The sequence below is a fragment of the Paenibacillus sp. D9 genome (assembly GCF_001188365.1).
Lineage (GTDB): Bacteria > Bacillota > Bacilli > Paenibacillales > Paenibacillaceae > Paenibacillus_O > Paenibacillus_O humicus.
Genome location: NZ_JZEJ01000001.1, coordinates 3,197,904 through 3,255,574, shown reverse-complemented (window position 1 = coordinate 3,255,574; position 57,671 = coordinate 3,197,904). Strand labels below are relative to the sequence as shown.

The 57,671-nt window shown below is 58.2% G+C and carries 42 protein-coding genes (1 of these 42 only partly in view); 39 read left to right on the top strand and 3 right to left on the bottom strand.

Going from position 1 to position 57,671, the window contains the following annotated elements; translation table 11 throughout:
• The 4 genes from atpD to VE23_RS14695 form a co-directional block, all read left to right on the top strand.
• On the top strand, positions 1 to 1,085 hold the 3' portion of the coding sequence (gene atpD, locus VE23_RS14710) for a F0F1 ATP synthase subunit beta (protein WP_048745692.1). Its footprint begins 334 nt before the window's first position; only the last 1,085 of its 1,419 coding nucleotides appear in the window; its start codon lies beyond the left edge, outside the window; it ends in the stop codon at positions 1,083 to 1,085.
• Between the two features lie 24 nt (positions 1,086 to 1,109).
• A complete protein-coding gene (locus VE23_RS14705; protein ID WP_021880559.1) occupies positions 1,110 to 1,508 on the top strand; it encodes a F0F1 ATP synthase subunit epsilon in 399 nt (132 codons plus the stop codon).
• 136 nt (positions 1,509 to 1,644) lie between these two features.
• Positions 1,645 to 1,911, top strand: a complete 267-nt coding sequence (locus VE23_RS14700; RefSeq protein ID WP_049868379.1) for a hypothetical protein — start codon at positions 1,645 to 1,647, stop codon at positions 1,909 to 1,911.
• A gap of 412 nt (positions 1,912 to 2,323) precedes the next feature.
• Positions 2,324 to 3,124 carry a tyrosine-protein phosphatase gene (locus VE23_RS14695; protein ID WP_048745688.1) on the top strand — a complete coding sequence of 267 codons (801 nt, stop codon included), beginning with the start codon at positions 2,324 to 2,326 and terminating at the stop codon, positions 3,122 to 3,124.
• 246 nt (positions 3,125 to 3,370) lie between these two features.
• Here VE23_RS14695 and VE23_RS14690 read toward each other — a convergent pair whose 3' ends face one another.
• Complete coding sequence (locus VE23_RS14690; protein WP_021880562.1) at positions 3,371 to 3,721, bottom strand: hypothetical protein; 351 nt, start codon at positions 3,719 to 3,721, stop codon at positions 3,371 to 3,373.
• 220 nt (positions 3,722 to 3,941) lie between these two features.
• Positions 3,942 to 4,739: a YheC/YheD family protein gene (locus VE23_RS14685; RefSeq protein WP_049868378.1), complete on the bottom strand. Its 798-nt coding sequence runs from the start codon at positions 4,737 to 4,739 to the stop codon at positions 3,942 to 3,944.
• A 220-nt stretch (positions 4,740 to 4,959) separates the two neighbouring features.
• Between VE23_RS14685 and VE23_RS14680 the strand changes: the two genes are divergently transcribed.
• From VE23_RS14680 to VE23_RS14605, 16 genes are all read left to right on the top strand, one after another.
• Entirely contained in the window at positions 4,960 to 5,433 is a 474-nt protein-coding gene (locus VE23_RS14680) for a Dps family protein (RefSeq protein ID WP_021880564.1), read from the top strand.
• A gap of 253 nt (positions 5,434 to 5,686) precedes the next feature.
• A complete protein-coding gene (locus tag VE23_RS14675) occupies positions 5,687 to 7,459 on the top strand; it encodes a S8 family serine peptidase (RefSeq protein ID WP_049868377.1) in 1,773 nt (590 codons plus the stop codon).
• 248 nt (positions 7,460 to 7,707) lie between these two features.
• Positions 7,708 to 7,953 carry a DUF1146 family protein gene (locus tag VE23_RS14670; protein ID WP_048745683.1) on the top strand — a complete coding sequence of 82 codons (246 nt, stop codon included), beginning with the start codon at positions 7,708 to 7,710 and terminating at the stop codon, positions 7,951 to 7,953.
• A 355-nt stretch (positions 7,954 to 8,308) separates the two neighbouring features.
• Complete coding sequence (gene murA, locus VE23_RS14665) at positions 8,309 to 9,739, top strand: UDP-N-acetylglucosamine 1-carboxyvinyltransferase (RefSeq protein ID WP_048745681.1); 1,431 nt, start codon at positions 8,309 to 8,311, stop codon at positions 9,737 to 9,739.
• Between the two features lie 212 nt (positions 9,740 to 9,951).
• The gene (locus VE23_RS14660) at positions 9,952 to 11,424 is read left to right on the top strand and encodes an efflux RND transporter periplasmic adaptor subunit (RefSeq protein WP_049868376.1); all 1,473 of its coding nucleotides are present in this window, start codon (positions 9,952 to 9,954) and stop codon (positions 11,422 to 11,424) included.
• 134 nt (positions 11,425 to 11,558) lie between these two features.
• Complete coding sequence (locus VE23_RS14655) at positions 11,559 to 12,248, top strand: ABC transporter ATP-binding protein (RefSeq protein ID WP_069202601.1); 690 nt, start codon at positions 11,559 to 11,561, stop codon at positions 12,246 to 12,248.
• Positions 12,199 to 13,383, top strand: coding sequence for an ABC transporter permease (locus VE23_RS14650; RefSeq protein WP_021880888.1), 1,185 nt, complete (start codon positions 12,199 to 12,201; stop codon positions 13,381 to 13,383). Before VE23_RS14655 ends, VE23_RS14650 begins: the two co-directional genes overlap by 50 nt.
• Before the next feature lie 50 nt (positions 13,384 to 13,433).
• On the top strand, positions 13,434 to 14,114 hold the full coding sequence (locus VE23_RS14645; RefSeq protein ID WP_048745676.1) for a response regulator transcription factor: 681 nt from the start codon (positions 13,434 to 13,436) through the stop codon (positions 14,112 to 14,114).
• Positions 14,111 to 15,697, top strand: a complete 1,587-nt coding sequence (locus tag VE23_RS14640) for a HAMP domain-containing sensor histidine kinase (RefSeq protein WP_049868375.1) — start codon at positions 14,111 to 14,113, stop codon at positions 15,695 to 15,697. The genes VE23_RS14645 and VE23_RS14640 overlap by 4 nt, the downstream gene beginning before the upstream one ends.
• A gap of 279 nt (positions 15,698 to 15,976) precedes the next feature.
• Positions 15,977 to 17,317, top strand: a complete 1,341-nt coding sequence (spoIID, locus tag VE23_RS14635; RefSeq protein ID WP_049868374.1) for a stage II sporulation protein D — start codon at positions 15,977 to 15,979, stop codon at positions 17,315 to 17,317.
• A 92-nt stretch (positions 17,318 to 17,409) separates the two neighbouring features.
• Positions 17,410 to 18,183 carry a M23 family metallopeptidase gene (locus VE23_RS14630; RefSeq protein ID WP_021880271.1) on the top strand — a complete coding sequence of 258 codons (774 nt, stop codon included), beginning with the start codon at positions 17,410 to 17,412 and terminating at the stop codon, positions 18,181 to 18,183.
• Between the two features lie 328 nt (positions 18,184 to 18,511).
• Positions 18,512 to 18,796, top strand: a complete 285-nt coding sequence (spoIIID, locus tag VE23_RS14625; protein ID WP_021880270.1) for a sporulation transcriptional regulator SpoIIID — start codon at positions 18,512 to 18,514, stop codon at positions 18,794 to 18,796.
• 138 nt (positions 18,797 to 18,934) lie between these two features.
• Positions 18,935 to 19,939 (top strand): rod shape-determining protein MreB, encoded by a 1,005-nt coding sequence (gene mreB, locus VE23_RS14620; RefSeq protein WP_049868373.1) that lies wholly within the window; start codon positions 18,935 to 18,937, stop codon positions 19,937 to 19,939.
• Between the two features lie 157 nt (positions 19,940 to 20,096).
• Positions 20,097 to 20,957, top strand: coding sequence for a flagellar hook-basal body protein (locus VE23_RS14615; protein WP_048746089.1), 861 nt, complete (start codon positions 20,097 to 20,099; stop codon positions 20,955 to 20,957).
• A 13-nt stretch (positions 20,958 to 20,970) separates the two neighbouring features.
• Positions 20,971 to 21,798, top strand: coding sequence for a flagellar hook-basal body protein (locus VE23_RS14610; protein ID WP_048746091.1), 828 nt, complete (start codon positions 20,971 to 20,973; stop codon positions 21,796 to 21,798).
• A gap of 81 nt (positions 21,799 to 21,879) precedes the next feature.
• Positions 21,880 to 22,239 carry a DNA-directed RNA polymerase subunit beta gene (locus tag VE23_RS14605; RefSeq protein ID WP_049868372.1) on the top strand — a complete coding sequence of 120 codons (360 nt, stop codon included), beginning with the start codon at positions 21,880 to 21,882 and terminating at the stop codon, positions 22,237 to 22,239.
• Positions 22,240 to 22,357: 118 nt separating this feature from the next.
• On the opposite strand, the gene VE23_RS14600 is transcribed toward VE23_RS14605, so the two are convergent.
• A complete protein-coding gene (locus tag VE23_RS14600; RefSeq protein ID WP_048746093.1) occupies positions 22,358 to 24,517 on the bottom strand; it encodes an Ig-like domain-containing protein in 2,160 nt (719 codons plus the stop codon).
• A 357-nt stretch (positions 24,518 to 24,874) separates the two neighbouring features.
• Here VE23_RS14600 and fabZ point away from each other — a divergent pair, with 357 nt between their 5' ends.
• The 19 genes from fabZ to VE23_RS27055 all read left to right on the top strand — a co-directional run.
• Positions 24,875 to 25,306, top strand: coding sequence for a 3-hydroxyacyl-ACP dehydratase FabZ (gene fabZ, locus VE23_RS14595; protein WP_048746095.1), 432 nt, complete (start codon positions 24,875 to 24,877; stop codon positions 25,304 to 25,306).
• Positions 25,307 to 25,434: 128 nt separating this feature from the next.
• Entirely contained in the window at positions 25,435 to 27,144 is a 1,710-nt protein-coding gene (locus tag VE23_RS14590) for a phospho-sugar mutase (RefSeq protein ID WP_049868371.1), read from the top strand.
• 200 nt (positions 27,145 to 27,344) lie between these two features.
• A complete protein-coding gene (locus tag VE23_RS14585; RefSeq protein ID WP_157053963.1) occupies positions 27,345 to 29,492 on the top strand; it encodes a DUF5693 family protein in 2,148 nt (715 codons plus the stop codon).
• Complete coding sequence (csaB, locus tag VE23_RS14580; protein WP_232316952.1) at positions 29,485 to 30,645, top strand: polysaccharide pyruvyl transferase CsaB; 1,161 nt, start codon at positions 29,485 to 29,487, stop codon at positions 30,643 to 30,645. Before VE23_RS14585 ends, csaB begins: the two co-directional genes overlap by 8 nt.
• Before the next feature lie 185 nt (positions 30,646 to 30,830).
• The gene (locus VE23_RS14575) at positions 30,831 to 31,532 is read left to right on the top strand and encodes a WecB/TagA/CpsF family glycosyltransferase (protein ID WP_232312884.1); all 702 of its coding nucleotides are present in this window, start codon (positions 30,831 to 30,833) and stop codon (positions 31,530 to 31,532) included.
• A gap of 123 nt (positions 31,533 to 31,655) precedes the next feature.
• Positions 31,656 to 32,777, top strand: a complete 1,122-nt coding sequence (locus VE23_RS14570; RefSeq protein WP_048745211.1) for a glycosyltransferase family 4 protein — start codon at positions 31,656 to 31,658, stop codon at positions 32,775 to 32,777.
• A 183-nt stretch (positions 32,778 to 32,960) separates the two neighbouring features.
• A complete protein-coding gene (locus VE23_RS14565) occupies positions 32,961 to 37,013 on the top strand; it encodes an S-layer homology domain-containing protein (protein WP_127510143.1) in 4,053 nt (1,350 codons plus the stop codon).
• 619 nt (positions 37,014 to 37,632) lie between these two features.
• Complete coding sequence (locus tag VE23_RS14560) at positions 37,633 to 40,422, top strand: S-layer homology domain-containing protein (protein WP_049868369.1); 2,790 nt, start codon at positions 37,633 to 37,635, stop codon at positions 40,420 to 40,422.
• A 138-nt stretch (positions 40,423 to 40,560) separates the two neighbouring features.
• A complete protein-coding gene (locus VE23_RS14555; RefSeq protein WP_049868368.1) occupies positions 40,561 to 43,134 on the top strand; it encodes a hypothetical protein in 2,574 nt (857 codons plus the stop codon).
• Between the two features lie 201 nt (positions 43,135 to 43,335).
• Positions 43,336 to 43,983, top strand: coding sequence for a hypothetical protein (locus VE23_RS27060; protein WP_049868367.1), 648 nt, complete (start codon positions 43,336 to 43,338; stop codon positions 43,981 to 43,983).
• A gap of 314 nt (positions 43,984 to 44,297) precedes the next feature.
• The gene (locus VE23_RS14545) at positions 44,298 to 44,567 is read left to right on the top strand and encodes an alpha/beta-type small acid-soluble spore protein (protein ID WP_021879731.1); all 270 of its coding nucleotides are present in this window, start codon (positions 44,298 to 44,300) and stop codon (positions 44,565 to 44,567) included.
• A 190-nt stretch (positions 44,568 to 44,757) separates the two neighbouring features.
• On the top strand, positions 44,758 to 45,963 hold the full coding sequence (gene metK / locus VE23_RS14540; RefSeq protein ID WP_048746372.1) for a methionine adenosyltransferase: 1,206 nt from the start codon (positions 44,758 to 44,760) through the stop codon (positions 45,961 to 45,963).
• Between the two features lie 223 nt (positions 45,964 to 46,186).
• Complete coding sequence (locus VE23_RS14535) at positions 46,187 to 50,548, top strand: Ig-like domain-containing protein (RefSeq protein WP_049868366.1); 4,362 nt, start codon at positions 46,187 to 46,189, stop codon at positions 50,546 to 50,548.
• A gap of 339 nt (positions 50,549 to 50,887) precedes the next feature.
• The gene (locus tag VE23_RS14530) at positions 50,888 to 53,650 is read left to right on the top strand and encodes a stalk domain-containing protein (protein WP_084781498.1); all 2,763 of its coding nucleotides are present in this window, start codon (positions 50,888 to 50,890) and stop codon (positions 53,648 to 53,650) included.
• A gap of 195 nt (positions 53,651 to 53,845) precedes the next feature.
• Positions 53,846 to 55,012: a sensor histidine kinase gene (locus tag VE23_RS14525; RefSeq protein ID WP_127510149.1), complete on the top strand. Its 1,167-nt coding sequence runs from the start codon at positions 53,846 to 53,848 to the stop codon at positions 55,010 to 55,012.
• An 8-nt stretch (positions 55,013 to 55,020) separates the two neighbouring features.
• The gene (locus VE23_RS14520; protein ID WP_021880897.1) at positions 55,021 to 55,749 is read left to right on the top strand and encodes a response regulator; all 729 of its coding nucleotides are present in this window, start codon (positions 55,021 to 55,023) and stop codon (positions 55,747 to 55,749) included.
• A 68-nt stretch (positions 55,750 to 55,817) separates the two neighbouring features.
• A complete protein-coding gene (locus VE23_RS25895) occupies positions 55,818 to 56,051 on the top strand; it encodes a hypothetical protein (protein ID WP_157053962.1) in 234 nt (77 codons plus the stop codon).
• Positions 56,052 to 56,315: 264 nt separating this feature from the next.
• Entirely contained in the window at positions 56,316 to 57,032 is a 717-nt protein-coding gene (locus tag VE23_RS14510; protein ID WP_049868365.1) for a hypothetical protein, read from the top strand.
• Positions 57,033 to 57,224: 192 nt separating this feature from the next.
• A partial coding sequence (locus tag VE23_RS27055) for a hypothetical protein (protein ID WP_198156174.1) occupies positions 57,225 to 57,671 on the top strand: 447 nt, incomplete at its 3' end.

Below are 57,671 nucleotides of genomic sequence, written 5' to 3'. Positions count from 1 at the left end.
GCATCACGCTGCCGATTCACCGTCAAGCTCCGGTATTCGAGGATCTGTCCACGCAGCAGGAAATTCTGGAAACCGGCATCAAGGTCATCGACCTGATGGCTCCGTACGCCAAGGGCGGCAAAGTCGGCTTGTTCGGCGGCGCCGGCGTAGGCAAAACGGTAACGATGCAGGAGCTTATCCACAACATCGCTTCCGAGCACGGCGGTATTTCCGTATTTGCCGGCGTAGGCGAGCGTACTCGTGAAGGCAACGACCTTTATCACGAGATGAGCGAATCCGGCGTTATCGAGAAAACGGCCATGGTATTCGGCCAGATGAACGAGCCTCCAGGCGCGCGTCTTCGCGTAGCCCTGACCGGTCTGACGATGGCGGAATACTTCCGCGATCAAGAAAACCGCGACGTGCTCCTGTTCGTCGACAACATCTTCCGCTTCACCCAAGCGGGCTCCGAAGTATCCGCGCTGCTCGGCCGCATGCCGTCCGCGGTAGGTTACCAGCCGACGCTGGCAACCGAGATGGGCCAGCTCCAGGAGCGCATCACTTCCACCAAGAACGGCTCGGTTACGTCGATCCAGGCGATCTACGTTCCAGCCGATGACTACACCGACCCGGCCCCTGCCACGGCGTTTGCCCACTTGGATTCCACGACCAACCTGGAGCGTAACATCGCCGCTATGGGTATCTTCCCGGCTGTCGACCCGCTGGCTTCGTCCTCGCGCGTCCTGACTCCGGAAATCGTCGGCGAAGAGCACTATCAAGTGGCTCAAAGCGTGAAGAAGCTTCTTCAGCGCTACAAAGAGCTGCTCGATATCATCGCGATTCTCGGCATGGACGAACTGTCCGAGGAAGACAAGCTTGTCGTGCTTCGCGCACGCCGCGTCCAGCTGTTCCTGTCGCAGCCTCTTCACGTTGCAGCAGCGTTCAACGGCATGCCTGGCCTGTCCGTACGAATCAAGGATACGGTCCGGGGCTTCAAGGAAATTCTTGAAGGCAAGCATGATGATCTTCCGGAACCAGCGTTCCATAACGTCGGAACGATTGAAGACGCCGTTGCCAAAGCGAAGAAGCTCGCTCAAGAGGTTTAATCCTCGGCGGATGGAGGTTATCGTATGAGCACCTTACTGCTTGAAATCGTTACGCCGGAGCGTACCGTATATTCCAAGGATGTGAACATGGTCATCATCCGCGGAGTAGAGGGCGAGATGGGCATTCTGCCTAATCACGTTCCTACGGTTACGCCTCTGAAGATATCCGCCGTTACGGCGAAAATCGGCAGCAATTATGAAAACATCGCGGTGAGCGGAGGCTTTGCCGAGGTTCGTCACGAGAAAGTCGTCATTCTGGCCGAAAGCGCCGAGCTTCCGGGCGAAATCGATGTGGACCGCGCAGAGCTGGCCAAGAAGCGCGCTGAAGAGCGCATTCGCAACCGCAACAAGGAAACCGTCGATTATCATCGTGCGGAGCTTGCGCTTCAACGTGCGCTCAACCGTCTGAACACCAGAGGTTGATTCCGTCATCAAAGCCCCTCCCCTGTTATCTGGCGATAACGGAGGAGGGGCTTTTTTATTCTCTTATAATGGAATCTACTGGGATCTGAATCGATTCCGGCTATACCGGCGAAATCGCCTGGGGAGGACAGGGGAAATGAGGGTAGGGACACTTTTTATTATGAGCATGTTGGCGGCAGCTTTATTGACGGCACGGATTCACGGCCTCGATTCAAAGAGGTCCATAAGGGACAATCTGCTCTTTTGCTTCCTGCTTGTCGCGGGCGGCGGGGTTCTAATGGGGACGGGCTTTTCGGAATCCGAATCCACTTCTTTCTTGGGCAGATTGTTCATCCTGACCGGCATGTGGACCGGGATATTCAGCTTTCTTAAGCATGATGCCAATGGAGATAAAGAGAGTTAAGGACTGCGGCAGGGGATGTTTGACCGAAAGTCCGATGACAATGAAGCCAAGGGTGGATGACGATCGTCTCTGTAATCAAGTATGATAATGTCATGAGGAGCAGCTTCATCTCATGCAATGACGGAGTTCACCAATAGCCTTTGAGCCCTAGAATCAACGGCAATTCTCGAAAATGAAGAGACCTATACGGTTACAGCGATCCCTAGGCTCGTATGGCTAGAACGTTAAATTCGCCGCTATCGGACTGCCATTGCAGATATTGAATGCTGGCAATAAGTCGTTGCAGACTATAAAGCCATCGCAGTCAATAAGTCGTTGCCGTCTATAAAGCCATCGCAGTCAATACATCCTAGCAAGTCAATACGAATCCCTACATCCTTACATCCATGACAACGGGGAGAGTGCTCAAGGAATGATTGATATCCATACCCACATCCTTCCCGGCATCGACGACGGAGCCAGGAACGAGGAGCAAATGCTCGCCTTGGCGAGAGCTGCGCAGCTTGAAGGCATCACCGATATCGTCGCTACCCCTCATCACGCCAACGGAGCTTACTGGAATGCGGCAGCCGACGTGCGGGAGCTGACGCGGCGGACCGGAGAGTTGCTGCAGCAGCATGGCATTCCGATTGCTTTGCATCCGGGCCAAGAAATCCGGGTCCATGCGGAGCTGCTCGACAATTGGGAGAAGAGGGAGCTGCTGACGCTTGCGGATACCCCTTATATGCTGCTTGAAATGCCGACCGCGGAGATACCTTCCGGAATGGCCGAGCTGGTCTATGAGCTGACGCTTCAAGGGGTGCGGCCTGTCATAGCCCATCCTGAACGCAACGAGCAGGCCATGCGCGAGCCCGCTCTTCTGGAAGAGCTCATCTCGCTCGGGGCTTGGGGACAAGTGACGACGCATTCGCTGCTGGGTCTGTACGGAAGATCGATCGAGAAAGCTTCCTGGTCGATGATGCGTTCCGGTCTCGTCCATCTTGTCTCCTCCGATGCGCATCATGCGGAGCGCCGCGGATTCCGCTTGGCGGCCGCCTATGCCGCCATCGCCGAACGGCTCGGGGAAGACTACAAAGCTTATTTCATGCAAAATGCGGTCAGCCTCCTCGCGGGAGACGACCTGCTTGGGGCGGAGCAGCGGCCGGCGGCAGCGGCTTCGGGAGGAAGGCCGCAAGGCTTGCTGAGAAGCTTGTTCGGCCGGCGGGGCCGCTAAATGGACCGTCACCTTTTGCATGTAACGAACCTTTGGTTGTAACAGCAGACTGGTTTGGCCCAAGCGGGTCGATTTGGACGGAGGTGCTTCTACCGCGGCCGTACTTGCCGTTACTGCCGCTCTCCTGAGCATGCCGCGCTTGCGAGACCCGCTGGGGCGGGCAGCGGGATTGGAAGGCACAGCGGGCGAAGCCAATTTGAACCAAAAAAAGCTTTGGGCCTGCTCGCGGCCCAAAGCTTTTTTGGTTCAGCCGGCTGAAACGGACGGCTGGATGGAATAGGTCGCCCGCTTCGTCTGCACCCGGATCTCTCCGTCCTGTTCGATGAGGGAGTCATCCGCTTGGAGCGGAATTTCATAGGAGTCGCCAGGCACGGGCTCACGGCCCTTGTCGGTGACGATGCTGGCCGAACCGTGTAGCAGCAGGATCGTTCCCGACACATAATCATCCGGAGAAGGATTATGCAGCAGCTCCGCTCCGCTGAACGTCATGCGGACCTTATCCCAATCTCCGTCTTCCTGCTTGACGATATCGACATCCTCGCCCTTGCGGGCTTCCAGCAGCTCCAGCAGCCGGCTGACATTCATGGCATCCGACATGGACCATCTCCACCTTTCCTGGTACGAATTGAAATGTACGGCCGGGGGACATCTGCGACCGGCTGCAGGACGCGCCGCAGATCGCCGAGTCTGACAACAGCCGCCTGATTGCAGTTGATTCCTGGAGGCTCTTCTGATCTTTATTTACAGCAAACGCCGTAAAATGAAGCATGCGGAACGACCCTCGGGAAGGCGCCGACCGAGACGGCCAGCGGTGGATTCAGTCGTCCTTGCGTCCATAGCTGCGGGCAAAGCTTTTGACCCGGTTGTAGGCGGCCCGGTCGATTTTTTTGAACGCCCCGTACTGGGGATGGTTCGTATTGACCTCCAGCACCCACAGCCTTTTGCTCCGGTCGATCGCGAAGTCGATTCCCATCTCGCGCATGCCGCCGTAACGGCGGGACAGCGACTTGGATATCTTCAGCGCCGACTCTTCGATGAACTCATTGTTGGCGAGGGCAGGGGCGGCTCGCATTCCTTGCATTTTCCACAGCCTGGACAGCTGGTAAAGCTTGGCGCCCTGATGGGCGTTTGTCACGATGCGATTGGGCAGCGCCACTTTAGCTATCAAAGCCGTGCAGGTCCAGGGTCCATTGGGCTTGCGCTGCACCATGGCGCGGATATCGTATGGCTTCCCTTCGATTCGGTCGAGCGGAATGCCGCGCTGGATAATCAGCTTTCCGAATTTCCGGGTTTTCCGGATATGTTCGTACACCTGATCGAGATTTCCGAACGCGCGGGAAATCTGTTTGCGGGAAATCACGGAGGTGAGCTGATATCCGCCCCCATTGCGGCGGCGAAGCTTATGGATTCCGATGCCGAGAGAGCCGATATTCGGCTTGATATACAGAATTTCAAAGCGCGAAGCCATTTTCTTCAGCTGCTTGCGGGAAAAATCGGCCGTCCGTGGAACAAAGTGCGCCGTAGCCGGATCCCTGCGCAGCATCCGGCTCACTCGAAGTTTTCCCCAAAGGGTGCGGGAATTATAGGTTTTGATGTATTTTTTTATTGTTGGCATCCTGCTTGATCACCTCTCCCCCTACCTTATGCCTCCAGGCTTGGACGGACGTGTGCGGATGACATGCCCCTGGCTCAAAAAAGCGTCCGGCCGGATAAGGAACAGAAATGCTGCGCAAGCTGATTTCAGGCGTGCCTGTTTGTCCCGGCCCGGATGGGGTAATGAGAAGACATGAAGCCTGATTGCAGGGAAATGAATATTCGGAAGGGGAATGTAAAAAATGGCAACTCAAACCGCCAGCCGCGGCAAAGCGGCAAAGAATACGAAGACGCAGGATGCGCTGAACCGTCAAGTAGCTTCGATGGGCGTGCTGTACATGAAGCTCCATTCCTTCCACTGGAATGTGACCGGTCCTAATTTCTATACTCTCCACGTCAAGTTCGAGGAGTTCTATAATGCCGTTACCCTTATGTTCGACGAAGCGGCGGAGCGCCTGATCGGAATCGGCGGCAAGCCGGTATCCACCATGAAGGGCATGCTGGATCTGTCTTCCATCAAGGAGGCGACGGAAAAAGAAGATGCCGAAACGATGGTGCGGAATCTGATCGACGACTTCAATACCCTTGCCGAGGACATGAAGGTAGCTGCCGAGACGGCCGAAGAAGAAGACGATGCGGCGACGAGCGATATTCTGACCGGCATGGTGGAGCAGCTGGACCAGCACCGCTGGATGCTGGAGAAGTTTTTGGCGTAGCCGCAAGCGCCTTCCGGGATAATAGCAAGTGCAAATAGGCCCTTCGGATTTCCGGAGGGCCTGTTGTTGTATCCATTTTGTGAACGCTACAGGAATAGCGCCTTGCGGCCCGAATTATTGATAGAATGGTTAAGCGAGTGAATTCCTTCATCACATCATGCGCTTCGCGATGCTTCCTCGATCAACGGCGGAAAAGCAGGGATAGATGCGCGCGGGCGTCATAGGATAGATACGAGCAAAGGATTTGAGGCTTATGAAAGCAAGGATTCAAGCTCACGCCGCCCATAGCCGCGCGCTTAGATGCGGCCATGCCGCGGCTCTTCTTGCGGCCGTCACCCTGGCGGCAGCCCCGTCCATGCCGCCCGGCAGCGCAAGCGGCATGGCGGCGAAGCCGGACGACGAGGCCCGGATCCAGCAAGAAGGTCCGGCTGCCCCCAAGGCGAACGATCCCGGCCTGGCGAAGCAAGCTTTTCTCCATCAGATCGGAGCCAACAAAGCCTGGAAGCTGGTCACGGAGCAGACCTCCATTACAATCGCGGTCGTAGACACAGGCGTTGATCTGGATCATCCCGATCTTCAGCCCAATCTGCTTCCGGGCATCAATCTGCTGAAGCCGGATGAGCCTCCGCGGGACGACAACGGCCACGGCACGAGCGTCGCGGGCGTCGTTGCGGCAGCGGGCAACAACGGCAAGGGAGTGGCGGGAGTCATCTGGAAAGCCCGCATTCTTCCGATCAAGGCTCTCGACCGCAACGGCTATGGCGACGAACGCCAGCTTGGCGAAGGCATCCGCAAGGCCATTTCGGAAGGAGCGCGCATCGTTGTCTTGTCCGTAGGTCTCTACCATTCCTCGCCATACATGAGGGATATCGCCGCCCTGGCCGAACAGAAGGGCGTGCTTCTTGTTGCCGCCGCAGGCAATGACGGCCGCCGCTTCGGCAGCCGCGCCGCCGTGAAGTATCCGGCTGCTTATCCGACTGTGCTGGCCGTAGGAGGAGTCGGCCCCGACGGACTTCCGGACTCGCGCTCCAACCAGGGGCCGGAGCTGGACATCGCTGCTCCGTGGAAGGTGTATACGACCGCTGCGGGCGGCGGATACCATTACGTGGAGGGCACCTCCATGGCTGCTCCCCAGGCTGCGGCCGCAGCAGCGCTGTTATGGGCGAAATACCCGTCTCTCAAACCTTATCAGATCCGCTCCATGCTGCGGCAGACGGCCAAAGACGAGGGAGCAAAGGGATTCGACTATGGAGCCGGCTACGGCCTTCTGAGAATCGATTCCGCTCTTGCAGACCGCTACAAGGCTGATCCGCATGAACCGGACGACTCGGCCAAGACAGCCGCGGCGCTCCCTCTGGGCAAGCAGCTGTCGGGACAGCTTTCCGGAACCGGGGATCGGGATTGGTACCGACTGGAATGCCCGTACGACGGCATCGTCAGCCTGGACTATACCCAGCTCACTTCTCCCGGCGCCGGCGCGTCCGCCGTCCGGATCGAGCTGGAGGAAGCGGGGAGCGTCAAGAAAATGCCGCTGAAGCTCCGCAACCATAAGCTTGAATGGCACGTCAGAAAAGGAACGAACCGGCTGATGCTGCGGCTCGAGCCCGGAAGCGGTGCGAAGCAGGTGCCTTATCTGCTTTCGACGCGCCTGCGCATGCTGCCCGACAAGGGGGAGAGCAATGATACGGCTGGCAAAGCCTATCCTTTGGCCGACCGTTCCCTCGAATTTCAAGGAACCTTCCATCAAGCGGCGGATGTGGACTGGTATTCGATCCGGGTCGCCAAGAAAGGCACGATGCGGCTGCAGGTGGAGGCAGGCACGATGCGGATGGATCCGGCCTTCTCCTACCGCAGGGCCGGAGGAGAAGCTCTGGCTGTGGACAGCAACGGGGAAGGCGTAGCGGAAACAAGTCCGCTTATACCGGTCACCCCAGGCACCTACGAAATCAAGGTATGGGATGCGGGGGAAGACGCTGCGGCGCCGGCAACAGGCTACTATACGCTCAAGGTGACGCGCGGCGGCTGAGCATGCCGCTTCCGGCGGCAAAAGAGGAAAGCCGTGAATACATACACGGAAGAGCATGGGACTTTTAATGGAGCGCTCAAGTTCCGATGGATATAGGAGATGCATTGCGCCGATTTCCTTTCCCGAACGATCGATTAGGGCTGCTTCCGTCGCATAAAGGCGAAAAATGGCGAAAGACACATTGCTATGCCGATAGAATTGAGCCGTGGAATTTATTGCCGTTTACGGGCAAAGGAACGGGGTTATTAATGAACAGTAATCAAGTATGGTCGTCGCTTGGATGGAACGGACTGTTCTCCATCGCCGTGACGATCGGAAGCATCTTGCTTGCCTGGTACCTGCTGCAAGAGCTCAAGCTGGACACTTGGTTCAAGCAGCCGAGAAGCCCGAGAGCCCGCGTTTTCATTGCGGTTCTTGCCGTTGTGATCGGGCACTCGTTCGCCCGCTTCATCCTGGATTACTGGTCTTGGACATCCATGCTGAAGCTGCTCTAAGCTATCCGTCGAATAACGAATCGGACATTTGCAGACAATAACGCATAAGACGGAACCAATCCGGAGACATGCTGCGAATGATATCCTTTGAGCGATCATGCACGAGGAAAGAGACCCGGGCTAAAGTCCCCTTATTTTGACGAATATTCGGGATAAAAATAACGCTTGTCGATTTCTGTAGACGAGTGTTAATATGGTCTGTGGTAATCTGGCTTATTCCTGCCTTTTTCACCTTTTTTGACCTTTCAACCCTTTCAAGCCATCCAATGCCAGACACTCGTTGCCGTCAGATATGATCCTTACCAAATACATGATATGCGCAAAAGAAATTGCAGCGTCCGGAGGGAACGGAATTATGAGTAAAATTGTCGTTCGCGGAGGCCGCAGACTGGAAGGAACCGTGCGTGTGCACGGGGCGAAAAACGCCGTTCTTCCCATTCTGGCCGCTTCGCTACTCGCAACGGAAGGAGAAAGCGTCATTAACGACGTTCCCCTCCTTGATGACGTCCTGATCATTCGCCAGCTGCTGGAGACGCTCGGAGCCAAGCTTGACCTCTCCGGCGAAACCATGACGATCTCGGCGGAGAACCTGACCTCCTACGAGGCTCCTTACGAATGGGTCAGCAAAATGCGGGCATCGATCCAAGTCATGGGGCCGCTGCTTGCCCGTCTGGGCCGTGTACGCATCTCCCTTCCAGGGGGCTGCGCCATCGGCACCCGCCCGATCGAGCAGCACCTCAAGGGATTCGAGGCGATGGGCGCCGAGATCACGATGGGCCAAGGCTTTATCGAAGCCGTTGCCCCGGGCAGGCTCAAGGGCGCGAAGATCTACCTGGACGTCGCCAGCGTAGGCGCGACGGAGAACATCATCGCGGCCGCAGCGCTCGCCGAAGGAACGACTACACTTGAGAACGCGGCCAAAGAGCCCGAGATCGTCGATCTCGCGAACTATCTCAACGCCATGGGAGCCCGCATCCGCGGAGCCGGTACGGGAGTCATCCGGATCGAAGGCGTCGAGAAGCTGACCGGCGCCCGGCATACGGTCATTCCCGATCGGATCGAAGCGGGCACATTCCTCATCGCCGGCGCGATCACCGGAGGCAACGTATTCGTAGAAGGCGCCATCGGCGACCATCTCGGACCCGTAATCGCCAAGCTGCAGGAGATGGGCGTCCAAATCATCGAAGAGGACAACGGCATTCGCGTCATTGCGGATCGTCCGCTGAAGGGCGCCGACATCAAGACGCTGCCTCACCCGGGCTTCCCGACCGATGTGCAGTCCCAGATGATGGCTCTGCTGCTTGTCACGGAAGGAACTTCCGTCGTGACCGAGACGGTGTTCGAGAACCGTTTCATGCACGTGGAGGAATTCCGCAAGATGAACGCCAGCATCAAGGTGGACGGCCGTACGGCCATCATCACGGGCGGAGTGCCGCTGTCGGGCGCCAAAGTGACGGCGACGGACCTTCGAGCCGGAGCTGCGCTGATCTGTGCCGGCCTCGTAGCCGACGGAGAGACCGAAGTGGGCGGATTGCATCATGTCGACCGCGGTTATGTAGACATCGCGGGCAAGCTAGCCGCTTTGGGCGCCGACATCTACCGGACGTCGGAGGAAGAAGCCGCCGAGGAAGTGCTGGAGCCGGTCGTGCTCGCTTCCATCCGCAAGACCGCGGAGCGAGAAGTCGAAGAGGTCCAGGTGGCGGCTGCCGCCGCGTCCGAGGACGAGGACAGCTACAGCAGCAAGCGGCAGGTCAAGGTCGAGGACGTCGAGGCGTCCATGGCCTGAGATTCAATCGGCAGCATCGGGAGGGCTTGCCTCAGCAGCCGTCCCGCATAGAGAAAGGGAGTGGAGCGCCGGCTATCGGGGCTCTTTTTTTATTTGCGGCGATCCTTGGGGGATCGATCCCTTGCCTGCTCAGGGAAGACGTTCATTCTGGGTTCATTCTGGAATGCTACGATTCGGATGGAAAATGATCCGGAGGAGAGGCGAGGGAAACAATGAGAAAGTGGCTGCTCATATTGGGATTCATGGTCATTGCCGGCGGCGGAGCGGTATACTATTTCCTGCAGTCGAAGGGAGCCGAAGGCACGGCATCCGCTGCGGAAGCCCGGAGCGTGCAGGCTTCGCAGGGAAATCTGGAAGTGAAGGTGTCGGGGATAGGAACGGTAGCCGCGGCCGCTACGGCGACCGTGAAAGCCGGCTATCAGGGGACAGTCAGCAAAGTGCTGGTCTCCGCCGGCGACGTCGTGAAGAAAGGACAGGTGCTGGCTCAGTTCGAGACGGTCGACAATTCGCTGCAGATCCGGCAGAAGCAGCTGGACAAGCAGAAGCAGGAGCTGCAGATCCAGAACCTGAAGGAGCAGTACTGGAGCGAAAGCGACGTATCGAAGCAGGCGCAGACGAAGCTCGATCTCGACTCGGCCAGGCTGAGCCTGCAGCAGACGGAGAACGAGATTGCCGATCTGCAGAAAGCGGACGCCGAGAACCATGATATCAAGGCGCCGATCGGCGGAACCGTCACGACCGTATCGCTTACGGTCGGGGACAACACGAATGCCGGCGCAGATGCGGCTGTCATTACGGACTACTCGCAGCTGACTTTTGCGGTGAACGCGGACGAGCTTGACGTTCCTAAGCTGAAGATCGGGCAGACGGCCGAAATTACGCTTAATGCCCTGACCGATAAAACCTTCACGGGCAAAATCACTTCCATTGCCAAAGAAGGCGTGAGCAGCAACGGAGTCGCTACGTATCCGGTCACGCTGTCCATGGCGGAGGCGGCCGGCGTGCTGGCCGGAATGTCCGGCTCGGCCGAGATCGTGACGGAATCGGCTGAAAATGCCGTCCTGGTTCCGGTCGATGCGGTGGTGACCTTCGGAGGAAAATCCTATGTGCGGGTGCCTCAAGGAACGGAAGGGGCATTGGCGATCGGAACCGGCACCGAAGGCGGCCAAGGAGCCGGGAACGTTCCGGGCGGCCAGTCCGGCGACAACCGTCAAGGCGGAGCCGGCCAGTCCTGGACAGGCGGAAGGAACGGCTCCGGCGGCCAATGGGCAACGGAAGGCGCCTCCGGGCAGGGCAGCCGGTCGGGAACAGGCGCCAAAGCCGGAGCAGGAGCTGGAGCTGCTGCAGGAGCCGGCGCGGGAGCAGGGGCTGCAGGAGCGGGAGCCGGCTCCGAATCCCGGATGAGCCGGATGACGCTGGGCGGCCAGCTCAAGGAAGTGACGACCGGGCTTGCCAATGACACGTACGTGCAGATCAAGTCGGGACTGTCCGCGGGCGATACGGTGCTGATCGCGCTGCCGACCGGCACCGTCGGAGGATCCACCGGCCAGAGCGGCACGACCCGAGCCCGCGAGTTCGGCGGAATGGGAGCGGGCGGCTTCGGAGGCGGAATGGGTACGGGCGGCTTCGGCGGCAATATGGGCGGAGCCGGCTCGACCCGTACCGGAGGAGGGGGAACCCGATGAAGAGGGACAAACGGAAGGCCGGAGACGGAGCCTTGGAGGAGCGGATAGGCGATGGCACCAGAGCCGATGCCGCTTCGACCGAACGGCATGAAGAGGCGCTCCTGTCCATCCGCGACGTCCGGAAATCCTACCGGATGGCCGGAGAGGAAGTGCAGATCCTGAATGGAGTGAATCTGCATATTCCCCGCGGAGACTTCGTCGCCATCATCGGTCCGTCCGGTTCCGGCAAGTCCACGCTCATGAACATGATCGGATGCCTCGACACGCCGACCTCCGGCAGCTACAGGCTGGACGGCATCGAGGTGAAGGGTTTGTCGGACAACCGGCTGGCGGAGGTGCGCAACCGCAAGATCGGCTTCATCTTCCAAAGCTTCCATCTCCTCCCGCGCCTCAGCGCGTTCGAGAACGTCGAGCTGCCGCTCGTCTATCGCGGGCTCGCCGCGAAGGAGAGAAAGGCGGCTGCGGAGACGGCGCTGGCCAAGGTCGGCCTGCAGGACCGGATGCATCACCGGCCGAACCAGCTGTCCGGAGGCCAGATGCAGCGGGTCGCGATCGCCCGCGCGCTCGCTGGCGAGCCGCCGATCCTGCTTGCCGACGAGCCTACGGGAGCGCTGGATACGAAGACGGGAGCGGATGTGCTCGGCCTCATGGAGCAGCTCAACTCCCAGGGCCATACGATCGTCCTCATCACGCATGATCTCGATGTGGCTGCCAGGGCGAAGCGGACCGTATTCATGAAGGACGGACTGCTGAGCGAGGAAAGGGGGGGCGGACGTGAAGCTTTCGCAAGGAATTCGCATGGCCTGGAAGAGCATACTGGCTAACAAGCTGCGCACCGTGCTCTCCATGCTCGGCATTTTGATCGGCGTCGCGACGGTCATCGCGCTCGTGGCGATGGGCCAGGGCTCGGCGAACGAGGTGAGCAGCCAGCTCAAGGGGCTCGGCACCAACATGCTGTCGGTCAACATTACCGGAAGGGGAAGCGACACGACCCTCTCCTTGCCGCAAGCCGAGACGCTCGGCGACGGCGTCGGCGGCATCGAAGGCTTGTCTCCGACCGTCAGCGGCAGCGTGACGGCCCGCTACGGAAGCAAGCAGACCGAGTCCGCGGTGACCGTCGAGGGCGTCACTCCCGATTATGAAGATGTGCAGAGCTTCCATCCCCAAAGCGGGCGCTTCATTGCCCCTATCGATCTGACGGCGTACAACAAGGTCGCCGTGCTCGGGGTCGACACCTCGGAGGAGCTGTTCGGAGCGGGAGTCAGCCCGGTCGGCGAGACGATCCTGCTCAACGGCGTGAAATACAAGGTCGTAGGCTTGCTCGAGCCCAAGGGCACTTCCCTGACGGGCTCCAACGACGAGAAGATCATCATTCCGATTACGACGGCGCAGCGCATGTTCCAGTCCGCCGGCGTCCGCACCGTCTCCCTCAAGGTCGCCACGGTGGATCAGATGAGCGCCGTGACCGCGCAGCTGGAGACGAAGCTGACCGAGATCTTCCGCGGCAATACGAACGCCTACCGCGTGACGAACCAGGAGGATTTGAAGGAGACGGTCACCTCCGTGTCGAAGACGATGTCCACGATGATGGCGGGAGTCGCCTGCATCTCACTCGTCGTCGGCGGCATCGGCATCATGAATATCATGCTCGTATCCGTCACCGAGCGGACGAGGGAGATCGGCATCCGCAAGTCTCTCGGCGCCAAGCGGCGCGACGTGCTGTTCCAGTTTCTCGTCGAAGCGGTGACCATCAGCAGCCTCGGAGGGCTTCTCGGCATCGCCTGCGCTTATGGCGCCTGCCTGATCATGACGGCCTACTTCGCCACCGCGACGCAGATCGAGCTTCAGGTCGTCCTCTATGCGTTTCTGTTCTCCGCTGCGGTCGGAGTTCTGTTCGGGCTGTTCCCGGCCAACAAAGCCGCGTCGCTGCGGCCGGTGGACGCGCTCCGGCATGATTGATTCCCATACCAACGGATAGACAGTCACATTCCGCTCTCGGAGGTAGCCAGATGAAAATGCCTTATATCCTGATCATAGAAGACGATTCCCTGATCAGCGATCTGCTGGAGCTGTACTTGCAGCGATACGGCTTTCAGTACGCGACGGCGGGCGACGGCGCTGCCGGGCTCAGGAAGTTCTACGAGCAGATCCCCGATCTCGTCGTCCTGGATATCATGATGCCTGGCCGCGACGGCTGGAGCGTCTGCGAGGAAATCCGGCAGACCAGCACGGTGCCGATCATTTTCCTGACCGGCAAAGGGGACGGCTACGACAAGCTGAAGGGCTTTTCCATGGGAGCGGACGATTACCTCGTCAAGCCGTTCGACCCGAAGGAGCTGCTTGCCCGGATCCGGGCCGTCCTGAAGCGGACGCATCCGACCTTGTACAAGGAACAGGCGGTGTTCCCGGATCTCGTCGTCGACGTGAACGAATACCGCGTGACGGTGCGCGGGCAGGATGTCGGGAGCGCTCCCAAGGAGGTCGAGCTGCTCTATTGCATGGCTTCCCGGCCGGGCAAAGTATTCACCCGCGAGGAGCTGCTGCAGCAGATCTGGGGCATGGATTACTTCGGCGATTCCAATACGGTCGACGTGCATATCAAGCGCATCCGGGACAAGATCGGCGAGCATCCGTCCTGGCGCATCGCCACCGTGCGCGGCGTCGGCTACAAGTTCGAGGTCCAGTCATGAGCCGTCTGGCCGCAAGGCTCGGGCTGAATACGATCTTCGCCAAAGTGCTGATCATTTCTCTCTCGATTCTCGGCGTTACGTTCCTCGTTTTCAACCTGGTTTCGACGCAGCTGGTCCGGCGCGACATGTTCGACCGGCAGCAGGGCATGGAAGGGGCGGAGCTGCGGCGGACGGTCAAGCTGCTGGAAACGGCCGCATCCGAAAGATGGACCGAGAGCATGGTCAGCACGGCGCTCAAAGTCGTCGTGCCGCAACAGATGAAGAGCATTCTCGTCATCGACAGCACCGGCCGCTATATGCAGGTCGGAGACGTGCCGCTGCCCGCCAGCGAGATCAAGTCCATCATCAGCGAGGCCAATATCGGCTCCAGCGGCCAGTTCCGCTCCCAGATGATCGAGAACGAGTCCGGCAAATGGATCGTGAGCTCCCAGTACGTGCCTTCCATCGACCGCTATGTCGTCTCGCTCTCGACCGGCTTTCAGCGGGACTTCCGCCGCTGGCAGAATCTGAGCTGGCTGGCCATCGCCGTCGCGCTGGCTGTATCGGCCGTATTCTCCTGGCTGTTCTCCCGCTACATGACGACGCGGATCCGCCGCATGAGCCTCGGCGCGGAGCGCTTCGCCAAGGGCGATTTCGATACGCCGATCCGCGATGCGTCCCCCGATGAGCTCGGCCGGCTGGCCGGCTCGCTCAACCGCATGGCCGTAGACCTCGGCGCGCTGGAGCAGACCCGGCGCGACTTCCTCGCCAACGTCTCGCATGATCTCCGCTCTCCGCTGACTTCCATCCACGGTTATGTGGAGGCGATTCTGGACGGGACGATTCCGGGGGAGAAGGCGGACCGCTATTTGCGGATTACCCAGGAGCAGACCGTCCGGCTGATGAAGCTTGTGAACGATCTGCTCGACATGTCCAAGATCGAGTCCGGCCAATTCGACGTGCAGCCCGCGGAGTTCGATCTGGCCGAGACGGTGAGGCTGCTGCTGGCGCGGATGGAATCCACCTTCCGGCATCACGGAGTCCGGTACGAGATCAAGGGGCGGGTCGATTCCGAGCCTGGCCCGGCTCCGGGGGCATGGAGCGGGATGGGAGACGAGGGAGCCGGCGACGGTCCTGGCCAGACTCAGGGGGCATGGAGCGGGACGGGAAACGAGGGAGCCGGCGACGGGCTTGCCGTCGGCAGCGGCAAGGTGATAGTCGTAGGCGACGCCCACCGCCTGGAGCAGGTGATGGTCAATCTGATCCAGAACGCCATGGCGTTCTCGCCGCAAGGGTCGACCGTCTATGTGACGCTCGACGCGCAGGAGGAGCAAGCCTGCCTGACGGTAAGGGATGAAGGAATCGGCATGTCGCCGGAGGAGACGGAGCGCATCTGGGAGCGGTTCTACAAGACGGATGAAGCCCGCTCCGGGCGCGGCGGCACAGGCATCGGACTGTCGATCGTCAAGCATATCCTGGATGCGCACGGATCCCGCATCGCGGTCCGCAGCGAACAGGGCCGGGGCAGCTCCTTCTCCTTCTGCCTCCAGCGTGCGGCTGGCGGAGCGGGAGCTGAAGCGGCAGCCGACGAGCAACAGGATTGAAGCCTGGAGCCGGCTGGAATGCACGGCATTTCTTAATCTCTTTACCTGGAAGCCCTGATCTGACGGCTGCATGGCAGCATGTTCAAAGGCCGTCAGGCTCGGCCCGACAGCAGGGCTTTCAGCAGCGATGCCATCCGGCATCGCTTTTTCGTTTCTCGCGGGACTTCTCTCTCAAGCGGCCTATCGCGGTTCTATTCTATGTTTCTCGGCTCATAGTCTTTAGAGACGGGTCGTGAGCATTTGCCTTGGCAGGGTAATAGAGGAGGGAATTCATCGAAGATGAAGAAGCGCGCGACAGGAACGAGGAAGACGAGTCTGCGAGGAAAGCCTTTCGGCAGAGCAGCGGAAGGACAGGGGATGTCGGGAATGGCGCTGGCTTCCGTAAGCGTCCTTACGGCGGCGGCGATTCTGATTCCGGGATTTATCGTCGCCAAGTCGCAGGATGGCCGGACGAATGCCCGGCAGGAGCAAGCCTTGATTCCGGTGCCGGAACTATCCGGCCAGGAGCTGCCGGGCGGCAGCGCTACCGCCCGGCAGACCGGCCAGGCAGCCGCCGACGAAGCGGCCGGCGGGGCTGCGGGGCCGGCAGATGGGGGACAAGCATCCGGAAGCGGCGCAGAATCGGCCGACGGGACTGCAGGACCGGCAGATGGGGGGGAAGGATCCGGAATCGGCGCAGGCGCTGGCGGCGGTTCTCCGGCCGGAACGGAGGAATCGGCGCCAGCGCCTTCTACCGGGCCGAAGAAGCTGACGGCGCTGGATCTGACCCAGGTGCGCGTCTATGTGACGAAGGAGAAGCGCATCGAGAAGGTGCCGATGGAGACCTATATCCGCGGCGTCATCGCCGGCGAGATGCCGATCTCCTTCGAGCCGGAAGCGCTCAAGGCGCAGGCGATCGCCGCCCGCACGTATATCGTCCGGCGGCTCGCTTCCGGCGACGTCAGCGGCGTGCCGGTGAAGGGAGCGGATGTCACGGATACGACCGCCCATCAGGTGTACATCCCGATGAAGCAGCTGCTGGCCCGCTGGAGCGGCAAGGAGCGGGAGGCGAATCTGACGAAGCTGAACGAAGCCGTCCAAGGGACGAGGGGAGAAATCGTCACCTATCAGGGAAGCCCGATTCAGGCTCTGTTCTTTTCCACCAGCAACGGTTATACCGAAAATTCAGAGGATTACTGGGACGCCAGCCTTCCCTATCTCCGCAGCGTGGCCAGCCCGTGGGACAAGTCCCTGTCTCCGGAGTACAAGGAGACGACGACGATGCCGCTGGCGTCCTTCTACCGGAAGCTCGGCCTCAGCGGCAGCACGCCGGTCCGCAGCCTGCGGGTGCTCGATACGACGGACGGCAGAAGGATCCGCGAGCTGGCGGCGGGAGACGCCACGTTCACGGGCCGCGAAGCCCGGGAGAAGCTGGGACTCGCCTCCTCCCAATTCACCTGGAAGATCAGCGGCAAAAATATCGAGATTACGACCTATGGCTATGGGCACGGTGTCGGGATGAGCCAGTGGGGCGCCGACGGCATGGCGAAGAAGGGCAGCAACGCCTATCAGATTCTGTCCCACTACTATACCGGAACCGCGGTCGTGAGGGAGAACGATCTCCCCCGCATGAGCAGCTAGGAGGCGAATCTTCCTCCCTCCTCGCAAATTCTCTATCGCCCTACGTATAAACCTAGCTGATCCGGCAACAATGGCTAGTGAGGTGATAGAAAATGAATGAACAAGATCAAAAAAACCAAAAGCAAGAGCCTCCTAAACCAAATCTGGGAGGAAGAAACTCCGCTCCATCTTCAGCTTACAAGAAGACCCTGTCGCGCAAGTGGATCTCTCCGGCACTGTTCGTCGCCGCGGCAGCAATCATCGTAACCGTCATGTGGCTCTATCAGGGAGACGACAAGAAGACTTCGACAACCGAGATCCCCGATACGACTGCAGTGGCGCAAGGCGGAGAGCAGCAGCCGGAGCCGGTGACCGTGAAGCCGGTGCCTGGCGAGACGGCAAAATGGCCGGTAGCCAGCACGGCTGACGTCACGGTGAAGCGCGGCTACTTCGATGCCGCCGCGACTCCTGCCGAGCAGGATGCCGCGATGGTCGAGCAGGGCAACACGTTCTCCGCCAACACCGGCATCGACCTGGCCCGCAGCGACGACCAGCCGTTCGACGTGCAGGCCGTGCTGAGCGGCAAAGTGACGCTGGTGCAGGATCAGCCGACCAACGGCACGGTCGTGGAGATCACCCATTCGGGCGGATACGTCTCCGTCTACCAAAGCTTGACCGATGTGACGGTCAAGCAAGGCGACGACGTCAAGCAAAGCACGGTAATCGGCAAGGCAGGCAAAAACGAGCTGCAGAAAGATCTGGGCGTACACCTGCACTTCGCGCTTCTCAAAAACAACGAGCATGTCAATCCGAATTCGGTCCTGCCCGCGCTCGCTCCGGCAGCAAGCCAGGACAGCAGCGCCGCATCGGGCGACGATTCCGAATAAGCGGTTCCTCATCCCTGAAGCCTCGGCTTCAGGGATTTTTTTATGCCGATGAAAAAGACCGCTGCTTCGTCCGGCGTGCGGCTTTGCTCAGCCAGCCGACGGCGGCAAGCCTTGGCGCCTGACCGGCTTCAATGCCGCTTTCGGGCTGCCAGCCTGCTCTTTTTCTGCAAGGGAGCCGGATTGTTTTTTCATGGCTCGGACTGTCCGCCGGAAGGCCATTTGCGAACAAATTGGACGGATTTAGTACCTAGTGCTTGGCCACAAAGAATATCTACCCGCCCCTCTCATATAATGTACCAATCTTAAAACGAGTTAGGGAGGCGGGAACGTGCACGATTACATCAAAGAGCGGACCATCAAGATTGGCCGGTGCATCGTGGAGACCAAGCATACGGTGCGCACGATCGCCAAGGAGTTCGGGGTATCGAAGAGCACGGTGCACAAGGATCTCACCGAGCGGCTGCCGGAAATCAATCCCGATCTGGCCGATCAAGTGAAGCACATCCTGGAGTACCACAAGTCCATCCGCCATCTCAGGGGCGGCGAGGCGACCAAGATCAAGTACAAGAAAAGCACCAAGCGCCGCGAGGTGCTGGCTGCAGGAAAAAGGTAAAAACGGCCGCATTCCGGCCTCCCCTTTCACGGGAGGCCTTTTGGTAAAATTTTTTGACAAAATCAGAGGAAAAACGAGGTTATTAGCGAATAATGGGGGTATGAACTTCCACATTATTCGTTAGGGGACTTCGGACGTATGCTGAGCAAGGATATCGGAATCGATCTGGGCACCGCCAACGTGTCCATTCATGTAAAAGGCAGGGGCGTCGTGCTCGACGAGCCGTCCGTAGTCGCCGTTGAAACCGGCACCAAGCGGGTGCTGGCCGTCGGAGACGAGGCGTACCGGATGGTCGGCCGGACACCGGGAAATATCGTCGCCATCCGCCCGCTTCGGGATGGAGTCATCGCAGACTTCGAAATTACGGAAATGATGCTCAAGGCTTTCATCGACCGCATCGGCGGACGGAGCTGGTACAGCCGTCCGCGTATTCTCATTTGCGCTCCTACCAACATTACATCGGTGGAGCAGAAAGCGATCCGGGAGGCAGCCGAGCGCTGCGGAGCCAAAGAAGTTTATATGGAAGAAGAACCCAAGGCGGCCGCGATCGGTGCCGGCATGGACATTTATCAGCCTAGCGGCAATATGGTCGTCGATATCGGCGGGGGCACGACGGATGTGGCCGTCCTGTCCATGGGCGACATCGTGACTTCTTCCTCGATCAAGGTAGCCGGCGATACGTTCGATTCCGATATTGCCCGCTACATCAAGGCGAAGTACAAGCTTCTGGTCGGAGAAAGGACAAGCGAGAGCATCAAAATGCGCATCGGATCGGTATACGCTGGCGGACGCAGCGAGGCCATTGATATCCGGGGCCGCGATATGGTGACGGGGCTTCCGCAGACCATCTCCATCCACTCGGAGGAGGTCCGGGAAGCGCTGCACGATTCCGTCGCCTCCATCGTAGCTGCCGCCAAGTCCGTGCTGGAGCGCACGCCTCCCGAATTGTCTGCGGACATCATCGACCGCGGCGTCATTCTGACCGGCGGAGGCGCCCTGCTGGACGGGCTGGATCTGCTCATGGCGGACGAGCTCAAGGTGCCGGTGCTCGTCGCCGAAGACCCGATGCACTGCGTGGTGAAAGGCACCGGATTCATGCTGGACCATCTGGACCGGATGTCGCGCAAGAAGGCGCGCTTCTAGAGTCCGGCGACCGAAGGCCCGCCCCTCGCGAGCCGCTCCTTCCGGAGCTGCGGAGCGCGAAGGGCGGGCCGCTCTTCATGGATGGGCAGCCGCTGCCGATATAACAATAAGACTTTCATCCTTTCATCTTTCATCATACAGGCAAGGGGAGAACCGGATGCTCAGAGGATTGTACACGGCAGCGGCAGGCATGGTAGCCCAGCAGCGCGTGCATGACACGGTAACGACGAATATCGCCAATCTCAATACGACGGGATATAAGCAGAGCAATGCGCTGAACCGTTCCTTTCCGGACATGCTGCTGTCCATGACCGGCAAGAACGATGAGCCGTCGCGCCGGATCGGACGCCTCAGCACCGGTGTGCTGGCGGAGGAAAGCATCGCGCTGCAGGTGCAGGGCGATCTCAACAAGACGGATCGGGCATCCGACTTCGCCATCGCCTCCAATATCGAGGTGGCGGGCACCGTGTTCGACGCTTCCGGCAAATCCGTCGCCGAAGACGGAACGGTGACGTACAGGCCGCAGGCCTACTTCACCGTGCAGGATGCGGACGGACAGACCCGATACACGAGAGGCGGACAATTCCACTTGGCGGCCGACGGTTCCCTGCTTACGGCGGACGGCTCGGCCGTGCTCGGCAAGAACAACCGCCCGGTGACGTTCCCGGCCGGCACCTCCATGGATTCGCTGAAGCTGAACGGCGCCTACGATTTCACGGATGCGGACGGCGTTGCTACGGGCAGATCGCTGCTGATCACGCGAGTCGACCGCGTTCAGGACCTGATCCGCGAGGGAGACGGCAAGTTCCGTCTTGACGGGCAGGGCGGGGCGGCTCCGGCGACGGCGGCGGACGGTGTGGAAGTCCGTCAGGGGTATACGGAGCGCTCCAACGTCGACGCCACCCAGGCGATGGTGGATATGATGGGCGCACTGAGAGCCTACGAGGCGAATCAGAAGGTCGTCCAGTATTACGACAAGAGCCTGGAGAAGGCCGTCAACGAAGTCGGCAAGGTGTGAGGAGGAACGGTAGATGAACGGATCGATAATCAATGCGTCGGTGACGATGAACGCCCTGCAGCAGCGGCTTGACCTGCTGGCCGAGAATATCGCCAACGTGAATACGGCAGGCTATAAACGCAAGCAAGGCACGTTCGAGGATCTGCTCACGAACGCCAAGCAGCAGCCCGAGGCGTTCCGCAAGGACGGCCGCATCGGACCGATGGGCTACAACCAGGGCTGGGGCGCCCGTTTCCTGCAGCTGGGACCTGACATGACCCAAGGCTCGCTCAAGGAAACCGGCACCGCTACGGATCTGGCGATCGAAGGAAATGCGCTCTTCCAGGTGGAGGCGGACGGCAAAACGGCCTATACCCGCAGCGGCGCCTTCCAGTTGACGGTGAGAGGCAACGGTGATACGATACTGGCGACAGAAGCGGGGTATCCTGTTCTCGGCACTCGGGGAGGCGCGGGCCAGCCTGGACCGATCGTCGTTCCGGCCGGCGTCACGCTGCAGATCAGCGGCGAAGGCGTCGTGGAAGGCGTGCATGGGGATGGAACCCGCGAGAATCTCGGGCAGCTGAGCCTTGTATCTCCAGCTCGACCCGAGCTGCTCACTCCGGTGGAGGACAACCTGTTTGTCGTCCCGGACGGAATTGCGGCGGGAGACGTGCTTACCGACGCCGCAGCCGGTCCCGACAGCGGAATCGCTGTCCGCCAAGGGTATGTCGAGCAATCCAACGTCAACGTCGTGGATGAGATGACCGAGCTTTTGAACGTGCAGAGGGCTTATCAGCTGAGCGCCAGGGCGCTGACCTCCGCCGATTCGATGCTGGGCATGGCCAACAACATGCGCGGCTAGATTCCTGTTCCTCCATGCTGCGGCGCGGTGGGAATCTGCCGCGCAATAGATTACGGAAGGATTCTCTTCCGGAGGAATAGGATGATGACCATGGTGCAGAATGAATCCCACACCCGCATGTCGGGAGGAGGGGCGGCGTCCCGTCCGGCCGACAATTTCCGGCCGAGCGACAGCCAAGCTCCCCTGGACCGGGAGGCAGAACCATCTTCGCCGGACGCTCCGGCAGCAGCCAAGACCAAATCCAAGGCAAAGCCGAAGCGGCGCAGCCGGTTCACCGCGTGGTGGTTCGCCCGCAAGGTCATCGTGCTGGCGCTGTTCGTCGGCGCGCTGACAGGCGGCCTTTATCTGGGCTTCGTCGTCCTGGGCAAGGGAAGCATGGACGATGCATTCGACTTTGGCGTCTACAAGCATATTTACGACCTTATCTTCGCGGATTCCTAGATGTATCCGGCCTCCTTTCGGGGCCGGATTTTTTTGCGGCCGCCGATTCAAGGCCACGGCAAAAAAAAGCCGGAGCAAAGGCATTGCGCCTTTCGCTCCGGCTTTTGTATATGCGGCTTTATTTTACGGTGACCCTTACGCTTACGGTCTTGCCTTCAAAAGCGGCCTTGATCGTAGCCGTGCCTTTGGCGGCGGCGGTGACGGCTCCGCCTGCGGTAACGGTCGCCGCGGCTTCCTTGCTGGAAGTCCAGACAGCCGCCGCGGTGACTTCCGCCTGCGTGCCGTTGTCGTAGAACGCCTTGAGCTTCAGCGGCGCGGAAGCTCCGGGTGCAAGCTGCAAGGTTTTGTCCGACAGGACGAGGCTCTTCAGCTTCGGCTTGACGGCGATCGTCACGGTGATGCTCTTGCCCTGGTACGTTCCGGTGAGCTTGGCCGTTCCGAGCTTGAGGCCCTTGACGGAACTGCCCTTGATGCTCGCGATATCGTCATTGTCGACGGTCCAGGTCATTTTCGAGGCGAGCGAGCTCGTCGAGCCGCTTTTGAACGTGCCGGTGACTTTGACGGTCTTGCTCTTGCCGGGATTCAGCACGAGCGAGGATTCCTCCACCGCCAGCTTGCTCAGCTCTTCTTCGATCACGACAGGAAGAGAGACGGTCTTGCCCTGGTAGGAGGCGGTCAGCGACGTCCGCGCAGCGGTCAGTCCGCGCAGCGTCGTTCCTTTGACAAGCAAGGAGCTGCCGGTCGTTTTCCATTCGGCCTTGGCCGTGACGTCTTCTTCCGTTCCATCCGTATACGTTACGTTCAAAGGCGGGATCGGAGTGTCCTTGCCGATGATTAGGCTGATCGTCTGCTGCTCCGGGAGAAGCGCCAGCGGCTTCAGGCCCACGGCCATTTCCACTTCGGCCGAGAGGCCGCCGACCGCCGCCTTCAGAACGGCTTTGCCGGCTTTTTTGGCGGACCATTTGCCATCCTTGATCTCAATGACGTCGGAGTCGCCGGATGTCCAGCTGACGAGCTTGTCGACAGCGATCGTGGAGTCGTCCAGCGTCTTGCCGGTGACCGCCGGCAGCTTGCCGCTGTCGCCCGTAATGCTTGTCAGGGGTTCGGAGCCGGCCTCGATCGAAAGGAGGGTCGGGTAGACGGTGACGTTCAACGTTCTGGAGAGACCCTTGTACTCCACCTTGATGACGGAGGAGCCGGCTGCCTTCGGCGTGACGAGTCCGTCGGACACGGTAGCGGTGAAGACGTCGCTGGAGCTCCATTCGGCGGCCTTCGTCACATCGGCCGGCTCCTTGTTCGGATCGAGAGCCGACGCGGTCACTTGAAGCGGGCTGTCGGAGAGCAGCAGATTCAGCTCCGCCGAGGCGCTCAGCTTCAGCGCTTCGTGGGCTGCGCGCACGACGACGCTGACGGTGGTCGAGGAACCGTAGAGAGAAGCGGTGATCGTCGCGGTTCCGGGACCGACGGGCGTCACGACGCCTTTGTCCACTTTGGCTACGGCTGCCGCCGAGGTCGTCCAGGAAGCATCGTCGGTCACATCGACCGGCGTGCCGCCGCCTGCCGGCGCAGCTGTCGCGGTCAAGGATCTGGCCTCGTCGCCCGCCGTAAGATCAAGGAGAGAATTTGGCGACAGCGCGAGCGATTGATAGGGGGAAGACACGGTTAACGTAATGGAGGCGGACACGCCTCGGTAGGAAGCCTTGATGACGGATGTGCCTGCCGCGACGAGAGTGACCTTGCCGTCCTCGACCGTAGCGGCCGCCGTGTTGGAGCTGCTCCAGACGGCTTCGTCGGCGAGATCCTTGGATTCATTCCCGTTTTTGCCGACAACGCCGAAGGTCAGGTCGTCCCCGAGCTGTGCTTTCAGGGTGGATGGAGCGGCGCTGCCGTCCTCCGTCAGAAGCTGGAGCTTGGCATAAGGATAGGTGACCGTAACGGAAATCGATGCGGAATAGCCGCTGTACTTGCCGGTAATCGTCGCGGTTCCGGCCGCTACGGGCGTCAGCACGCCTCCCGTGACCTTGAGGACGGATGAGCTGGAGGTCGACCATACGGCCGAGGCGCTGACATCCTTGGTCGCGGAAGAGCCCGAGTAGGACGCCCACAGCGCGAGCGCGTAAGGGTCGTCCCCGAACGTGAGGGAAAGCTTGGAGCCTTCGGTCAGCTTGACCGAGGTGACCGTATCTTCGGCATGCGCGGCAGGCGCGAGCAGCGCAAGCGCCAGGACGGCCGCGAGCAGCAGGGACAGCAGCGGACGATTGGTAACGCGGTAGGACAACGAAAGACACTCCTTTGCAAACCATGATAGTTCCTTTAACGGCATATCGATGCGAATTATGTAGGCAAATGGTGGAAAATAGGAAGGGCGGCGGTTTTTTTTTTGGAACTGCGGAGGTATAATAACGAAGATATACATAGGCATTCAGCGGCAGAAAGAGGAATTCCGACCCTTTTTTTGCGCAATAAAAAGGACAGTCGGCGGCGCTTCAGTCCGCTTCCTGCCCTCCTATCTCAACCTTTGCGACCTGCAGGCTCGCTCAGGACATGAATAGTGTAGCCCGCCGGCCCCGGTTCCATGCAGCCCGGCCGGCGATTGACGAACAAGGGCGCTTTCGCCCGCGGAAGGGGTATTTTTTTGCTGGATATCAATGAAATCATGGAGATTATTCCTCACCGCCAGCCGTTTCTGCTGATCGACCGCATTCTTGAGGTCGAGGAAGGCGTACGGGCCGTCGGACTCAAGAACGTCACGATGAACGAGCCTTTCTTCGCCGGGCATTTCCCGGGATTCCCTGTCATGCCGGGCGTCCTGATCGTCGAGGCGCTGGCGCAGGTAGGCGCGGTCGCTATCCTCAAGGTGGAAGCGAACCGCGGCAAAATCGCGATGTTCGCCGGCATCGACGGCTTCCGCTTCCGCGGCCAGGTCGTGCCGGGAGATACGCTGACGCTTGAGGTGACCATCACCCGGCTGAAAGGCATTATCGGCAAAGGCCAGGCGACGGCGAAGGTCGGGGACAAGGTCGTGGCCGAAGGCGAGATCATGTTCGCGCTTACGGATCCGAAGTAGGCTTCTATCGCTGAAAAGCAAAAGGCCAAAACAAAAGGCAGCCCGAATTCGTCAACAAAACGAGGATATTCGGACCGGGCCTGCATTATTAAGTGAGACCATGCAGAGATCAAGGGAGAGATGAGTCCATGTCCGTAACAGAACTTGCGCAACAACGCTATCAGTCCTGGCTCGAGGATCCGACGATCGACGAGGCGACCAAAGAAGAGCTGAGGGGAATCGCGGGGGACGAAAAGGAGATTACCGACCGGTTCTACCGCGATCTCGAATTCGGCACCGGCGGCCTCCGCGGCGTCATGGGAGCCGGTACGAACCGCCTCAACGCCTATACGGTAGGCAAGGCGACGCAGGGTCTGGCGAACTGGCTGCTCGGGCAGACGGACAAGCCTTCGGTCGTGATCGCACACGATTCCCGCAACAACTCTCCGGAGTTCACGCTGGAAGCCGCGCTCGTACTGGCCGGCAACGGCATCAAGACGTACTTGTTCCCTTCGCTGCGTCCGACCCCGCAGCTGAGCTTCGCGGTGCGCGCGCTCGGTGCGAGCGGCGGCGTCGTCATCACGGCCAGCCACAATCCTCCGGAGTACAACGGCTACAAGGCGTACGGTCCGGAAGGCTGCCAGCTCGTGCCGCATGAGGCCGAGCAGGCGATCGCGGCGATCCAGAAGGTGGCGAGCTTCGGCGAGATCAAGCGCATGGCCCGCGAAGACGCGGAGCGGCAAGGGCTGCTCGTGTGGCTCGGCGAGGACGCGGACCGGGACTTCATCGAAGCCGTGGCGGCGCAGAGCCTCAATCGCGACCTGCTCAAGCGCGGCGCGGGACGCGACATCAAGGTCATCTACACGCCTCTGCACGGAAGCGGCAACCATCCGGTCCGCGGCGCGCTCAAGGAGATCGGCATCGAGTCGGTCGCCGTCGTGCCGTCGCAGGAGCAGCCGGACGGCTACTTCAGCACAGTGAAGAGTCCGAATCCGGAGGAGCGCGAGGCGTTCGCGCTGGCGATCAAGCAGGCGCAGGAGCAAGGCGCGGACATCATCATCGGCACCGACCCTGACGCCGACCGGATGGGCGCCGTCGTGAAGAACAACGAAGGCGAGTACGTTGTTCTCTCCGGCAACCAGTCCGGCGCGATCATGGTCCACTACGTGCTCAGCCAGCTGCGCGAAAGAGGCGAGCTGCCTGCAAACGGCGCCGTCATCAAGACGATCGTAACGAGCGAGATGGGCGCGGACATCGCCAAGGCCAACGGCGCAGAGGTCATCAACACGCTGACCGGCTTCAAATATATCGGCGAGAAAATGACCGAATTCGAACGGACGGGCTCGCATACGTTCCTGTTCGGCTACGAGGAAAGCTACGGGTACCTGACAGGCACCTACGCCAGGGACAAGGATGCCGTCGTAGCGGCGATGCTGATCGCCGAAGCGGCCGCCTTCTACAAGCAGCAGGGCAAGACGCTGTATGACGTGCTGCTGGAGCTGTACGGAGAGTACGGCTACTATCTGGAAGGCCTGGAGTCCCGCACGCTCAAGGGACTGGACGGCGTCCAGAAGATCGGGGCCATCATGGACAGCTTCCGTTCGGAAGCTCCGACTGAAGCCGGCGGAATCAAGGTGTCGCAGGTGCTCGACTACAGCCTCGGCCTGGACGGCCTGCCGCAGGAGAACGTGCTGAAGTACATTCTTGAGGACGGCTCCTGGTTCACGCTGCGGCCGTCCGGCACGGAGCCCAAGATCAAAGTCTACTTCGCGGTCCGCGGGGACTCCCTGCCGTCTGCGGAGAATGCGCTGAACGCGCTGCGAAGCTCCGTCATGCAGCGCGTGGACGCGATGGCCTGACCTGCTCTGTACCCTATAGACGGGCAGATCCGGGCCGGGGAGCCGGCAGGCTTGATGCCGTCCCCGCAGGCAATAGCAGTGCAGCAGCCGGGCCCGTCATGGAGCCGGCTCTGAAGTTCAATAAAGAGCCGCAGGGCGGGTGATGTCTACCCGCCCTGCCCGGCTTTTCAAGTATGAGTGGATAAGGGGCGAACTGGAACGTGTTGAAGTGGCAGCAGTGGAACCGCGCGGCCCGCAGAATCATGTGGGTGCTGGCGCTGATCGGCGTCATCGCGGCAATTCCCATCGGAGCTAACCGGTGGCAGATGGAGAAGACCTCCAAGCAGGTCGAGTACGTGTTCGATTATTCGGATCTCGTGCTGGTGGCGTCCTATCAAAGCCGTCCGGTCGACTATATCAAAAGCGAGCTTCAAAAGCTGAAGTCTCACGGCGTCGGCACGCTTTCGGTGTTCGAGAGCCGGCTGGACGAGCTCGAGAACGCAGGGAGGCTGGGCTTGTACAGCGAGGCGGAAGCGGCGCTGCTGCAGGGCAAGCCTTCGCCTGCAGGACAGAACTATACGTACCTGCTGTTTGAAGGAGCCAGGGAGCAGGCTGCTCTGGAGCCGATGATCCGCGAACGCTTCGAAAGCGACGGCATCGCCGTGCGTCCGTGGGACCTGGATGGCAAGCGCGGCCTCGTGCTGGAGACGCCGATGGCCGGAGCGGTGCTGAAATCGATGGCTCCCGATCCGCTGGCACTGACGGAGCTTCATGACGCCGGCTTCCGCCTGCTGCCGAGACTTTCGGACCGGATCCCTTACGACACGGAGCGCATGGATGCGCTGCTGGCCGGATTCAAAAATCTCGGCGTCACCCGCATCCTGTTCGACGGCGGAGCGGTCACCGGCTTCGCCGATCAGGCGGCCGACAAGACGTTGACTCATTTTGCCCAGAAGCTGAATGAGTACGGAATCGGAATCACCGCCATCGAAAATCTCAAAAAACCCCAGTCGGGCCTGAATACGCTGGCCTATCTGACGCACTATAACGTTACGCGGCTTTATTCCCTCTCGGACAAAGACGCTGCCGCCCTGAAGCCGGACGTCATCGCCGACCGCTTCCTGCTTGCGGCCAAAGACCGCAACATCCGCATGTTCTATCTGAACGCGGCTCCCTCCGCCAACCTGGACAAAGGGACCGTCACGGATCCGATGGACAATCTCTACAAGTCGCTTGACGGGCCGGACGGAGCGATCGCCAAGCTGGATTCGTTCGGATTTCCTTCAGGGGAAGCCCACGCGTTCGAGCGCTCCTATCCAAGCTGGATGAAGGCTCTCAAAGCGGTCGTCGCCCTGGGGGCAATCAGCCTGATCGCGCTGCTTGCCGGAGCCTTCTTCAACGGCCTGGCCTTGATCGTCTTCCTGCTCGGCCTCGCCGGCAGCGCCGGGCTTTACGTCCTGAACAGCTCGCTCATGGAGCAGGGCTTGGCGCTCGGGGCCGCGATCAGCGCTCCGACGCTGGCGATGATCTGGGCGATCAACCGGATCCGCTCCCATACGGAAGGACAGCGGCGGCCGGTAGGAGGCGAATGGAATTCCGCGGCCGGCGAAGGCACGGACCGCTCGTTCCAGGTGTCGCCTTGGAGCGGCATGCTGGGTGGACTCGGACAAGCCGGCACACGCTGGGTGTTCCGCGGCCTCTCGGCCGGACGGCGCCTGACGATGGCGCTGAGCATTCTGGCCGTGACCTCGCTGATCAGCATTCTGGCCATCCCGATCGTAATCGGGCTGCTCAACAGCATGACGTACAGCCTCGTGCTGGAGCAGTTCCGCGGCGTAAGCCTGCTCCACCTGGCGCCGATCGGCTTGACCGCCGTCTACCTGTTCCTGTTCACAGGCCAATCGGTCTGGCTCAGCCTGCGGCGGGTGCTCGGGCTGCAGATCACGATTCTCTGGTGCGTCGCGGTCGCCGTCATCGGCGCTGCCGGGCTGTACTATCTGTCGCGCACGGGCAATTCCGGAACGGCTACTTCCTTGGAGCTGGTGTTCCGCAACACGCTGGAAGGAACTTTCGGAGTGCGGCCCCGCTTCAAGGAATTCCTGCTGGCGCATCCGCTCATGGTGCTCGGCTTGTTCCTGTCGCTTCGCTACCGCGCCGCCTGGGTATTGCTAATTGTAGGCTCCATGGGCCAGCTGTCCATGGTCGACACGTTCGCGCATATCCACACGCCGATCCACATCTCCTTGATCCGCATCCTGCTCGGCCTCGGCATCGGAGTCGTCATCGGCCTGATCCTGATCGCCGCATGGCAGATCGGGGAAACGCTCGTAAGAAGATTCTGGCCGCGGGAGAGGGCTGCGAATGGCTAAGTCCGGAGGAGCTGTCTCCCCGATGCGCAGGAAAATCGTCATCTCCGGCTACTACGGCTTCCGCAACAGCGGCGACGAAGCGGTTCTGAAGTCGATCCTGCTCGCTCTTCGCGCCGAGGGGGAAGCCCAGGGCGTCGAGATCGATCCTGTCGTGCTGTCCGGAGATCCGGCTTGGACAACGCAAATGTATGGCGTCAAGGCCGTGCATCGGATGAAGCCGCTGGAGCTGATGAAAGCCATCGCCGGCTGCGACGGCCTCATCAGCGGCGGCGGCAGCCTGCTGCAGGACGTGACGGGCGGCAAGACGATTCCCTACTATACGGGAATCATCAAGCTGGCCCAGCTGCTTCGCAAGCCGGTGTTCATCTACGCGCAGGGCATCGGCCCCGTGCTGAACCGCCGGATGGACGGCCTCATCCGGCATGTGATGACCCGCAGCGCGTACGTGTCCGTGCGCGATGACGAATCCGCGGCGCTGCTGTCGCGGATGGGCGTTCCGCAGGACCGGATCGACGTCGTGCCCGATCCGGTCATGGGCCTGCCGCTGCCGCAAGGTTCGCAGGCAGCGGCAGGCGGCGGCTCCGCCGCAGCGGGCGGCGCGCCGGTCGTCGGCGTCTCCTTGCGCCATTGGCGCAAGGACGGAGCCGACCTGGCCCGCGCCGCCGAGGCGCTGGCGGAGCTCGCGCGGCGGCGCCCCGTGCGCCTGCGCTTCCTCCCGTTCCACACCCCGGCGGATGCGGACGCATCCCGCCAGGTCATGGAACGGCTCGGGACGCTCGGCGCCGGCAGCTCCGCCGAGCTCGCCGCCCCGGGCGACGACCCCCAGGCGATGCTGCTGGAGGTCAGCCGCTGCGACATGCTGCTCGGCATGCGCCTGCACGCGCTCATCTATGCGGCCGGCCGCCGCGTGCCGATGCTCGGCCTCAGCTATGATCCGAAGATCGACCAGTTTCTGGCCCGCCTCGGCGAGCGCCCGATTGCAACGACGGAAGCCATGGACGCCGCCGCCTTCGCCGATGCCGCCGAGCGGCTTCTGGACGGCGGAGACGGCTGGAGAGCGGACAAATCCGCCGCGATCGACAAGCTTCAGCAGGAGGCCCGCAAGCCGGCGCAACATATTGTCCAGTACCTGCGTCAGGAAACGAAGAGGTGACCGTTCGACCCATGTCGACTACAAAAGACTTTATAGACCCGTCCCATCAAGCAGCCAACGCACATGCACCGGATGATGCCGTAGAAGCGCTGGCGGACGCGATTGGGGACGCCTCCGAGGCTTCCGCCTGGCTGGAGTCGCGGACCGTTCCGAAGGTTTCGATCTATGGCGTTCCATTTTCCCGCATGGGTATGGACGAAACCGTGGAGTATCTTACGAACGTTATTGAAAGAGGGCAGCCTTGCCAGGTTGTCACGGCGAATCCCATCATGGTCATGATGGGACTCGAGGATCCCGCCTTCCATCGGATGCTGCGGGAAGCCGAGCTTGTCGTTCCGGACGGCGCGGGCGTCGTCTGGGCCGCCGGGTATGTCGGGCAGCCGGTCCGGGAAAGGGTGCCCGGCTTCGATTTGATGCACCGCCTGTTCCTGGAAGGCGAGGAGCGCGGCTGGTCCGCCTATCTGCTCGGCACGACGCAGGAAGTCATCGACGAGGCCGCGGCGCGTCTGAAGGCGAAATATCCGGGCGTAACCATCGCGGGAACGCATCACGGCTATTTCGGGGAGCAGGAGGACGCCGAGGTCATCGCCCGGATCAGGGCGGTTTCTCCGGATATGCTGTACGTGGCCCGTTCCGCCACTACCCAGGAGCCCTGGATCGCCCGCTACAAGCAGGAGCTTGGAGTGCCTCTCATCATGGGAGTCGGAGGCAGCTTCGATATTATCGCCGGCCGTTTGAAGAGAGCTCCGGTATTCATGCAGAAGCTGCGCCTGGAATGGTTTTACCGCCTTCTGCAGCAGCCTTCGCGGTTCCGGAGAATGCTCGTTCTGCCGCAATTCGCTCTGAGAGTGATTCGGGAGAAGGAAAAGGTGACAAAACCTTACTAGAAGCGTCAATTCGCCGTAATTTGCGCGAAATGCCCTGATATTGGGGTTGGAGTTTCTTTTTCGAACGAGTTATAATTCATTCCGGTGTAATGAAGGGGAGTTGAATTTCCAGTGAATGCCACAATGACTTATATCGTCGGTTTCGCAGTCGCTCTGATCCTGGCCGTCTCGCTGACGCCGCTCGTCAAGCGCTTCGCGTTCAAGATCGGCGCCATCGACAAGCCGAATGCCCGCAAGGTCCATACGCGCATCATGCCGCGGCTGGGAGGCCTGGCGATCTATCTCGCCTTTATCGGTTCGTTCTTCCTGCTGCTTCCGTTCATTCCGGAAGGGCTGCTGAGCGCCTACGATACGAATCTGATTCGCGCGATGCTGGCGGGCGGCACGATCATCGTGCTGACCGGCGCTCTCGACGACCGGTTCGAGCTGTCGGCCAAGGTGAAGCTGATGTTCCAGCTCGTGGCGGCATGCGTCGTCGTCTTCGGCTTCGACGTGAAGATCGACCTGCTGAACATTCCGTTCGGCCAGGACATGCAGGAGATCTCCTCCTGGCTCAGCATCCCGCTGACGATCTTCTGGATCGTCGGCGTGACCAATGCGATCAACCTGATCGACGGCCTCGACGGCCTTGCGGCGGGAGTGTCGGGCATCGCGATCGGCACGATTCTCATTATGGCCTGCTTCCTCGGCTTCGAGCCGATCATCCTGATGAGCAGCCTGCTGCTCGGAGGCATCCTGGGCTTCCTGGTGTTCAACTTCCATCCGGCTAAAATATTCATGGGCGACTCCGGCTCGCTGTTCCTCGGCTTCAGCCTGGCGACGCTGTCCATGATCGGCTTCAAGCAAGTCACGATCGTATCCTTCGTGACGCCGCTCCTGATCATCGGGGTGCCGATGGCGGACACGTTCTTCGCCATCATCCGCCGCTGGGTGAACAAGCGGCCGATCTTCGCTCCCGACAAGGGGCATCTGCATCACTGCCTGCGGGAGCTCGGCTTCAGCCACCGCAAGACGGTGCTGATCATTTACGGCGTAGCGGCTTTCTTCGGCGCCTGCGCGATCGTGCAGTCCATCGTGGTGCAGTCCCACGCGGCCAACTGGGTCACCTTCGTCGTCATCAGCCTGCTGGTGTTCGCGATGCAGATCGGCGCCGAGCTGATCGGCATCGTCGACAAGACGAAGCGCCCGCTGCTGAACCTGCTGGCGCGCATGCGCATGAAGCCGCATCACGAGCGCGGCAAATAAAGACTTCGCCATCAAAGGGCTTGTCCTTCTCCGGAAGGACGAGCTCTTTTTTGTTTGCCAAAAATTTATCTACATTATAATAATACTTTTCTGCGAGGGCTCAATATCCTAACAATTTACCAGCTTTCTTCCGATAAACAACCTACACCAACTAACACCGAAAGAGTATGGAGGAGGCTTCCCGTGTTAAAACGATTCAGCGCAATGTTCCTGCTGCTGGCCCTGGTCCTGCAGCTGATGCCGGCTCTTCCCTCGCAGACGGCCAGCGCCGCCGCGACGGGGTACTTCACGTTTGCAAAGGAAAGCAGCAGTCCCAAAAGCCCCCGCATCACGACGAACGGCAAAATCAATCTCGAAGGCTCGATCAGCAACATCGATCCTTCCAGCATTACCTACAGCGTCATTCAAGTCGTCAACTTCAAAGGCACCGACGACCCGACGGACGATGATACGGGCGCCAAGACCGAAGGAGTAAAGGGCGGCATCTATCTGTCCGGCTACAACCTTACGGTGAACAATGTTCAGCTCTACTCCGGGCTGAATCGGATTACATTCAAAGGCCTCCAGGGCGGCGCCGAGGTATCGACGTCCATCTATGTCATGTACCATGACGGTCCGGTCTTCTATAACCTTGCCGCCCGCTTGGATGGCAGCACGTTCCCGATGAAAGAGAATGGAACGACCGTCGTCCAATCAGGCGCTTCGCGCGGCAGGGCTTCCGCTGACATCGCGATTACGGGCAACGCGCCGAATGCATCCAAAGTGACGATTGAGGTCAACGGCTCCAGCCGGACTTATAATGTGTCAGCTTCCAACAACTACGAATTTACAATCTCTCCTTTGACGGTCAAAAAAGGCAAAAACCTGGCTACCATCAAGGTGACGAACAACAATCAGACGATCGAGACGACACGCGAAATCGCGTTCTACAACGGAGATGTGACGTTCTACGACGTCAACCTGAACGACGGCCAAAGCAGCGCGGCGCTGGAGTATTCCCCGAACTTCTCCACCACCAATACAGGCGTGCAAAACGCTACCATTACAGGTACGCTCATCGTTCCGAACAACAAAAAGATCGTGGACGGCAAAACCGTTCCCAATCCGAATCCATCGGAAGCCATTAAGATTTTCCCGAGTCTGGACGGGGCTAAGCTTCCAGCAGGGGGCTTTGATGCCACTCCTACGGTAGGACAAGACGCTTACTCTCCGGAAGATGCCTTCTACGTTTATACCTTCACCATTGGTCTCGACAAGCTGAAGGCAGGTGAATATGCGTTCGACCGCGCCTACAATCTCAATCTGGAAGCCATGAACACGGTGGCAGGAGAGACGCAAGGCGTCTACAACCTGAAATTCACGCTTCGGGATGCCGGAGCTCCGTTCATCAGCGAATTCAACTATATTCCGGGCTACAAAACGATAGCGGACCTCAACCTTGCAAGCAAGCCGCTCTCGGGATCGAGTCTGTACGACACTCCTGTCGCCATGGAATTGCTGATCGGCAACTACTCGAACCAGCCCTTGACGATCAGCAATGTGAAAGATATCAATGGAAAAGACGGCAAGATCGAGTCTAAAGACATGAGTATAGTCGACACTTCTACGGTGACCCGCACAATCGGGGGAGTGAACAAAACCTTTACCCGCATCGTACTTGAGGTCAAAAAGCTGCCTTTCGAAGGCACCCAGACGCTGCTTTTCAAGCTGGGCGGCAACGACGCCGGCTCGGTCACCTTCAATATGCTTTTTGGACCGTTCCTGCAATACTCGAGCATTTACGATACGATGGATATTCCCTATGACACGACCAAGTCCACCCAATTGGACGATATCATCCAGAATAAGCTGAAAAAATTCGATGCGACGTTGAGCAATCTGAACGACATGTCGGAGATACGCTATAGCCCGGTTGACGGCAAAGCTCAAACGATGTTCCTGTATATCAACAATACGCCAATCGAAATTGCTAAAAATACGAGCGAAAACAATTTCGTTGCGACCAACAACGGCATCGCGACAGCTGCATCCGTTATGAAAGCGGGAGGGGCGTTTACGCTTCGCTTCGTATACAAGGGCGGCAAAAACAACTATGAAAATTCCATCACCATTTTATTGAGACAAATCAATCTGCCGAAGATTCCTTACTCTCCGGACAGCATCTATCCATACAGCAGCGAATTGATCTCGCCGCTTGCGAATGACCCGAATTTCCCCAAACAAGGCAGCGTCTACACGACCAAGGAACCGTACATGAACATTTACGGCACCTTTGACTTTATCGACTTGGGGACAACAATCTACGAAGCTCAAAGCAATCTAGAAAACATTGTCAAAGACAACACCAGCTCCAACTATATTCTGAAGATTGACGGCAGTACGCTTTCCAAGCCGATTGTCTGGACTCTCAGCAACGAGCTGCGTGTCGTCAACGATGCGACATTGCCGAAGGACCAGCAGACGGTGAGCGTCCTGAACGAAAACAAGACGATTGGAGCCATCGACAAGCAAGGGGACAAGCAGCCGAAGCTTACCGTCACCTATGACTTGAAGACGCAAAGCCTTTCCTGGGTGCTGACCGATCAGTATCTCAGCAAGGACGGCACATCGAGCGTCTACAACTTCTATGTCTACAACAACGGGGAAGCGGGCGCCCGCGCCAGCTACCGCCTGGAGGTGGATCCTACGGCTCTGCCGTACAAGATTCTGCGTCCGCTCACTTCCAAGCGCATCGTCAACCAGAACTACGTGGAGATCGTCATCGACGCTCCTAATGCCAAGACCGTAACGGTAGGCAAGCAGGTAGCCGAAAAAATCGCCTTCGACGCCGACAATGACGGTACCATCGACTATACGACCGCATATAGAGTCATGGTGTCCGGACTCAAGGCCGGAGAGAACAAGCTCAAGTTCACGATCGCCAACGACAACGATACGACCAGCGATACGATCGTGGTGACGTATGCTCCAACCAATATACCGGGCGCCGGTTATATGGAAGAAATGAAGAGCTCCCACAAAGTGTTCGAGGGCGAACTGACGCTTGCCTTCCCTAAGTCGACGACGCTCATCCGCCGCGACTACAACGTGCCGGAGAAGCTTAAAAACCAAGTCTTCACCGGGCACCGCCTGCTGTTCGGAATTGCGAATCCATCCGACGGAGTCATCGATCGGCATGAATTCGAACAGGCTCCAGCCAATTTCGACCTGATTCTGGAGAGCCTGGGCAACATGTTCGACAATACCTTCTCCCCTAACTTCAACAAAGCGGGCAAGGTATTCTGGATCGATGCGGGGCTTGCGGACAATCCGCAGACCGACAACGTTTATGATCCACTCAAGTATGGCATCGATCCGTATCAGTATCCGACCGCCGATGTGCCTTCCTACACGGACCGTCCTGCGAACCGCGAGCTGGTCACATCCAAGGAAGCGACGCTGACTCTGAGCTATGACTCCAACATTGTAGACGCCAACGGAACGTTCATTACGGTGTTCCATTTTGATCCGAAGAAGCCGGAATGGGTGAACCTCGGCGGCGTCGTCGACACCAAGAAGCACACGGTCACCGTGCCGTTCTCGGAGTTCGGCTACTACGTGGTCGGACAGATGAAATATTCCTATCTGGACGTTACGTCCCATCCGTATGCGCGCAACTATATGGAAGCGATGTATGCCAAAGGCTTCATCAATGCCGCCGGCAACGATGAGTTCGGCGCCAGCCTCTACACCTCCCGCGGCGAATTCGCCACGATGATGGTGAAGGCGATGTCCATACGTCTCAACTACAATACGGATCCGAACAAGCGGCTCTTCAATGACGTTGGAGTCGAGAGCACCGCACTGTGGGATTACCGCTACATCGAAACGGCCTTCAACGAAGGCTATATTCGCGGCAAGGCGCCGAAGGTATTCGAGCCTACAGGCAATCTGACGCGAGAGGACGCCTCGGTTATCCTTGCCCGTGCGCTCAAGCTCAAGCTGGAGACGGATCCGGCGAAAATCGAGAAAGCACTCCAAAAGGCTTTCAAGGATTACAGCAAGATCGATTACTACGCCCGAGCTTCGGTTCTGGCTATTTACCAGAAAGGCTATATCCAGGGCTCGCCGGTCGATTCCAGCGATCCGAAGAAAGGCAGCGTATTCGAACCGCAAGCGAATCTGCTTCGTTCCGATTCCTCCATTATTCTGGGTAAAGTGCTGGTCAGCCTGAAACGTCTTCCAAAGATCAATTAATCTTCAATGAAATTGGATGGATTGTGCCTGGAAATGTGGAATTTCCAGGCACTTCTTTCAAAAATGGCAGACTTATCCGGATTCGACAAAATTCGAGAGATGGAAAAAGTTTCGAGTCGACGAAGAGCGGTTATCCAAGTTATACTAGGCTTGCAGCCAAAACCTACGAACAAAGGCAATACATAACAGCAAGACAAGGATATTTTCAAAAAAAATTTCGGAAGTCGCAACTTTTGCGAAAGCCCTGCGTTTAAGTATCTGGAGTCGCAAAGAGCACCGGCTTGAAACCTGGACCGATGCGGGGATGCCGGATATGTCCAATGCCGAATGGTTTCTATTGATATGGAAACATATTCACATGTTTCTCTTTACTGGTTCTATCAGGCCATTGTATAATGATTTAGTGGTTTGACAGCTTTCCATTTTTTTCTACTTGTTTTTACGAGTTTCTGCGGCATGTTCCTACACGTGTCTATACATGAAGCAGACCTTTTTCTATATTATATGGCTCCCACACTCTGGGAAGGGGGTGACACAACAGATGAGTAAGAAGAGCACTCATAGTTCCACAGAACACTCTCATTTACTTAAGCAAGTTAGAGGAGGAGAACAAAAGGTTATGAAGAAAAGTTTATCTCTGGTCGTTACAGGCGCACTCGTAACTTCCGTATTCGCAAGCTCCGCATTCGCGGCTGAACTGACGACGCAACAGAAGTTCGACGCACTCAAAGCAGCAGGTATCGTTGAAGGCTACCCAGGCGGTTCCGCTGGCCTCGACAAAAACATCACGCGTGCCGAGATTTCCAAAGTCGTAGCGCTGCTTCAAGGCCTTGGCGAAGACGCTGCTTCCTCGAAATACAAAGACGTAGCTGCCAACTACTGGGCTAAAGGCTACATCGGCGCAGTAACGAAAGCCGGCATCGTCAACGGTCTCGGCAACAACCTGTTCGGCCCTACGCAAAACGTAACGGTTGAGCAAGTTGCTAAAATCATCGTTGAATCCGCTGGCCTGACTCCTAAAGCCGACGCTGCCGTATCCGGCGCCGTAAGCGCATGGGCAAAAGGCTACGTGGCAGCAGCTATCGAAGCTGGTCTGATCGACCAACAAGCTTCTTACAAAGTAGCAGCTACCCGCGGCCAAGTATTCGAAGCAGCTTATGATCTTTCCAGCGCATCCGCTGTTTCCGTTAAATCCGCTGTTGCTGTCGACGAGAAGAACATCGAGGTTACTTTCTCCGACGGTCAAGTGGTAAAACAAGCTCTGACGACTGCACTCGTAGCTGGTCAAGCAACGAAAGTAGACGTTACGTACAACGGCAAAACTTACTCCGTAGAAGTTACGCTTCAAGCTGTTAAAGCTACTGAAGCCGCTCAATCGGGCGCTAAAGCGATCACGGTTAAATTCAACCGCGCTCTGTCCGCTACGGAAAAAACATACCTGGACGGCGGATTCGCAGTTAAATCCAGCCTGACTTCGTTCCCTGTAACGGCTAAATTCGCAGACGACAACAAATCCGTTGTTCTGTCCGCTGTATATCTGCCAGCTGGCGATTACACCGTAACGGTCAAAGGAACGGACGCTCCATTCACCGTTAAAATCGCTGCAAGCGTAGCATCCAAAATCGACATCACGACTCCAGCTCTTCAACTGGCTGACAACGTCGATCTTGGCGTAAAAGTCTTCAACCAATTCAACGAAGACATTACGGCTACTTCCGGCACGTACAACTACATCACGGCTGTCAACGGCACCCGCGGTACGGTTTACAACGTTGCCAACGGCAAAATCAACCTCGTGAACGACGGCCAGGCTGTAGGCAGCCTGACGAAAACGCAAGAGGGCGACACGATCAACGTATCGGCTGTCTACCCAGCTGGCGGCCTGACAACGACGAAAGCTCTGAAAGTCGTAACGGGCAGCTCCGCTACGAGCATCGAGCTCGGCGAAGTTCAGCCGCTTAAAGACAAAACCCGCATCTCCGCTGGAGACAAAGGTCTTGTGCTTCCTCTGACGCTGAAAGACGCAAGCGGCCAAACGATCAAGCTGACGGCTGGCACGGTCAACCTGAAGCCTGCTGAAGCAACTGCTGGCGTTTACAGCAACTATGTTGTAAAAGACGGTCTGTTCATCTCCATCAGCGACTACCGCATCATCGACTCGCTGATCGTTGACAAAGACGGCGTCATCAAGTTCAACGCTGGCGTTGCTGGCACGGCTACGATCGTTATCAGCAACCCTAAAGCTGGCGTATCCAAGTCCATCAACGTTGTCGTTAATGGTGCAGGCTCCATCAAGAGCTTCCAACTGGGAGCTTCCGCTAGCATCGTTCAAGCTGGCAAAGCTGCAGCCTTCCCGTTCGTAGCCGCTGATCAATTCGGCAACGAAATCAAAGGAACGGACCTTCAAAAATACCTGGATAACGGATCCCTGAACATCTCTTCCAACATCCCGGTTACGAAAAACGTCAACGCTAAAGGCGAGCTGGAGCTTACCTTCGCATCGGAAGGCTATGCTTACGTTGTAAGCAGCATTCCTAACGTAGCAGTCGCTCCTACGACCCTGAACGTTCAAGTTGTGAAAGCAGCTTCGACGGTCGGCGTAAACGGCATCAAAGATGTAGCTACGACGCTTGAAAACGGCGCTTCCGTTGGTTTCAACGGCGACAACATCGTGCTGGTTGACAGCTACGGCGGTACGGATACGGCTGCTGCCAACACGTACAACGTAGAAGTTACGGATGGCAAAGACGTTGTGAAATACGAAGGCGGCAAGCTGGTAGCTCTGGCTCCAGGATCCGCTTCTGTAAAAGTAACGTCCACGACGGCTGGCGCAGAAGCCTACAGCTTCACGGTTAATGTCGTAGAATCCTCCGACATCAGCTCGTACAGCATCAAATCCGTAGGTACGGTATATGCAGCTAAAACGGTCGGCGCATACACGAAAGGCGTTAAACTGGTCGGCAAAACTTCCGGCGGCGTAGAAGTAGCCCTGAAATCCGACGCAGCTCCATTCGTATCGAGCAACGATCCGTCGATTCTCTCCGTATCCAGCGACAACCAAGTAACGGGCCAAAAAGCTGGTAAAACTACGATTACGGCTTACAACGCCAACAACAAAGTTATCGCTACTCAAGAAGTAACGGTTTCCGAGGACGCTCCAGTTGCAAAAACGGCTGAGTTCAAGAAATCCGAGTACTCCGTAGCTATCGGTGGCGACGTACAGGTTGCCCTGACGGTTAAAGACCAATATGGCGTTGAAGTTACTCCTTCCGCTAAAATCGGTTCCAGCAACGAAAAAATTGCTACGGTATCCGGAACTACGGTTCATGGCGTAGCAAAAGGTTCTGTAACGATCACTTACGTTAACTCCGCAGGTGTTATCGCAACTGCAACAGTTCTCGTAGGATAATTGAAGCTTAACCAAAAAGAGCAAGCAGGAATTCCTGCTTGCTCTTTTTTTTATTTCCTTTAGCCTTTCGCGATTTAGACGAAACAATCGATGCATGGTTTGCGTCTAAAACCATATATGGCAATAGGAGGAATGAAAGTGCGTTCGATATGGATCAAGTCAGGGGTCGCCAGCATTATGGCAGCCGGGCTGATGCTGCAAGGCGGGGAAAGTATTTTCATCGTTCATCAAGCTCAAGCGGCTGCGGCCAAATCCGTCACACTGTCTGGGCAAGCTGTATCCTTATCTGCTACCAGTCGGTTAAGCATACGGGATGCTCATTTTCTCATGCAGGACAAAGGAAAAGTACTTGCTTACACGGTTATGATTACGAATACAGCCTCCAAGTCTCTGGACCTTTCCGACTACTGGCTGAGAGTAAAGAGCAAATCCGGAAAATCATTCAAATCCACAGTTATTGAAGGGGATAAGGAAAAAACCTCCGTCCCGGCCAATACGAGCCAGTACATAACTTATTACGCAGTCATCGATTCAGCAACGAAGCTGAATGACTTGGTGTTTGAGGTCGTAAAGTGGGATTTCTCTGCAGCTAATTATGAACGGAATTTGGGCAAGATTGCCTACCCGGCTCAAGCTTCGGATCAAATTGCCGCTTACCAGCCAGGAACGATGCTTTATGGCATCGGCAAATTGAAAGGGGCCGTCAAGCAAGCTTTTATTACCAAGGATAAAGATAATGGATATGTGACGATAAACTATCTTCTGGAAAACGTTGGTCAGCAGGTCATTGATTTATCAAAGACGGTTTTCAACCTCCAAACTCAGAGCCTTTCCGTGTACAATGTCTCGGCGGTAGGATTGGAAGGGCTGGCTATCCAGCCGAGAGAGCGGAAGGTAATCACGCTTCGGTCCACGATTCCGGCTTCGGTTGTTTCCAAACCGCTATCGATGGTCGTGTCCATAAATGACGAGGCCAGCAAAGTCAGTCTGCCCACAGGAGTATTTTCACTGCCGTCGCTGAAGACGCAAGCTCCGTCCGAAGCAGGACAGCCTCGAGTCGTCTACATGGATGGACAACCGGTGACAACAACAGCTGGTCAGGCGTTTCTAAATCAAAGCTCGGGAGGTCAGGCTTTATCCATCGATTTCAGCTTAACCAATACCGGGACCTCTTCGGCTGCCACGGGAGCCTTCGATTTCTTTCTTGTGACGAAGGCAGGAGCCAGTTATGCTCTGACCTATACAAAAGAAGAAAATGCATCGTTGCTGCCAGGGATAGCCAAAACAATTAGTCTAAGCGGAAACGTTCCGTCCAGTGTAACAATAGCCGACTCCCAGCTTCTAATGAAATCGACCGCAACGGAAAAAGTAAAGTCCTATGTTATCGGTGCTTATTCGCTGCAGGCAGCATCGCAAGAGGGCGGATTGGGTTCGGCCTTCAGCTACAACGACTATAGTGTCCAGCTTAAGAGCATTAACCGGATGCCGAACCAGGACAACGATATGCTCGTAGCAAACATGAGCATTACCAACACCAGCAGCGTGGCGAAGCAGATTCCGGTGCTCGGGGGTTACTTTATGGTCAACGGTGTCCGCATCGGAACGGAACAAAAGGCGGTTTCGCTTGATCAGAGCGTTACGTTGGCTCCAGGAGCTACGCTTGAAGCAATCGTCTCTGCCGAAATTCCGTACAGCACGAGCATTCAGCAGATCTCCTTCGTGAGCACGGAGCCTGCGGCAGACAAACCGGGCAAAATGCTTTATCAGTTCACTGGCCAGCAGCTGTCGGAGATCAAAACGAGCACAATTGGAACACCGTATGTTATCGACGGTACAGGGCAGAAGTCATCGATTTCGATTAAAAGGACAGCAATCTACAAATCGGATGCCGCTCAGACCTTCTACACGGAGCTGGAGGCCGTCAATAAGGAAGCGAGAACGGCGCAAATCGCATCTATAGGCGGGTACTTGGTGGATAAAAATGGACTGTCCGTGCCTATTCAGTTCGCAGAGCTGAAGGATCGGATCAGTCCAGAAGGAAAAGCGCTTCTCTCAGCGTGGGCGCAGCTCCCTCGGGCGTTCAGCGGCGATTCCTATCAACTCGTTCTCGGACAAACGGTAGGCTCTACCGGATCTGTGGCCCCGCCATCGACTGAGCAGCCATCAAGCGGGGGCAGTTCAGGTTCGACCGGCACAGCAAATCCTTCAACACCGATAACTGCTAGCGTCTTGGCAAAACCGACTGCCTATACTTTTATAGGCTCTGCGGCGGATGAAACGGCAAATTCGTTGAAGGACCTTAAAATAGGCGGGTATTCTCTGTCATTGACAAAGACTGCTCTCTTCCTCAATGCGAAGGATTTGTACACGGTAGACGGACTTAGGTTACAAACTACGTACAGTCTTCAGCGTGATTCTCAATATGAAGCGATTGCGGGGACCCATAAGCTAGTGGTTGAGGTTGTCAATCAAGACAACAACAAAACTACGGTCAGCAAAACCTTCCAGATTGGTGCCGGAGTGCAGGGTTCAACGGACGATATTCTGAAGGAGGGGCAAGATATCGACTTCAAGATTTTCTTCAGCGATCCGGATATTCAGTCGAAGCTTCAATCGAACAGCAAATACAGACTTAATCTATACGATGTATTCCAGGGCTCTCAGATTCGAATTGCTTCAAAAGAATATCCTTGGTTCATTATTAGCGAGTAATAGTAGTATGAGGCCGTACCGGAAAAAGCGGTGCGGCTGTTCTTTTTTTGAATGTGATTGACAATAGACATATCCCAACTGAGCGGAGCAATTCTGGACATGAAAGTTGAATTATAGTAGAGTGGTAGATTATTGAAGGGGTCTTGCATGAAGACGAACGACTACATATAAAGAGAAGAGATGGAAGGAGACAAGACAGGCATGGGCAACAAAGGGACAAAGGGCTTGAAATGGACAACGCTGACCTTGACGCTTGCGGCCGGCGTATGGACGGGGACGCACTGGACCACCTTGGCCAACTCACTCGGAGGAGACGCATCCGCGGCTGCATCGACCGGCGCCGCCGGTTCGTCTGCAGCTGCAGTTCCCGGTACGGCTGAAGATCCGGTCGTGACAAAGAGTTACGTCGACCAAAGGCTGGCCGAGCTGGGTCTCGGCTCCGGCGGCTCAGGTGGAGGCACGCCTACGGCAACGCCTGCCCCGACAGCAACGCCTGCCGCAACTGCGACTCCGAAGCCGACGGCGACACCGGGCGGAGGCAGCACGGATGGCGGCTCGGAGGACGATGGCGCGATCAAGGTCATCAACGTGCCGGCAGGCAAAACGCTGATCGCCGCCGATGGAGCGGAAGTTGTCGTGCGGGCTGGCAAAGCGGTCGCGTACAGCCCGGACAGCAACGGCATCGCGGACGTAACGGACGGCATCGACATCAAGTCGGGGGCTGCTGTGCCGCAAAACCATTTAATTCTGTTTCCGCGCGGAGGAAGAGGCGTTTCGAGCGCTCCCGGCATGAAGACAGGGCTGACGGTCATGGTCAAAGGCAGTTATGAAATCAAGATGCAGCCGTAGATTCTATTAAAATGGTGTAATGGCGTGATGGCGTAAATGCCGTAACGGCTTAACAGGTGTTTAAGAGGATTAGCCCCAAGGTGGACTGCCGACTTATTGAGTTCAATTAAACAAATGGCTGCTTTTTGGAAAATCAAAAGAATTGAAATCCAGTTGGAACTCCTATTAATTTCCGAATTCCCTTAACTATTTGCGGCTTTGGCAAATAGTTATTTTTTTCCCTCAGTGACAATATGTTCGACGCTTAGAGCCTCCAGCCCCGAGGCATTCTATATGCACATCCTTATCCAATCTTACCGGAGGTGTTGTATATCATGGCCAGATCCAACCGCGTTGTCGTTCCTGCAAGCAAGGAAATCCTCAATCAGATGAAGTACGAAATTGCCGGAGAGCTTGGCTTGTACTCCGCCCCTGCTCCCGGAGCAGGAGATACCGAATTCGCCGGAGAACTCGGCGAGGCCGGGTACAGCTCGCAGCCGACGGTGCATTGGTCTTCCCTGGCAACACGCCAGGCGGGATCGGTGGGAGGCGAGATTACGAAGCGTCTCGTTGCCAAGGCCGAGCAATCCCTCTACGGACTCTAAAAATCGCCTGAAGACGCGGTCCAAAGGAGATTCTCCAAAAACTACCAAGGATTGCCGTCCATTGACACTATGCGACAGTTCCGCTATTATAGTGTCCTAGAAGAGTTGTCTAACGACCTTTTCCAATGGGAAAAGGTTGATTTTTTGTTCAGGACTTTTCTCATTATATGGTTCTAGGAGGTCGATCAGCTTGTCCCTTAAAGGAAGACACCTGTTTACTTCGGAATCCGTAACGGAAGGCCATCCCGATAAAATATGCGACCAGATTTCTGACGCAGTTCTCGACGCTTTCCTTGAAGTGGATCCCTATGCCCGCGTTGCCTGTGAAGTATCCGTAGCGACGGGCCTTGTGCTCGTTATCGGCGAAATCAGCAGCCGTGCCGACTACGTGGATATCTCCGCAATCGCGCGCCGCACCATCAAGGAAATTGGATATACGCGCGCCAAGTTCGGCTTTGACTCCAGCACCTGCGCGGTTCTGACTTCTCTCAACGAGCAGTCGGCCGACATCGCCCAAGGCGTCAACGCCGCGATCGAAACCCGCGAAGGCAAAGACATCCAGCAAGAAAACGAAGACATCGGAGCAGGCGACCAAGGCCTCATGTTCGGTTTTGCAACGAACGAAACGCCTGAGCTGATGCCGCTTCCGATCGCGCTGTCCCACCGCATTGCCCGCCGCCTGGCGGAAGTGCGCAAGAACGGCACGCTGGAATACCTTCGTCCGGACGGCAAAACGCAAGTAACGATCGAATACCAGGACGGCAAGCCGGTCCGCGTAGATACGATCGTTGTCTCGACGCAGCATGACGAAGCGATCTCCCTGGAGCAGATCCAAAAGGATATCCGCGAGCATGTCATCGCTCCGGTCGTTCCTCAGGAACTGATCGATGGAGACACGAAATATTTCATCAATCCGACGGGCCGCTTCGTTATCGGCGGACCTCAAGGCGATGCCGGCCTCACCGGCCGCAAAATCATCGTCGACACCTACGGCGGCTACGCTCGCCATGGCGGCGGCGCGTTCTCCGGCAAGGATCCGACGAAAGTCGACCGTTCCGCGGCATACGCGGCCCGTTACGTGGCGAAGAACATCGTCGCTGCCGGCCTGGCCGACAAATGCGAAATCCAGCTTGCTTACGCGATCGGCGTAGCCAATCCGGTCTCCATCAACGTGGACACGTACGGCACCGGCAAAGTGGAAGAGGAAAAGCTCGTCGAGCTGATCCGCTCCAACTTCGACCTGCGCCCTGCCGGCATCATCAAGATGCTCGACCTGCGCCGTCCGATCTACGGAAAGACGGCTGCATACGGCCACTTCGGCCGTACGGACATCGATCTGCCTTGGGAGCGCGTGGACAAAGCCGCTCTGCTTCAGCAGGAAGCCGCACTCGTGTAATCGTGTTTCCGATAACCTCCGCTCAGCCTGAGCGGGGGTTTTTTGCGTTCAAATACTCGCTCCGTTCATGAATGCTCAACCTGCTTGAGCCGCTTAGGACCCCGAACACGGACATAGAAGATGGTTGCCCATAGGATGCCAACTTCCAGCGAATTCTAAACATTCCTTATTTGGATACCGACAAAGTAACTACAATGGGTTACAAATCGGGGAGTGAATTCAGTTGGCTGGAAGAAAAAGCAGAACGATCATGATTGGCGCAGCGGCTTTGCTCATGCTTGCAAACGCCTGTCTGCCTGCAGGAGGATGGGTAAGGCAAGCCGCTGCCGCAGCGGGAGGGCCGCTGCTGTCGGCCAAGCTGCCGGCGGACGACGCGGTACGGGTGCCTGCCAACTCGAGGTTGCTGATGACCTTCGACGAGGCGGTCGTGAAAGGAAGCGGAAGCGCAGGCATTAGCATTCGCAAAGTGTCCGACAACACGGAATGGGCGAGGTTCACTGCCGACGACAGAAGAGTCCAGGTGGAAGGCACCCGGGTTTCGATCCAGCCGGATAAGCCGTTTGCTTCAGGCGAATCCTATTATGTGCTGCTGGATGCAGGAGTGTTCGCCAATGCATCGAACGGGGCTCCGTTCGTCGGAATATCGAGCGCGTCGGAGTGGAATTTCAGTGCGGCGGAGCCGGATACAACCGCTCCCGACGTTGTGTCCGCCTCTCCGCAAGGCGGAAGCGTGCCGGTATTCTCTACGCTGCAGCTGAACTACGGTGAAGTCGTCTACCCTTCGGAAGGCTCGCTGCAGCTGGTCAACCGGACGACAGGCGATGCCTTGGCCGTCAGCGCAGTGTCCCCGGCCGTCACGGGCGGCGGAAGCCAGTCGCTGACGATCGTTCCCGCATCCGTTCTCGTTCCGGGACAAGAATACCGGATCGAGGTTCCGGCAGGCTGGGTGCAGGATGCCGCAGGCAACAAGAGTCCAGCCTACTCATGGAGCTTCACGACGGGAAGCTCTCCGGTCGGCATCGTGGATAAGCAGCCTTCGTCCGGATCCGCAGGCGTTGCGCTGGATACGGGCTTGAGATTGAAGTTCGACAAGACGGTAACGTCCGGAAGCACGCCGAATTCGCCGAAGTACATGACGGTGAAACGAGTCGCGGACAACGTCACCGTCACTAGCCTCAATACATCGGGAATGACATACAAGCCGGACGGGACGGTCGAAACAGGTTTGGACAGGCAGCTGGCTGGAAGCACGGCATACTATGTGCTTGTCGATCCGGGAGCCTTCCGCAGCGGAGACATGCTGTTCGCAGGCATCGGCAGCGCGGCGGAATGGACGTTCACGACCCGTCCATCCGCAGGGCAGCCGCCTGCCATGGCCAAGCTGGAGCCGGCCGCTGGAGGCATTCTGGGGGCGCTGGACGGCAAGCTCCGGATTACATTCGACAAGAACGTATTCCCGGGAACCGGTTATGTGACGATAAGGAATGCGGGAAGCGGTGCGGCAGCGGCGACGATTCCGGTTACTTCGGAGCTGCTGAACGGGTTCGGAAGCAACGTCATCACGATCAATCCGGGCATCCTCTTTTCCGAAGGGACCAAGTATTATGTCGAGATCGGCAATCAGGCCTTCCTGGACGAGAGCGGCAACCGATATGCGGGAATGAGCGGAAGCGGCGCATGGCCCTTCACGGTCAATAGGGATTCAACGCCGCCTTCTATTGTATCCATGCTTCCGGTGAGCGGAGCGACGTCCGTGTCGACGGTCTCGCCGCTTAGACTCGTATTCAACGAAGCCATCCGGCTGGCGCCGGGCGCCAAAGCTTTGCTTCACCGGAGCGGCAGCTCCACCCAGACTTACCCGGCTTCCCTTTCCATCGCGCCGGATAATGCCAATGCGCTTCTACTTAAACCGGATGCCGCGCTGCCAGGATCGACGCAGCTGTATGTGGAGCTCGGGGTGAACAGCGTGACTGACTTGGCCGGCAACGGTTTTAGCGGCATTCTGAACGAATACCAGTGGAAATTCACGACGATGGCGAGCGGCAGCGGCACGCCTTCGTTGAGCAGCTTGGCAGCCGCCAGCTCGACCAGGATTCAGCTGGTCTTCGGCATGGAGCTTGACAGCGGTTCGATTCCTTATCCGGCCAGCTTCTATGTCACCGTCAATGATTCGCCTGCGGCCCGCGAGCTCGCAGGAGTCGAAGTAAGCGGCAGCACGGCAACGCTTATTTTGCGGTCCCCGGTGCTCAGCGGCCAGAAAATAACGGTCTCTTATTCCGTTCCGGGAGAAGGCATGCCCGCGCTCCGCAGCCTGTCGGGTGTACGCGCGTCGGGCTTTACCGGCAAGGAGATCCAATATGACGAGACTTCCTCGCTGCCCAAGGTGACGAGCGGCGTTCTGAACGGAAGCTACGTCACCCTCCAGCTCAGCAAGCCGGTCCAGGCCTTGCAGTCGGGAGCCCTGTCCCAATTCGGCCTTTACGTCAACGGCTCCTATGTTCAGCTGACGGAAGCGACCGCATCGGGGTCGACCCTTCTGCTTCGCTTGAGCAGCCCGTCCACGAGCGGAGGGAGCGCATACGTCAACTACTCCCCGGGCACGGCTCCCGTTGTCGACCAAGCGGGCAATCCGCTTGGGGCATTCAGCACCTATTATGTCCAGAACATGCTCGATACGACGAAGCCGGTGCTCGGCAGCATCATCGCAGGAGGAAATACCGTTACGCTCAATTACAACGAAGGCCTCCATACCGCAAAGGTGCCTTCCTCCAGCCGCTTCACCGTCATGAACGGGACGTCTTCCATCGGGGTCTCAGGAGTAAGCATTGAAGGCAGCAAGGTGACACTCAAGCTGAGCGGCAGCCTGAATGCATCCGTCGGCCTTACCGTCAGCTACTCCAAGGGCAGTCCAGCCTTGGCGGATCTGGCTGGAAACGAAGCGGACTCCTTCAGCGGCGTGCCGGCATCGATGTTCACGGCAAGCACGACTCCGACCTATCTTTCCGGCATGGCGAACGGAGACACGCTGACGCTTGTTTACTCCGGAGCTTTGGACCCGGCATCCGCGCCGGCTCCTAGCCAGTATTCCATCCGTGCGGACGGCGTGCTCGTTCCTGTGAACAGCGTAAGCATCGCCGGTTCGTCGGTTATTCTGAAGCTCAGCCGCGCGGTGACTTCGGGACAGGCTGTAACCGTGACCTACACGCCGCCGACTTACAACCCGCTGAGACAGATAGGAGGGGACAGCGCCGCATCGCTTTTGCTGGCATCCGCAACCAATGCTACAGGCCAGCAAGGTGGAGCCTCATCCGGCTCGGGCTCGCAGCCGGCAGTTGCAGGCCAGCTGACCTTGACGGATGTTACGGTCACTCAGGACGTATCCCCGGCCGGAAGGGCGGCCAGCCGTTATTCGGTACTGAGCGACAGCCTGATTCTCGCTTATCAGAAAGCTCGCAGTGCGGGTTCGGGTACGGATAAAGTCATCTTCAAGGTGCCGGACGGCCAGAAGGCGGGCATAGTCGCCTTGCCGATCCTCGCTCTGCAGCAGGTGCTCGCCGCTTCGGCGACAGCCTCCTTCGAGCTGCAGTACAATGGCATCTCCACGGTGATTCCTCTCCAAGGAATCGACTTCGCCAGAACGGCCTCCCTGCTCAATGCAGGAGGTCCTACCGGCTATCTCATGCTGTCGATCGACGAGAATCCAGCGACTTTGGCGGGGGGGTTGCAGAACGCCGTCACCAAGGGAGGCCTGCAGGCAGCCTCCAGCGTCATCGGCCTCGACATATCGGTCATCGGGACGTCGGCGACTTCGGCCGACCGGAAGAAGCTGAACGGTCTAAGCCGTTATGCCTCCACGACCTTGCAGACGGCCTCAAGCCTGGTGCCGGCATCTGCGTCCACGGTGTTCCTCGACGATGAAACGGCCATGCTGAGCTATGTGCCGACCCGGATCAGCGGGCTGTCCGTGACGTTCAAGCACAAGTCCGGCGGCGTCTTCGTCGTCGTGAGAGGCACCCCCGTGCTCAGCGACGTGAACGGACATTGGGCGAAGAACGATATCGCCGCTCTGGCTTCCAAATCAATCGTGAGGGGCAGAAGCGCCAATTCCTTCATGCCCAAAGCCAACATTACCAGGGCGGAATTCGCGGAATACATCGCCAGGGCCCTCGGCCTCAAAGGCGACCGCGCCTCGGCTTCGGCCTATAGCGACGTCTCGTCCGGATCGGCGACTGCTTCTTATGTCGGAGCGGCTTCGGCTGCCGGCATCGTACAAGGGAGCGGAGGGCAATTCCGTCCCAACGCGGCCATCTCCCGTCAGGAGATGGCGGCGATGATGGTTCGCGCCATCGAAGCCTCCGAGATGAAGATCATCCCGGCCAAGGACAATGCCTCTTACCTGGCGAAATTCAAGGATAAGGGCAAGATCAGCGCCTGGGCGCAGCCGTATGCGGCCAAAGCCGTCTTTGCGGGCATCGCGAACGGGCAGACCGCCACCGCGTTCGCTCCGCTGGGGCAGGCGACCCGCGCAGAGGCGGCCGTCATGATCAAGAGAATGCTGCTGTACCTCGGAATGATCGACGTGTAGAAAGAACGGGAGCTGTCCTGCCGGCATCGCGGATGCGGCCGGGCGGCTTCTTTTTTTTTGCCCGGAAACGATTGAAAGCAGGAAAGGAGCATGCCGCGGACATGGTCTTTATTCAAGCAGCCCTACTAGATCGCAGGGAGGAAACGATAGGTCCTTCCTTCCATTCTAAGAGATTATTAACATAGAAAAAGTCAATCATTGTCGAAAGGCTGAAAGGACTATTCTATCAGACCCTCTTTGGTCGTAACTTTTTCCCATTCTGGAAGTCTATTCATTCGTACTGACAGAGTTTCAGAAACGCAGAATGAGTGCCATCCAGATAGGAGAGTTGCAATCTTTATGTCCAAAGAAAAGAATCAAACGGCTGTCCATGCCCCTTCGGCCCCTACATATAAGCATCCTCGCCCGCTCGGCGGCGGCCGCAGGATGCTCGTTACCGTGCTCGGCGCTGCCCTCATCGTGCAGCCGCTGCTGGCGCTTGCGCCTGCGCTGCCGGGCGCTCCGTCCATTTTGTCTCCATCCGTCGCCCATGCGGCCGAAAGCGCTGCGAAGCTGACGGTCACGAACCAGGAGATGGTCACCTCCGGCGCCCAGCGCATCGACTATCTGTGGAAGGGCACGCGCAGCGGCAAAGCGGTGCAGGCCAATATCCACGTCATCAAGGTCGATCTTAGTAATCCATACGTCAAGCTGAACGCCATCAACAATACTCAGGGCGTCGTCACCGACCGCGGCAGCGTCATGAGCATGGCCAAAAATTCCGGAGCCGTTGCCGGCGTCAATGCCGACTACTTCCAGACCTCTTCCACGGACGGGGCCCCGATGGGCGCGGAGATTCTCAGCGGCAGCCTGCTGACGAGCCCGATGCAGCTGACGGGCATGTACATGTTCGGCGTCACCAAGGACAAGAAGCCGGTCATCGACCGCTACCAGTTCCAGGGAAGCGTCACAGCCGCCGACGGCTCCACGTTCACGCTGGCGGGACTCAACCAGTCCTCCTATACGACGGAGTATCCGGCCAAGACGAATTCCCATTCCGATTCGCTGTTCATGTATACGAGCGCCTGGATGGATGCAGACCGTCCGGCCGGAGCGAGCTATGCGACGCCTACGGAGGTGCTCGTCCAGAACGGAGTCGTGCAGCAGATATCGGAAGGCGCCGCCTTCTCCTCCAAGCCGCCGGCTGACGGGTACATTTTGCGTGCGCATGGCAAGGCGGCCGCATTCGTGCGCGATCACTTGCAGCCGGGCACGGCGGTGAACGCGAACTACTCCCTTCAGTCCCTGACGACCCAGCAGCAAGCCGACCCGGCCAGCTTCGAGATGATGGTCGGCGGGCATACGATTCTCGTGGACGGGGGCAAGGCGGCGACGTTCTCGCGAAGCGTCTCGTCGATCAGCGGCACCTCCGCTCGCTCCCGCACGGCACTCGGTTATTCCGCCGACGGCAAATCCGTCTTCATCATCACGTCGGAGACGAACGGCAGCAGCTCGGGCCTGACGCTTGCGGAGCTCCAGCAGGCGATGGTCAGCATCGGCGTTTACAAAGGAGTCAATCTGGACGGCGGCGGCTCGACGACGATGGTCGCGCGTCCGCTCGGCGACTTCGGCCTGCAGCTTGCCCATCCGACGGAGTACGGCACGACGATGCGTCAGGTTTCCAACGGGCTGGGCGTCTTCAGCATCGCTCCTCAAGGCGCGATCAAGGGCATCAAGGCAAGCGGCTCCGGAGTGCTCTTTCTGGGCCAGTCCAGCACCTATTCGCTGAAAGCCTACGATCAATACTACAACCCGATGGAGCCGGGCGGCCTCAGCGCCAAGTGGAGCTCGTCCAAAATCGGCGGCAGCTGGAACGGCAACGCCTTCACCCCGACGAAGGCGGGACAAGGCAGCATTACCGTGAAGTCGGGCTCGGCTGAGGATACGCTTCCTGTGACGGTGGTGGGAGCGGACGACATCGCCGCTATGAGCATCGGCAGCGCCCAGGCTTCGCTGGAGGCCGGCGCGACGGTATCCGTGCCTGTGACGGTTACGCTGCGCAGCGGGCAGAAATATACCGTTCCGCCGGAATCCGTAAAATGGGAATTCCAAGGGCTTGCGGCAGCCCGCGACGGCGAGAAGCTGACCGTTCAGTCCGTCGCGGGCGGAGCGGCCATCGGATACGCCATCGCCCGCTACGACGGCTTCTCCGCCGTGCTTCCGTTCGCGAAAAGCGGCGGCAGCAGCGTAGTCGCCGACTTCGATGCGGCATCTCCGGCGGCATCGTTCTCCTCTACGGCAGGCGTCACCGGCAGCACGTCCCTCCTGAGCGGACTCGATGCCTCCAATGCGACCAACGCGCTGTCCTTGTCCTATGATTTCTCCGCAGGCACGACGGATACGAGAGCCGCGTACGCGATGATGGGCAGCGGCGGCGTTCCGATCGCGGGCACGCCTTCGGGCATCAGCATCGACGTCTATGGCGATGCGAGCCTCAACTGGGCGAGGGCGGAGCTGACGGATGCCGCAGGGGCGACTCATCTGCTCACGCTGGCCAAGACGGTCGATTGGAGCGGCTGGAGAACATTGAAGGTGAATCTCGCCGAATCCGGAAAAGCCGTCAAGTATCCGGTCAAGCTGACTCGCTTGTATATTGCAAGCTTAAAGGAAGGCGCCGACGAGCGCGCCGCGAGCGGACAGATGGCCTTTGACAATGTGAAGGCGGATGCCCCGGCAGCGCTGCCGGCTCCGGCCTCCGTGAAGATCGAGATGAAGGCCGGCAGCAAGACCGCCATGGTGGACGGCAAAACGACGGCTCTGGACTCCGCTCCTTACATCAAGGACGGTACCACGTATCTCCCGCTCCGCTTTGTCGCCAGCTCGCTCGGCAGCACGGTGAACTACGAAGCGGCCGCAAAACGCGTATCCGTGCTGCGGGGAGGCCAGCTGCTGGAAATGGTAATCGGCAGCAAGGAGCTCGTATCGAACGGCAAGCGAGTGGCCGTTGATACCGCGCCGATCGAACAGAACGGCAGGACTTTAGTCCCCATCCGCCTCGTATCTGAGCAGATGGGCCTAACGGTAAAATGGGACGGAACAACCAAAAGGATTACCGTCGAATGATACAAATCCCAGCACGCCTGCTGTGGTATGATAGAGGGGACCTGTCCCTTTCATAATGAAGAGAAGGAAGGTATCTTTCATAGATACCTTCTTCTCGTTTCCTCGCATTTGCCCGCTGTCGCTGGTTGGCGGCGGACGGTGCGGCTTGAAACGAATGGAGCGGCAGGAATCTCCAGCATCAGAAAGGCAGCCGTGATGACTGTGGATCACCGGATTGTGGACATCGACCGCGTTATTAAAAACGCGATTCAAGTCATGGAAGAAAGCAAATACCAAATCTATGAAATTTGCGAATCCGCGCGCAAGGAACTGGTCACGCTCGAACAGGAGCTGAATCAGGTGCTCCAGGAAACGATCCAGACGATCGACAAGGTCGACAAGCTGGAAATGGAGTACCGCCTTGCGCGTATTCGGCTTACGGAGGTAAGCCGGGATTTCGTTCGCTATAAGGAAGAAGACATCAAGAACGCCTATGAGAAGGCTACCAGCCTGCAGCTGGAGCTGATGGTCTTCCGCGAGAAGGAAACCTATCTCAAGGCGCGCAGGGACGATCTGCAGAAGCGGGTCAAAAACGTCGAGAATTCGGTGGAGAGAGCGGAGACGATCCATTCCCAGATCAATGTCGTGCTCGAATACCTTGCCGGAGATCTGACGCAAGTGACACGTATTCTGGAATCGGCCAAAAACCGCCAGCTGATCGGGCTCAAAATCATTTTGGCCCAGGAGGAGGAGCGCAAGCGGATCGCGCGCGAGATCCACGACGGTCCGGCGCAGTCGCTCGCGAATCTAGTGCTTAGGACGGAAATTGCAGAAAGAATGCTCGCCAAGCAGGAATTCCAAATGGTCCAGCACGAATTAGTAGACTTAAAGGCACAGGTTCGCTCCGGATTGGAAGAAATTCGGAAGATAATATTCAATTTGCGACCTATGGCATTAGATGATTTAGGACTTGTTCCCACTTTGCGTAAGTATGTGCAGGATTTTGAGGAAAAAACGCGAATTCATACGGTGTTCGAGACAATCGGCCGCGAAATCCGGCTTCCCTCCGCGATGGAGGCAGGCATCTACCGTTTGGTCCAGGAGGCGTTCACGAATGCGCTGAAGCATGCGAGCGCGAGCTTTGTCTCGCTGGAGCTGACCTATCAGTCGCAAATGGTGAAGATTTCGGTACAGGACAACGGGAGCGGATTCGACACGGAGCTGATTCAATCGAGGGCCAAGATCAACCAGCATTTCGGATTGATGGGAATGCGGGAGCGAGTGGAGCTACTTGAGGGAAGAATGGAGCTTGAGTCCGCCAGCGGCCAAGGCACCAGGATAACGATTCATATCCCTACAGGCGTGGATCAAAGAAAGGAGTAACATAGCGTATGGACCTGAAGGCAGCAGGAGGCAAGCGCAAGATCAAATTGCTGATTGCCGACGATCACCAGCTTTTCCGGGAAGGCTTGAAGCGCATCCTGAACATGGAAGAGGACCTGGAAGTGATCGGGGAATGCAGCGACGGAATTCAGGTTCTGGAGTTCTGCAATCAACACCAGCCGGAAGTCGTGCTTATGGACATCAATATGCCGATCGAGAACGGGGTTGTGGCAACGGAGCGGCTCCGGGACATGTTTCCGCATATCAAGGTCATCATCCTCTCGCTTCATGACGACGAGAGCTACGTGTTCGAAACTCTGCGCAAGGGCGCGTCGGGGTATCTTCTGAAGGACATGGAGGCGGAGTCGCTGATCAATGCGATCCGTTCGGTGGTGCAGGGACATGCTTACATTCATCCCAAGGTGACTGGCAAGCTGATCAACCAGCTGCGCCGCATGACTTACCTCGATGAGATGGGCGCGAACTCCGGAGCGGCTGCAAGCCGCGAGACGGGCGTGAAGTTCGTCGCCGGCGAGAACAATCCGCTTACGCGGCGCGAAGCGGAAGTGCTTCGCCTCATGGCGGAGGGCAAGAGCAACAAGATGATCGGCGAATTCCTGTTCATCAGCGAAAAGACGGTCAAAAACCATGTATCCAGCATTCTGCAGAAGATGGAAGTGGACGATCGCACCCAGGCTGTCATCAACTCCATCAAATACGGATGGGTGACTCTCTAAAGCCTGCGAAGCCTGGACGGTACATAACAAGCCAAAACCCCCGGAGATGTCTCTCCGGGGGTTTTGGCTTGTTCGCTTTGCAGGCGGAGGGAGAGACGAAAGGCAAAAGACAAAAGACAAAAGGCAAAAGGCAAAAGACAAAAGACAAAAGACAAAAGACAAAAGACAAAAGACAAAAGACAAAAGACAAAAGACAAAAGACAAAAGACAAACTCATTAGGCCGGAAAGAGTTTCTTGTATGGCATCCTCAAGCTTGAACGAATTGCACCCGCACCTCGTCATGCAGGAACATTTTCCATAAACCCGTCATGTAGAACATACCCCCGTCATTAGGAACGAATATACCTGTACCTCCGCTAAGTGGAATGAACTCGATCCGCATATTCTCCTGAACTTCTTTTTTATCGCCGATGCATGCCGGCCGCCGTAACGCCCAGAGCGAAAAAGGCATATGGTACAGTATCCGTCACGGCATTCCCCCTTCGAGCCGTTCCGCGGGCGCGGCCATGACGCTAGGCCGGCCGGGTTCGAGGGCTTCGATGCCGCGTGAGAGGAGAAGCGGCCCATGATAGACATTTTGCTCGGCGTCATTGGTTGTTACGGCGTTGCGGCGGCAGCGGTTCATATGGCTTCTTACGTCATGGCCAAGGTTCCCCGTGCCGATAAGCATTACATTCTGATGACCCGGAACGATGAATTGCGGCTGGAAGGATGCATCCGTTCGCTTCACCGGTTTTCCAAGCTGACGGGAACTTCTGTCCGGATTACCGTGTGGGATCGAGGATCGACAGATGATACCGCCTATATCGCTACGCGTTTCGGAGACGGGATTCGGCTGGTGACCGTTTCCGACATGGACAGCGGGAACATTCGTGAGAGAGCGGGAGAACAATCGGAATCCGAATCGGAGAGAGGTCGGATGGGAACGGTCGGAAGCGAAGCGAGTGAGCATGGATCGGCATGGATAAGCGAAGCGGATGAGCTTGGAGCGGGTTGGGTGGAAAACGAAGCTGGCGGGCTTGAATCGGCATGGACGGGTAGCGAAGCGGATGAGCTTGAATCGGCATGGACGGGAAGCAAAGCTGGCGAGCCTGGGGCGGCATGGCAGGGAAGCGGCGGTGCCTCGGCCTCCTCGAAGCGCCGATCCCTCGAGGACTCCGAAAAAGGTGGACGCGACAGGCTGTTGTGGAGCCTGCGCAGCCATGGAATCGTAAGGGAGCAGGATCAGCCTGTGCTGGTGGATCTGGATCTTCCCGAGGATTGGTTCAAGCTGCCGTTCTGAGAAGGAATGGAGCCTGCGCTGTCGAGACGCAGAAAGATTGAATAGCCAATCGGCGCAAGCTCGGTTATACTAGGGCTGTATTTATTTAAGAGCGGAACAGGTGAAGCACACCCGTCGGCGGCGAGCCGCAGGGGTGTGCTTTTTTTGCGTCCTCCTGCCCGGGCATGCGGTTCCGTGAGGGAGGATGAGCATATGGAGGCAGCGGTATACATCAGCCGATCGTTGTCGGGGAATTGGCAGGCGGGTTTGACCATCGTTCCGGAGATCGATCGGCTGTGGTTGCTGAACGCGAAGTGGAGGAAGGAGGCTTGCAGCGCCGCTGGAGAGGATGCTCGTCCTGGTGCCGAGGAAGTGCTGGCATGCGGCAAACTTCCGCTGGATACGGCCGTCCGGGCTGCGGAGCTGTGGGAAGAAACCGGTTTGAGGAGCATCGGTCGCCGGCAGGCTGCGGAGATGCTGGCAGGATGCGCAGCCGAAGCGGAACGCCAACGCGGAGAAACGGAGCCGGCTCCACAGCGGCAGGTAGTCCGCTGGGAGGCGGACTGGCCTGCAGCTCCGGCTGCAGCGCCGGGCGGAGCGGCCGAGCTGGCGCGCGCGGCCTGCGCAGCCGCAGCCGCGCTGCAAGGCCGCGCGCTGCTT

Coding starts and splice junctions, on each gene's coding strand:
- VE23_RS14630 (WP_021880271.1), top strand. CDS start 17,410: ATGAATGAACAAGATCAAAAAAACCAAAAGCAAGAGCCTCCTAAACCA.
- mreB (WP_049868373.1), top strand. CDS start 18,935: ATGCTGAGCAAGGATATCGGAATCGATCTGGGCACCGCCAACGTGTCC.
- VE23_RS14610 (WP_048746091.1), top strand. CDS start 20,971: ATGAACGGATCGATAATCAATGCGTCGGTGACGATGAACGCCCTGCAG.
- spoIID (WP_049868374.1), top strand. CDS start 15,977: ATGAAGAAGCGCGCGACAGGAACGAGGAAGACGAGTCTGCGAGGAAAG.
- VE23_RS14690 (WP_021880562.1), bottom strand. CDS start 3,721: ATGTCGGATGCCATGAATGTCAGCCGGCTGCTGGAGCTGCTGGAAGCC.
- VE23_RS14525 (WP_127510149.1), top strand. CDS start 53,846: ATGACTGTGGATCACCGGATTGTGGACATCGACCGCGTTATTAAAAAC.
- VE23_RS14660 (WP_049868376.1), top strand. CDS start 9,952: ATGAGAAAGTGGCTGCTCATATTGGGATTCATGGTCATTGCCGGCGGC.
- VE23_RS14510 (WP_049868365.1), top strand. CDS start 56,316: ATGATAGACATTTTGCTCGGCGTCATTGGTTGTTACGGCGTTGCGGCG.
- VE23_RS14575 (WP_232312884.1), top strand. CDS start 30,831: ATGGGTATGGACGAAACCGTGGAGTATCTTACGAACGTTATTGAAAGA.
- murA (WP_048745681.1), top strand. CDS start 8,309: ATGAGTAAAATTGTCGTTCGCGGAGGCCGCAGACTGGAAGGAACCGTG.
- VE23_RS14685 (WP_049868378.1), bottom strand. CDS start 4,739: ATGCCAACAATAAAAAAATACATCAAAACCTATAATTCCCGCACCCTT.
- VE23_RS14705 (WP_021880559.1), top strand. CDS start 1,110: ATGAGCACCTTACTGCTTGAAATCGTTACGCCGGAGCGTACCGTATAT.
- VE23_RS14570 (WP_048745211.1), top strand. CDS start 31,656: ATGACTTATATCGTCGGTTTCGCAGTCGCTCTGATCCTGGCCGTCTCG.
- VE23_RS14670 (WP_048745683.1), top strand. CDS start 7,708: ATGAACAGTAATCAAGTATGGTCGTCGCTTGGATGGAACGGACTGTTC.
- VE23_RS14680 (WP_021880564.1), top strand. CDS start 4,960: ATGGCAACTCAAACCGCCAGCCGCGGCAAAGCGGCAAAGAATACGAAG.
- VE23_RS14615 (WP_048746089.1), top strand. CDS start 20,097: ATGCTCAGAGGATTGTACACGGCAGCGGCAGGCATGGTAGCCCAGCAG.
- VE23_RS14640 (WP_049868375.1), top strand. CDS start 14,111: ATGAGCCGTCTGGCCGCAAGGCTCGGGCTGAATACGATCTTCGCCAAA.
- VE23_RS14520 (WP_021880897.1), top strand. CDS start 55,021: ATGGACCTGAAGGCAGCAGGAGGCAAGCGCAAGATCAAATTGCTGATT.
- VE23_RS14605 (WP_049868372.1), top strand. CDS start 21,880: ATGATGACCATGGTGCAGAATGAATCCCACACCCGCATGTCGGGAGGA.
- VE23_RS14645 (WP_048745676.1), top strand. CDS start 13,434: ATGAAAATGCCTTATATCCTGATCATAGAAGACGATTCCCTGATCAGC.
- VE23_RS27060 (WP_049868367.1), top strand. CDS start 43,336: ATGGGCAACAAAGGGACAAAGGGCTTGAAATGGACAACGCTGACCTTG.
- VE23_RS14530 (WP_084781498.1), top strand. CDS start 50,888: ATGTCCAAAGAAAAGAATCAAACGGCTGTCCATGCCCCTTCGGCCCCT.
- VE23_RS14655 (WP_069202601.1), top strand. CDS start 11,559: ATGGCCGGAGAGGAAGTGCAGATCCTGAATGGAGTGAATCTGCATATT.
- VE23_RS14675 (WP_049868377.1), top strand. CDS start 5,687: ATGAAAGCAAGGATTCAAGCTCACGCCGCCCATAGCCGCGCGCTTAGA.
- VE23_RS14560 (WP_049868369.1), top strand. CDS start 37,633: ATGAAGAAAAGTTTATCTCTGGTCGTTACAGGCGCACTCGTAACTTCC.
- VE23_RS14700 (WP_049868379.1), top strand. CDS start 1,645: ATGAGGGTAGGGACACTTTTTATTATGAGCATGTTGGCGGCAGCTTTA.
- VE23_RS14590 (WP_049868371.1), top strand. CDS start 25,435: ATGTCCGTAACAGAACTTGCGCAACAACGCTATCAGTCCTGGCTCGAG.
- csaB (WP_232316952.1), top strand. CDS start 29,485: ATGGCTAAGTCCGGAGGAGCTGTCTCCCCGATGCGCAGGAAAATCGTC.
- VE23_RS14545 (WP_021879731.1), top strand. CDS start 44,298: ATGGCCAGATCCAACCGCGTTGTCGTTCCTGCAAGCAAGGAAATCCTC.
- VE23_RS14695 (WP_048745688.1), top strand. CDS start 2,324: ATGATTGATATCCATACCCACATCCTTCCCGGCATCGACGACGGAGCC.